General features: G+C 56.0%; 48 protein-coding genes, 1 pseudogene and 1 other annotated feature. Of the genes and pseudogenes, 31 read left to right on the top strand and 18 right to left on the bottom strand.

Annotation, left to right across the window (positions count from 1 at the left end):
• The 4 genes and pseudogenes from DOU50_RS12945 to xthA form a co-directional block, all read right to left on the bottom strand.
• Positions 1 to 640, bottom strand: a pseudogene (locus DOU50_RS12945) (thiamine ABC transporter permease); the annotation flags it as partial.
• Positions 613 to 1773, bottom strand: a complete 1161-nt coding sequence (locus DOU50_RS12940) for an ABC transporter substrate-binding protein (protein WP_228117532.1) — start codon at positions 1771 to 1773, stop codon at positions 613 to 615. The pseudogene DOU50_RS12945 and the gene DOU50_RS12940, both read right to left, overlap by 28 nt.
• 15 nt (positions 1774 to 1788) lie before the next feature.
• Entirely contained in the window at positions 1789 to 2472 is a 684-nt protein-coding gene (locus tag DOU50_RS12935) for a TVP38/TMEM64 family protein (RefSeq protein WP_090417315.1), read from the bottom strand.
• 6 nt (positions 2473 to 2478) lie between these two features.
• Complete coding sequence (gene xthA / locus DOU50_RS12930) at positions 2479 to 3285, bottom strand: exodeoxyribonuclease III (protein ID WP_032645347.1); 807 nt, start codon at positions 3283 to 3285, stop codon at positions 2479 to 2481.
• A 433-nt stretch (positions 3286 to 3718) separates the two neighbouring features.
• On the opposite strand from xthA, the gene DOU50_RS12925 reads away from it, so the two are divergent.
• The 7 genes from DOU50_RS12925 (at position 3719) to ves (ending at position 11430) form a co-directional block, all read left to right on the top strand.
• Positions 3719 to 4939 (top strand): aspartate aminotransferase family protein, encoded by a 1221-nt coding sequence (locus DOU50_RS12925; protein WP_024908554.1) that lies wholly within the window; start codon positions 3719 to 3721, stop codon positions 4937 to 4939.
• The gene (gene astA, locus DOU50_RS12920) at positions 4936 to 5970 is read left to right on the top strand and encodes an arginine N-succinyltransferase (protein ID WP_061715461.1); all 1035 of its coding nucleotides are present in this window, start codon (positions 4936 to 4938) and stop codon (positions 5968 to 5970) included. Before DOU50_RS12925 ends, astA begins: the two co-directional genes overlap by 4 nt.
• Complete coding sequence (astD, locus tag DOU50_RS12915) at positions 5967 to 7454, top strand: succinylglutamate-semialdehyde dehydrogenase (RefSeq protein WP_148769519.1); 1488 nt, start codon at positions 5967 to 5969, stop codon at positions 7452 to 7454. The genes astA and astD overlap by 4 nt, the downstream gene beginning before the upstream one ends.
• Positions 7441 to 8766, top strand: a complete 1326-nt coding sequence (astB, locus tag DOU50_RS12910) for an N-succinylarginine dihydrolase (RefSeq protein ID WP_148769518.1) — start codon at positions 7441 to 7443, stop codon at positions 8764 to 8766. The genes astD and astB overlap by 14 nt, the downstream gene beginning before the upstream one ends.
• Positions 8767 to 8776: 10 nt before the next feature.
• Complete coding sequence (gene astE / locus DOU50_RS12905) at positions 8777 to 9742, top strand: succinylglutamate desuccinylase (protein ID WP_148769517.1); 966 nt, start codon at positions 8777 to 8779, stop codon at positions 9740 to 9742.
• 338 nt (positions 9743 to 10080) lie between these two features.
• A complete protein-coding gene (spy, locus tag DOU50_RS12900; RefSeq protein ID WP_024908549.1) occupies positions 10081 to 10575 on the top strand; it encodes an ATP-independent periplasmic protein-refolding chaperone Spy in 495 nt (164 codons plus the stop codon).
• 297 nt (positions 10576 to 10872) lie between these two features.
• Positions 10873 to 11430 carry an environmental stress-induced protein Ves gene (gene ves, locus DOU50_RS12895; RefSeq protein WP_021241069.1) on the top strand — a complete coding sequence of 186 codons (558 nt, stop codon included), beginning with the start codon at positions 10873 to 10875 and terminating at the stop codon, positions 11428 to 11430.
• Here the strand turns inward: ves and cho are convergent.
• The gene (cho, locus tag DOU50_RS12890; protein ID WP_061715491.1) at positions 11408 to 12286 is read right to left on the bottom strand and encodes an excinuclease Cho; all 879 of its coding nucleotides are present in this window, start codon (positions 12284 to 12286) and stop codon (positions 11408 to 11410) included. The two genes, ves and cho, sit on opposite strands and share 23 nt — an antisense overlap.
• A 180-nt stretch (positions 12287 to 12466) precedes the next feature.
• Positions 12467 to 13294 (bottom strand): ammonia-dependent NAD(+) synthetase, encoded by an 828-nt coding sequence (nadE, locus tag DOU50_RS12885; protein ID WP_023335358.1) that lies wholly within the window; start codon positions 13292 to 13294, stop codon positions 12467 to 12469.
• A gap of 232 nt (positions 13295 to 13526) precedes the next feature.
• On the opposite strand from nadE, the gene osmE reads away from it, so the two are divergent.
• The 7 genes from osmE to chbG all read left to right on the top strand — a co-directional run bounded on the left by osmE (position 13527) and on the right by chbG (position 19377).
• Positions 13527 to 13871 (top strand): osmotically-inducible lipoprotein OsmE, encoded by a 345-nt coding sequence (gene osmE / locus DOU50_RS12880; protein ID WP_010430142.1) that lies wholly within the window; start codon positions 13527 to 13529, stop codon positions 13869 to 13871.
• Positions 13872 to 14152: 281 nt separating this feature from the next.
• A complete protein-coding gene (gene chbB / locus DOU50_RS12875) occupies positions 14153 to 14470 on the top strand; it encodes a PTS N,N'-diacetylchitobiose transporter subunit IIB (protein WP_008500676.1) in 318 nt (105 codons plus the stop codon).
• 79 nt (positions 14471 to 14549) lie between these two features.
• Positions 14550 to 15908 (top strand): PTS N,N'-diacetylchitobiose transporter subunit IIC, encoded by a 1359-nt coding sequence (gene chbC, locus DOU50_RS12870; protein WP_148769516.1) that lies wholly within the window; start codon positions 14550 to 14552, stop codon positions 15906 to 15908.
• A 47-nt stretch (positions 15909 to 15955) separates the two neighbouring features.
• Positions 15956 to 16303 (top strand): PTS N,N'-diacetylchitobiose transporter subunit IIA, encoded by a 348-nt coding sequence (gene chbA / locus DOU50_RS12865; protein ID WP_024909443.1) that lies wholly within the window; start codon positions 15956 to 15958, stop codon positions 16301 to 16303.
• Between the two features lie 29 nt (positions 16304 to 16332).
• Positions 16333 to 17151 carry a transcriptional regulator ChbR gene (gene chbR, locus DOU50_RS12860; protein WP_024909442.1) on the top strand — a complete coding sequence of 273 codons (819 nt, stop codon included), beginning with the start codon at positions 16333 to 16335 and terminating at the stop codon, positions 17149 to 17151.
• 109 nt (positions 17152 to 17260) lie between these two features.
• Positions 17261 to 18616 (top strand): 6-phospho-beta-glucosidase, encoded by a 1356-nt coding sequence (locus DOU50_RS12855; protein WP_024909441.1) that lies wholly within the window; start codon positions 17261 to 17263, stop codon positions 18614 to 18616.
• Between the two features lie 11 nt (positions 18617 to 18627).
• Positions 18628 to 19377 (top strand): chitin disaccharide deacetylase, encoded by a 750-nt coding sequence (gene chbG, locus DOU50_RS12850; RefSeq protein WP_032650937.1) that lies wholly within the window; start codon positions 18628 to 18630, stop codon positions 19375 to 19377.
• 129 nt (positions 19378 to 19506) lie between these two features.
• Here chbG and katE read toward each other — a convergent pair whose 3' ends face one another.
• Positions 19507 to 21756: a catalase HPII gene (gene katE, locus DOU50_RS12845; protein ID WP_048991585.1), complete on the bottom strand. Its 2250-nt coding sequence runs from the start codon at positions 21754 to 21756 to the stop codon at positions 19507 to 19509.
• 156 nt (positions 21757 to 21912) lie between these two features.
• Between katE and cedA the strand changes: the two genes are divergently transcribed.
• Complete coding sequence (cedA, locus tag DOU50_RS12840) at positions 21913 to 22200, top strand: cell division activator CedA (RefSeq protein ID WP_370884122.1); 288 nt, start codon at positions 21913 to 21915, stop codon at positions 22198 to 22200.
• 48 nt (positions 22201 to 22248) lie between these two features.
• On the opposite strand, the gene DOU50_RS12835 is transcribed toward cedA, so the two are convergent.
• The 3 genes from DOU50_RS12835 to hxpB form a co-directional block, all read right to left on the bottom strand.
• The gene (locus tag DOU50_RS12835) at positions 22249 to 23640 is read right to left on the bottom strand and encodes an L-cystine transporter (RefSeq protein WP_024909437.1); all 1392 of its coding nucleotides are present in this window, start codon (positions 23638 to 23640) and stop codon (positions 22249 to 22251) included.
• 127 nt (positions 23641 to 23767) lie between these two features.
• Entirely contained in the window at positions 23768 to 24358 is a 591-nt protein-coding gene (locus DOU50_RS12830) for a metal-dependent hydrolase (RefSeq protein ID WP_014883483.1), read from the bottom strand.
• Positions 24359 to 24459: 101 nt separating this feature from the next.
• On the bottom strand, positions 24460 to 25131 hold the full coding sequence (gene hxpB, locus DOU50_RS12825) for a hexitol phosphatase HxpB (protein ID WP_148769515.1): 672 nt from the start codon (positions 25129 to 25131) through the stop codon (positions 24460 to 24462).
• A 148-nt stretch (positions 25132 to 25279) separates the two neighbouring features.
• Between hxpB and DOU50_RS12820 the strand changes: the two genes are divergently transcribed.
• A complete protein-coding gene (locus DOU50_RS12820) occupies positions 25280 to 25816 on the top strand; it encodes a YniB family protein (protein WP_023311291.1) in 537 nt (178 codons plus the stop codon).
• Positions 25817 to 25852: 36 nt separating this feature from the next.
• Here DOU50_RS12820 and DOU50_RS12815 read toward each other — a convergent pair whose 3' ends face one another.
• From DOU50_RS12815 to pfkB, 3 genes are all read right to left on the bottom strand, one after another.
• Positions 25853 to 26713, bottom strand: coding sequence for a fructosamine kinase family protein (locus DOU50_RS12815; RefSeq protein ID WP_024909435.1), 861 nt, complete (start codon positions 26711 to 26713; stop codon positions 25853 to 25855).
• A 105-nt stretch (positions 26714 to 26818) separates the two neighbouring features.
• A complete protein-coding gene (ghoS, locus tag DOU50_RS12810) occupies positions 26819 to 27109 on the bottom strand; it encodes a type V toxin-antitoxin system endoribonuclease antitoxin GhoS (protein ID WP_047648044.1) in 291 nt (96 codons plus the stop codon).
• A gap of 105 nt (positions 27110 to 27214) precedes the next feature.
• On the bottom strand, positions 27215 to 28147 hold the full coding sequence (pfkB, locus tag DOU50_RS12805) for a 6-phosphofructokinase II (protein WP_048991582.1): 933 nt from the start codon (positions 28145 to 28147) through the stop codon (positions 27215 to 27217).
• Positions 28148 to 28442: 295 nt separating this feature from the next.
• On the opposite strand from pfkB, the gene DOU50_RS12800 reads away from it, so the two are divergent.
• Positions 28443 to 29201: a DUF481 domain-containing protein gene (locus tag DOU50_RS12800; RefSeq protein WP_024909432.1), complete on the top strand. Its 759-nt coding sequence runs from the start codon at positions 28443 to 28445 to the stop codon at positions 29199 to 29201.
• Between the two features lie 80 nt (positions 29202 to 29281).
• Here the strand turns inward: DOU50_RS12800 and yniD are convergent, their stop codons facing one another.
• Positions 29282 to 29389, bottom strand: coding sequence for a small membrane protein YniD (yniD, locus tag DOU50_RS12795; RefSeq protein ID WP_008500658.1), 108 nt, complete (start codon positions 29387 to 29389; stop codon positions 29282 to 29284).
• Positions 29390 to 29487: 98 nt separating this feature from the next.
• Positions 29488 to 29580 carry a stress response membrane protein YncL gene (gene yncL, locus DOU50_RS12790; RefSeq protein WP_071886547.1) on the bottom strand — a complete coding sequence of 31 codons (93 nt, stop codon included), beginning with the start codon at positions 29578 to 29580 and terminating at the stop codon, positions 29488 to 29490.
• Between the two features lie 322 nt (positions 29581 to 29902).
• On the opposite strand from yncL, the gene thrS reads away from it, so the two are divergent.
• The 14 genes from thrS (at position 29903) to selO (ending at position 42553) form a co-directional block, all read left to right on the top strand.
• A complete protein-coding gene (thrS, locus tag DOU50_RS12785; protein ID WP_008500657.1) occupies positions 29903 to 31831 on the top strand; it encodes a threonine--tRNA ligase in 1929 nt (642 codons plus the stop codon).
• Positions 31832 to 31834: 3 nt separating this feature from the next.
• The gene (infC, locus tag DOU50_RS12780) at positions 31835 to 32377 is read left to right on the top strand and encodes a translation initiation factor IF-3 (RefSeq protein ID WP_023616141.1); all 543 of its coding nucleotides are present in this window, start codon (positions 31835 to 31837) and stop codon (positions 32375 to 32377) included.
• A 97-nt stretch (positions 32378 to 32474) separates the two neighbouring features.
• Entirely contained in the window at positions 32475 to 32672 is a 198-nt protein-coding gene (gene rpmI / locus DOU50_RS12775; protein ID WP_003030583.1) for a 50S ribosomal protein L35, read from the top strand.
• A 51-nt stretch (positions 32673 to 32723) separates the two neighbouring features.
• Positions 32724 to 33080, top strand: a complete 357-nt coding sequence (gene rplT, locus DOU50_RS12770; protein ID WP_000124850.1) for a 50S ribosomal protein L20 — start codon at positions 32724 to 32726, stop codon at positions 33078 to 33080.
• 117 nt (positions 33081 to 33197) lie between these two features.
• Positions 33198 to 33322 (top strand) — a sequence feature (Phe leader region).
• Complete coding sequence (pheM, locus tag DOU50_RS23615) at positions 33203 to 33247, top strand: pheST operon leader peptide PheM (RefSeq protein WP_001386830.1); 45 nt, start codon at positions 33203 to 33205, stop codon at positions 33245 to 33247. It overlaps the preceding feature by 45 nt.
• Before the next feature lie 62 nt (positions 33323 to 33384).
• On the top strand, positions 33385 to 34368 hold the full coding sequence (gene pheS / locus DOU50_RS12760) for a phenylalanine--tRNA ligase subunit alpha (protein ID WP_010426091.1): 984 nt from the start codon (positions 33385 to 33387) through the stop codon (positions 34366 to 34368).
• A 15-nt stretch (positions 34369 to 34383) separates the two neighbouring features.
• On the top strand, positions 34384 to 36771 hold the full coding sequence (gene pheT / locus DOU50_RS12755; RefSeq protein ID WP_148769514.1) for a phenylalanine--tRNA ligase subunit beta: 2388 nt from the start codon (positions 34384 to 34386) through the stop codon (positions 36769 to 36771).
• A 4-nt stretch (positions 36772 to 36775) separates the two neighbouring features.
• A complete protein-coding gene (ihfA, locus tag DOU50_RS12750) occupies positions 36776 to 37075 on the top strand; it encodes an integration host factor subunit alpha (RefSeq protein ID WP_003857805.1) in 300 nt (99 codons plus the stop codon).
• Between the two features lie 103 nt (positions 37076 to 37178).
• Complete coding sequence (gene btuC, locus DOU50_RS12745) at positions 37179 to 38159, top strand: vitamin B12 ABC transporter permease BtuC (RefSeq protein ID WP_032650944.1); 981 nt, start codon at positions 37179 to 37181, stop codon at positions 38157 to 38159.
• Positions 38160 to 38193: 34 nt separating this feature from the next.
• Entirely contained in the window at positions 38194 to 38745 is a 552-nt protein-coding gene (locus tag DOU50_RS12740; protein WP_024909429.1) for a glutathione peroxidase, read from the top strand.
• Positions 38745 to 39500, top strand: a complete 756-nt coding sequence (gene btuD, locus DOU50_RS12735; RefSeq protein ID WP_024909428.1) for a vitamin B12 ABC transporter ATP-binding protein BtuD — start codon at positions 38745 to 38747, stop codon at positions 39498 to 39500. Before DOU50_RS12740 ends, btuD begins: the two co-directional genes overlap by 1 nt.
• A 74-nt stretch (positions 39501 to 39574) precedes the next feature.
• Positions 39575 to 40039: a C40 family peptidase gene (locus tag DOU50_RS12730; protein WP_023335377.1), complete on the top strand. Its 465-nt coding sequence runs from the start codon at positions 39575 to 39577 to the stop codon at positions 40037 to 40039.
• 293 nt (positions 40040 to 40332) lie between these two features.
• Complete coding sequence (locus DOU50_RS12725) at positions 40333 to 41049, top strand: EAL domain-containing protein (RefSeq protein WP_024909427.1); 717 nt, start codon at positions 40333 to 40335, stop codon at positions 41047 to 41049.
• A 61-nt stretch (positions 41050 to 41110) separates the two neighbouring features.
• Positions 41111 to 42553: a protein adenylyltransferase SelO gene (gene selO / locus DOU50_RS12720; RefSeq protein ID WP_148769513.1), complete on the top strand. Its 1443-nt coding sequence runs from the start codon at positions 41111 to 41113 to the stop codon at positions 42551 to 42553.
• Positions 42554 to 42596: 43 nt separating this feature from the next.
• On the opposite strand, the gene DOU50_RS12715 is transcribed toward selO, so the two are convergent.
• From DOU50_RS12715 to DOU50_RS12705, 3 genes are all read right to left on the bottom strand, one after another.
• Positions 42597 to 43367 carry a 3-hydroxybutyrate dehydrogenase gene (locus DOU50_RS12715; RefSeq protein WP_148769512.1) on the bottom strand — a complete coding sequence of 257 codons (771 nt, stop codon included), beginning with the start codon at positions 43365 to 43367 and terminating at the stop codon, positions 42597 to 42599.
• A 10-nt stretch (positions 43368 to 43377) separates the two neighbouring features.
• Entirely contained in the window at positions 43378 to 44772 is a 1395-nt protein-coding gene (locus tag DOU50_RS12710) for a GntP family permease (protein WP_208763791.1), read from the bottom strand.
• 41 nt (positions 44773 to 44813) lie between these two features.
• Positions 44814 to 45465: acetyl-CoA C-acyltransferase (locus DOU50_RS12705; RefSeq protein WP_148769511.1), on the bottom strand; the 652-nt coding region annotated here is incomplete at its 5' end.

The following is a 45465-nucleotide window of genomic DNA, read 5'->3' as shown; positions in this document are numbered from 1 at the left end:
CGGGCCCGAGCACGATCGCCACGTCCACGACCGACAGCGACCACGCCAGCACCGCCAGCATCACCGCGCCGAGAACGGGCGCAATCGCCGGAAGGATCAGCCAGCTGAGCGTCTGAAAACGCCCATAGCCAAAGGTTTGCAGGACGATCTTCTGCAGTGCGAGCCGTTTTTCCGGCAGGACGGCGTAAATGGCCCACAGGACAAACGCGCTCTCTTTGACCGCGAGCGTCAGGCCCAGACCGACGCCGTAGCGGTCAAACGGCGGAGAACAGACGGTGCAGATCTGATAATACAGACCGCCCTCGGCAAACAGCAGTAACGCGCCGGTGGTGAACGCCACATGGGGGATCGCGAGTAGCCACGGCAGGCGGGTCGTGAGACGTCGCCAGCGCTTACCAGGCCACAGAAGGCTGACGAGGAAAAGGGCAATCAGCAACGCCCCCAGCGTGGCGATGAGCGTTGAGACCAGCGTGGCGACGGTCGCCTGAGGTAGCTGCGGATCGCTCAGCAGCCGCTGCCAGTTTGTCACCGAAAACGCCGGGGCAAGCAGCATGGCGCCGGCGGGCAGGACCGGCAGATAAATCACCGCCATCGCCAGCCAGACAAGCCCGCTCAGCGGGTGCCGTAACGACGCAGCCATTCCTGCTCCAGCGCGTTCACCCAGGCGGACTGCGGCTCTGCAAGCACCTTCGGCAGCCCCTGCGGCGTGTGGGCGAGCAGCTGTTTGGCTTCGCCTTCGGGCAGCGTTTTCACATCCAGTACGCTTGGGTCTCCCCATATGGCCGGGTCGGCCTTGCGGATTTGCGCCCGCGGTGACAGCAGGAAATTAGCGACCACTTTCGCTCCCGCGCTCGCGCTGGCATTGACCGGAATCGCCACAAAATGGACGTTGCCGAGCATCCCGCTCTGGAAACCAAAGCTGTAGCTGTCGGCGGGCAGTTCGCTGCTCGCCACTTTCTGCTGCACATGGGCCGGGTTAAAGGTCAGCGACAGGTTCAGACTGCCGCGGGCAAGCAGGGTGTCCATACGCGCGGGTGAAGGGGGGAAGTCTTTGCCTTCGCGCCACATCAGCGGGTGCAGCTTATCGAGGTAGGCCCAGAGCGGCGCGGTAACGTGGTCAAACGTTTCATCGGGTGCTTTTTGTAAAGCCTCAGGGCGATCGGTGAGCGTCAGAAGCAGCTGCTCAAGAAATGCCGTGCCGGTAAAATCGGGCGGGCGAGGATAGCTGACCTTGCCCGGGTGCTGCTGCGCATAAGCCAGCAGCGCCTGAGGATCCTCCGGCGGCGTCGGCATGCTGGCTTTGCGGGCGATAAAGGTCAGCTGCGCACCGCCCCACGGGGATTCCGCTCCGTCTGTGGGAATTGCAAAATCCTCCATAACGGGCTTGCGGGTATCGACATAGCGCCAGTTTGGCAGCGTCTGCGCCCATCCGGTTTGCAGCAGGTTCGCTTCTTTTAACGTGCGGAAGTTTTCGCCGTTAACCCACAGCAGGTCAACCGAGCCGTTGGCCTTACGCCCCGCGGCGGCTTCGGTCTGAATACGTTTTACCGCGTCGGCGGCATCCGCCAGCGGGACGATTTTGAGGGTAATGGCATAGTGCGTTTGCATCTCACCGCTGACCCACTCAAGGTAGCGGTTGACCGCCGGATCGCCGCCCCAGGCGTTAAACCAGACGGTCTGGCCTTTGGCCTGTTGTTGGATAGCGTGCCAGCTTTCGGCGGCAGAGAGGGGGGCTGCCAGCAGCAGACCGATCAGGAACGCGCAAAAACGCACACGGCGCATAATGCCTCACTTTTTAGCAGACGGGAGATAACGGGAAAACAGCCGGCGGGTGACCAGCGGTAATAACCCCAGTAGTGTAAAGGCGAATATCATGCCCGGCGACAAAATATCGCGCAGCGAGGTCACTTTTCCCAGCTCGCGCCCGGCGTTCAGAAAGACAACCGTCGCGGGCAGCATGGCGACCTGGCTGACCCACCAGTAGCGAAATACGCCAATCCGGGTCAGCCCCATCAGCAAATTCACCAGAAAAAACGGGAACAGCGGCATCAGGCGCAGGGCAAAAAGATAGCCCGCGCCGTCATGCGACATACCGGCGTTCACCGTTTTCATCTGCTGAGCAAACCGCCGCTGGACCCCGTCGCGCAGCAGATAACGACTGGCGAGCATGGCCAGCGTGGCCCCGAGCGTGGAGGCGAACGAGACCAGCGCGGTGCCTTCCCACAGGGGAAATAACGCCCCGCCCAGCAGGGTGAGGATCGCCGCGCCGGGTATCGACAGGGCGGAGACCGCGACATAGAGCGCAAAAAAGATCAGCGCGCTGCGCAGCGGCGCGTGGTCGACATGGGAAAGTAACGCCTGCTGGTGAGTTTTAATCCCTTCCAGGGAGAGGGTTCCCGGGGGAAGCATGACAAACGTCAGAATAAATGCGCCCAGAAGGGCGCACAGGAAAGCGATTTTTCGAATGTTCACGCGTAATTACAGCTTGAATTTAGCCCACACCGGCGCGTGGTCGGACGGTTTTTCCATGCTGCGGATATCGTAGTCGATCCCGGTTTCGATGCAGCGCTCGGCCAGCGGCGAACTGGCCAGCAGCAGGTCTATACGCAGGCCACGGTTGTCGTCAAAGCCTTTTGAGCGGTAGTCAAACCAGGAGAAGCGATCCTGCGTTTCCGGGTTGGCATTGCGGAAGGTATCCACCAGGCCCCAGCCCAGCAGGCGCTCCATCCACTCACGCTCTTCCGGCAGGAAGGAGCATTTGCCGGTACGCAGCCAGCGTTTGCGGTTCTCTTCGCCAATACCGATATCGAGATCCGTCGGGCTAATGTTCATGTCGCCCATGATCAGCACCGGATTCTCTTTTTTGAGTTCAGTTGTCAGGAAGTCCTGCAGATCCTGATAAAACTTCGCTTTGGCCGGGAATTTGGTTTCATGGTCACGGCTTTCACCCTGCGGGAAATACCCGTTAATGACCGTGATATTCCCGAGCGCAGAAGGCACTTCCGCCATGATGATGCGGCGCTGCGCTTCTTCACCGTCGCCAGGGAAGCCGCGACGCACGGAAACCGGCGGTGCTTTGGTGAGCAGCGCGACCCCATAGTGTCCTTTCTGACCGTGATAGAAGACGTTGTAGCCGAGTTTCGCCACCTCTTCGAGGGGGAACATGTCGTCGTGAACCTTTGTCTCCTGCAGGCCGATCACATCTGGCTGATGTTGCTCAACGATAGCTTCAAGCTGATGAGGGCGGGCACGCAGGCCGTTGATATTAAAAGAGACAAATTTCATAGTCGCTGCCAGTGCAAGGTGAATAGTGCATGGATGGTAGCAGAATTTGCGTCAACTGTTACCGGGTTCGACCAATAACTGCGACAGATAATGCCGGTGGTGCAATATTTGCACCATTCTGACGCGCTTCGCCCCCAAACAGGGCGTAAATGACCGATAAATTTCGTGAGCGATCACAATTCCAGAATTATATTTGGCCTGTGCATACTCTTTCTGATTTTCATGCGGCAAAGCGCCGCTTGTCGTAAAAATATTCACTTTTTATGCACTAACAGTGAATAACTCCATGTCGTAACTTGTTGATATTCTGTTACCTCAACCCGTTTATGCATTTTTATCGCTGGCTGGCACGAAGGCTGCAATCTACATTCACAGTGCAAACACTCAATTATTTAACATTCAAATAACCTTTTATTTACCGGATGAGGTCGCTATGTCTCTGTCAATTACGCGTGAAAATTTCGATGAATGGATGATGCCGGTTTACGCTCCGGCGGCTTTTATTCCGGTTCGTGGGGAAGGCTCGCGCCTGTGGGATCAGCAGGGTAAAGAGTATATCGACTTTGCAGGTGGGATTGCGGTCAACGCGCTGGGTCATGCGCACCCGGCGCTGCGTCAGGCGCTGAACGACCAGGCGGCGAAGTTCTGGCATACCGGCAACGGCTTTACCAACGAGCCTGCGCTGCGCCTGGCCAAAAAACTGATCGACGCGACGTTCGCCGAAAAAGTCTTTTTCTGTAACTCGGGGGCGGAAGCCAACGAGGCGGCGCTGAAGCTGGCGCGCAAATATGCGCACGATAAATTTGGTACCCACAAGAGCGGCATCGTGGCGTTTAAAAATGCCTTCCACGGGCGCACGCTCTTTACCGTCAGCGCGGGCGGTCAGCCTTCCTACTCGCAGGATTTCGCACCGCTGCCGCCGGATATTCGTCACGGCATCTATAACGATCTGCAGTCCGCCAGCGAGCTGATTAACGACACCACCTGCGCGGTGATCGTCGAGCCGATGCAGGGCGAAGGCGGCGTGCTTCCGGCGCAAAAAGCCTTCCTGCAGGGGCTGCGCGAGCTGTGCGATCGTCACGATGCGGTCCTGATTTTCGACGAAGTGCAGACCGGCGTGGGCCGCACCGGCGAGCTGTATGCCTATATGCACTACGGCGTGACGCCGGACGTGCTTTCGACCGCCAAAGCGCTGGGTGGCGGCTTCCCGATTGGGGCGATGCTGACCACCGATAAATTCGCCAGCGTAATGACCGTGGGCACCCACGGCACCACCTACGGCGGCAACCCGCTGGCTACCGCCGTTGCCGGACAGGTTCTCGATATCATTAACACCCCTGAGGTGCTGAAAGGCGTTAAGCAACGTCACGACTGGTTTGTCGAGCGTCTGAATGCCATCAACAGCAAAACGGGGCTGTTTAAAGAAATTCGCGGTCTGGGGCTGTTAATCGGCTGCGAACTCACCGCTGAGTTTGCCGGGAAAGCTAAACTTATTTCACAGGAAGCGGCAAAAGTGGGCGTGATGGTGCTGATTGCCGGTGCCAACGTGGTGCGTTTTGCGCCTGCGCTGATCGTCAGCGAGGAAGAGGTGCAAACCGGTCTGGACCGTTTTGCGCAGGCGTGTGAAAAAGTGAAATCCGGGGTGTCATCATGATGGTCATCCGTCCCGTTGAGCGCGGCGATCTCGCCGGGCTCATGCAGCTTGCCGGTAAGACGGGAGGCGGGCTGACCTCGCTTCCTGCCGATGAAAAAACGCTGTCGGCGCGCATCGAGCGCGCCCTGCATACCTGGCAGGGGACGTTGCCAAAAAGCGAGCAGGGGTATGTGTTCGTGCTGGAAGACACCGACACGGGAACCGTGGCCGGGATCTGCGCCATTGAAGTGGCCGTCGGGCTTAACGACCCGTGGTACAACTACCGCGTCGGCACCATGGTTCACGCCTCGAAAGAGCTGAACGTCTATAACGCGCTGCCCACGCTGTTTCTCTGTAATGACCACACGGGGGCCAGCGAGCTGTGCACGCTGTTCCTCGATCCGGCGTGGCGCAAAGAGGGCAACGGCTATCTGCTCTCCAAATCGCGCTTTATGTTTATGGCCGCCTTCCGCGATCGCTTTAACGAAAAAGTGGTCGCAGAGATGCGCGGCGTGATCGACGACACCGGCTACTCGCCGTTCTGGGAGAGCCTGGGCGAGCGCTTCTTCTCGATGGAGTTCAGCCGGGCGGACTACCTGTGCGGTACCGGCCAGAAAGCTTTTATTGCCGAACTGATGCCGAAGCATCCTATCTATACCCATTTCCTCAGCCCGGAAGCGCAGGCGGTGATCGGCGAAGTGCATCCGCAAACCGCCCCCGCCCGCGCGGTGCTGGAGAAAGAGGGCTTCCGTTACCGGAACTATGTCGACATCTTTGACGGCGGGCCTACGCTTGAGTGCGATATCGACCGCGTGCGCGCAATCCGTAAAAGCCGGCTGGTTGAGGTCTCTGAAGGCCAGCCCGCGCCGGGCGACTGGCCCGCATGCCTGGTGGCGAACGAAAATTACGCCAACTTCCGCGCCATGCTGGTGCGAACCAACCCGAAATGTGAACGTCTGGTGCTGACGGCTGCTGAGCTCGATGCCCTGAAATGTAACGCCGGCGATACGGTTCGCCTGGTGCGTCTCTGCCCTGAGGAGAAAACAGCATGACATTATGGATTAACGGTGACTGGGTCACGGGTGAAGGCGAACAGCGCGTAAAGACCAATCCGGTTGGAAAAGAGGTGCTCTGGAAGGGGCATGACGCCAGCGCCGCGCAGGTAGATCAGGCCTGCCATGCCGCTCGCCGTGCGTTTCCGGCGTGGGCAAAACAGCCTTTCGCCGTGCGCCAGGCAGTTGTTGAAAAGTTTGCCGGGCTGCTGGAGGCAAACAAGGCCGAGCTGACGCGCATCATCGCGTCTGAAACCAGTAAACCGCGCTGGGAAGCGACAACCGAAGTGACGGCGATGATCAATAAAATCGCCATTTCGGTCAAGGCGTACCATACCCGTACCGGCGAACAGCGCACCGACATGCCGGACGGCGCGGCCACGCTGCGCCACCGTCCGCACGGCGTGCTGGCGGTGTTTGGTCCGTACAACTTCCCGGGGCATCTGCCGAATGGCCACATTGTGCCCGCGCTGCTGGCGGGCAATACCGTTATTTTCAAACCGAGCGAGCTCACGCCATTAACCGGCGAGGCGGTGGTTAAGCTGTGGGAACAGGCCGGTCTGCCGCCGGGCGTGCTGAACCTGGTGCAGGGCGGACGTGAAACCGGCCAGGCGCTGAGCGCGCTGAGCGATATCGACGGCCTGCTGTTTACCGGCAGCGCCGGGACGGGCTATCAGCTGCACCGCCAGCTGGCAGGGCAGCCGGAGAAAATTCTGGCGCTGGAGATGGGCGGCAACAACCCGCTGATTGTGGAAGATCCTGATGATATCGACGCCGCGGTGCACCTGACGATTCAGTCCGCCTTTATTACCGCCGGACAGCGCTGCACCTGTGCCCGCCGCCTGCTGGTCAAGCGCGGCGCGCAGGGCGATGCCTTCCTGAAGCGTCTGGTAGAGGTGAGCGCGCGCCTGGTACCTGCCGCGTGGGATGCCGACCCGCAGCCGTTTATCGGCGGGCTGATTTCTGAACAGGCCGCGCTGAACGTACTGAAGGCCTGGCAGGACCACGTCGCGCGCGGCGCGAAAACCCTGCTCGAGCCAAAGCAGGTTCAGCCGGGCACCTCGCTGCTGACGCCGGGCATCGTTGAGATGAGCGGCGCGAGCAACGTGCCGGATGAAGAGGTCTTTGGCCCGCTGCTGTGCGTCTGGCGCTACGACGATTTTGATGCGGCCATTGCGATGGCCAATAACACCCGCTACGGCCTGTCGAGCGGGCTGATTTCGCCGCATCGCGAGAAGTTTGAACAACTGCTGCTGGAAGCACGCGCCGGTATTGTGAACTGGAATAAACCGCTGACCGGGGCCGCGAGCACCGCGCCGTTCGGCGGCGTGGGCGCGTCGGGCAACCATCGCGCCAGCGCGTGGTATGCCGCTGATTACTGTGCGTGGCCGATGGCGAGCCTGGAAACCCCGGCGCTGACGCTGCCGGACACGCTGAATCCGGGGCTGGACTTTACCGGAGGGGATCGTCATGAAAGCGCGTGAAGTTAACTTTGACGGGCTGGTGGGGCTGACGCACCACTATGCCGGTCTCTCTTTTGGTAATGAAGCCTCGACGAAGCATCGCTTTCAGGTCTCGAACCCGAAGCTGGCGGCGAAGCAGGGGCTGCTAAAAATGAAGGCGCTGGCGGATACCGGTTTCCCGCAGGCGGTGATCCCGCCGCAGGAGCGTCCGAACGTGGCGGTGCTGCGTCAGCTCGGCTTTAGCGGCACCGATGAGCAGGTGGTTGAAAAAGCGGGTACGCAGACGCCGCACCTGCTCTCGGCGGCAAGTTCGGCCTCCTCGATGTGGGTGGCCAACGCCGCGACCGTCGCGCCGTCAGCCGATACGCTGGATGGCAAAGTTCATCTGACGGTGGCGAACCTGAACAATAAATTCCACCGCGCCACCGAAGCGGAAACCACCGAGCGCGTGCTGCGCGCCATTTTCAGCCAGGACGCCCATTTTGAGGTGCATCAGGCCCTGCCGCAGGTGGCGATGTTTGGCGACGAAGGCGCGGCCAACCATAACCGCCTGGGGGGCGATTATGGCGACCCGGGCCTGCAGCTGTTTATCTACGGGCGAGAAGAGGGGGGCCACGCTGCGCCAACCCGCTATCCTGCGCGTCAGACGCTGGCGGCCAGCCAGGCCGTTGCCCGCCTGAACCAGGTCAATCCTTCCCAGGTGATTTTTGCCCAGCAAAACCCGCATGTGATCGATCAGGGCGTGTTCCACAACGACGTGATTGCCGTTTCCAACCGCCAGGTGCTGTTCTGTCACGAGCAGGCGTTTGCCCATCAGGAGAAGCTGCTCGCCACGCTGCATGAGCGCGTGCGCGGCTTCACGCCAATTCAGGTGCCAACGGAGGCGGTGAGCGTGCAGGACGCGGTCGAAACGTATCTGTTCAATAGCCAGCTGCTGAGCCGCGATGACGGCAGCATGATGCTGGTCCTGCCGCAGGAGTCCCGGGATCATCAGGGCGTGTGGCGCTACCTGACCGAGCTGGTGAAGGCCGATAACCCGATTGACGAACTGCGCGTGTTTGATCTGCGCGAAAGCATGGCTAACGGCGGTGGCCCAGCCTGTTTACGTCTGCGCGTGGTCTTGACCCAGGACGAAATGCAGGCGGTTAACCCGGCGGTCATGATGAACGATACGCTCTTTACGCGGCTGAATGACTGGGTCGATCGCTACTATCGCGATCGGCTAACGCAGGCGGATCTGGTTGACCCGCAGCTTCTGCGTGAAGGACGCGAGGCGCTGGACGCATTATCGACAATCCTGCAGCTGGGATCGGTTTACCCGTTCCAGCGCTAAAGGAGTGGATATGGAAAATTTACTGGCGCTGACCCTGGCCGATGAGACGCCGGAACAGAAAGAGGGGGACGGCCCCTCATTTCGCTGGCGGTGGCTGGGGCGCGGGGTGCTTGAGCTGACGCCGACCGCAAAAAGCGATCTCTCGCTGCTGCTTTCAACGGGCATTCACGGGAATGAAACGGCACCCGTTGAGATTGTCGATCTGCTGCTGCGCGCGCTGTATCGCAATGAGATCGCCCTGACGTGCCGCGTGCTGGTGGTGCTGGGCAATCCGCCTGCGCTGGCGCAAAACAAACGGTACCTGGTGAGCGACATTAACCGTATGTTTGGCGGGCGCTGGGCGCAGTTTCCGCAGAGCGACGAAACGGCGCGGGCAGCGTGGCTGGAGAGCGTCGTGACCACGTTTTTTGCCGCTGCGGGACCGGCGCGCTGGCATCTGGATCTGCATACGGCCATCCGCGCGTCCTACCATGTTCGCTTCGGCGTGCTGCCGCAGCGCAATCAGCCGTGGGAGGAAGATTTCCTGAGCTGGCTGGGAGACGCCGGGCTGGAGGCGCTGGTCTTTCACCAGTCGCCGGGCGGAACCTTTACGCACTTCACCTGTGAGAACTTTGGCGCGTTGTCCTGTACGCTGGAGCTGGGGAAAGCGCTGCCGTTTGGCCAGAACGATCTCACCCGATTTGCGCCTACGCATCTCGCCCTTCGGGCGCTGCTGGGAGGAAAGGCTCCCGAGCACGCGCATCAGCCCGTTGAGCGGTACCGGGTCGTACAGCAGATCACGCGCCGCAGCGATGCCTTCCTGCTGCATATGGCCGCGCATACTCTGAACTTCACCCCGTTTCGCAAAGGGGCGCTGCTGGCCGAGGATGGCGAGGAGCGTTACGAGGTGCAGAAAACCACCGAGTATGTTTTATTCCCTAACCCTACCGTCGCGTTTGGCCTGCGGGCCGGGCTGATGCTGGAAAAAATATCCTGAACCTTTCCCCTCTCATCATTCGGGAGGGGGAAGTAAAAAACTTTTCTTCACGATTAAAGCGCTTACGCTTGTTTTGCAGAATATTCCTGGTGAATTGCTTTATTATTCACCTTCACTCCGTTATAATTCTGCTAAATCGCTTTAAAATCATCGCATTGAATATTTTTTGTTGCAACTCTCCACGCTTTATCCTTATTTCCTCCACATTTGGCGAAAATTTGTTTTTTACACTTTCATTGTTTTACCGTTGCTCTGACTAATTGACGATAAACCCCGTAAAGTTAATCTCGTCAACACGGCATAGCGCCGAAGAATAACTGAAAGAAAGGAAATAAATTATGCGTAAGTTTACTGCACTGTTTGTTGCTTCTACCCTGGCTCTGGGCGCTACCAGCATGGCGTTCGCCGCAGATACTGCGACCACCACCACTGCCGCGCCTGCTGAAGGCAAAATGATGATGCATCATAAAGGTCCGGGTATGCACAACGAGATGATGATGTTTAAGGATCTCAACCTGACGGATGCGCAGAAGCAGCAGATCCGCGACATCAGAAAAGGTGAACGCGACCAGATGAAACGTCCTCCGCTTGAAGAGCGTCGTGCGATGCATGACATCATCGCCAGCGACAGCTTCGACAAGGCGAAAGCCGAAGCGCAGATCGACAAAATGGCCGCGCAGCACAAAGCCCGCATGCTGGCTCACATGGAAACTCAGAACAAGATCTACAACATTCTGACCCCGGAACAGAAAAAACAATTTAATGCGAATTTTGAGAAGCGTCTGACAGAACGTCCGGCGATGGAAGGTAAAATGCCAGCACCAACCGAATAATCGGTTCACACTCTTAAGACCGCCGGGATCCTGTCCACAAAAGCGCAATCGCTGTGGACAGGACCGGCGGTTTTTCTTTCCTGCCCTCTTGCCTGCCGCCGCCAGCGCGGTATCCTCCTGTAGTCGCTTCAGAGAATGTTCGTAGAGTCATGGCGTTAGCATTTTTATTAACGTTGCGCTAAGGCCTGCCCGCTCTGCTGCCGATACTGTTTCTGTGAATACCCAACGATAACAATCAAGACAGCAACGATAGCGATATCCTTGCCCTGGCACGGGTTGTGCCATTCAGGAGTGGTGATGGAGTTCTTTGATATCCGTAAGATGCCGGTCAGCCTCTGGCGCAATGGTGCTGGCGAAACGCGTGAGATTTGCTGCTTCCCTCCCGCGACGAGGGATTTTCACTGGCGTGCCAGTATCGCGACTATCGCCAGCAACGGCGAATTCTCCTCGTTTCCCGGCGTCGATCGGGTGATTACCTTGCTGGAAGGCGGGGAGGTGACCCTGGATGCCGGTCAGGCGTTCTTCCATACCCTGAAGCACCATCAGCCCTATAGCTTTGCCGGCGACCTGCCGGTGAAAGCGCTGCTGTCCGATGGGCGGATGGCGATGGACTTCAACATCATGACCCGTCGCGACTGCTGCCGGGCGAAGGTGCGCGTGGCTGACCGTACCTTTACCACCTTTGGCACACGCGGGGGCGTGGTGTTTGTGTTAAGCGGGGCGTGGCAACTGGGTGATAAATTGCTGACGGCCGATCAGGGCGCCAGCTGGGAGGAGGGTACCCATACGCTGCGTCTGCTGGAGGCTCAGGGTACCTTATTGTTCAGCGAAATCACATGGCTGCCAGGCCATTGAGTTCAATGATCTCAAACTTACCGGCCAGGACCGGTTTACAGAGAATTTTGTAGCCATCGTGGTCAAATCCGGCGGGCGTGCGCAGCAGGGTTGCCGCGTCGTTGATGTTGTCGACAGCGCCCAGCCAGAGCCAGTTGTTGACGATGTGATACTGGGTCATTGCCTCGCCCACCTCTTTGAGCGCAACGGCGCTTTCCCAGGGCCAGCACTTCACGCTGATGGCCCCCAGACCGGAGAGGAGCCGTGCGTGGTGCGCCTCAACGCTCTCTTTCCCACAGCAGGCACCGGCGCAGCGCTTCAGCGCGGATCGAAAACAGGCGCGTCCGCGGGTGGTTGCCTCCAGACCTAAAAGGCTGTAGCAAAGCTGGAGCTCGTCCGCGAGCGTCTGCAGCGCCTGAAGTGCGGCTCGTTTATTGGCGAACAGCCCGTAGAGATTCGGGGCATGAGAAAAATCGACGTCGCGCGCGTAGACGACCTGCGGCTTGCCCTCGTTGATCTGCAGGGAGCAGAGCTGACGGTTGCGGCGCAGGCGCTTGTTGAACAGCGGCTGTTGTTCTTTTATCAACCGCGCCTCCAGCAACAGCGCGCCCATTTCTCCTGCCGTCTGGAACCAGGTAATGCGTCGCGACTGGCGCAGCATGGCGGCCTCGTCCGGGGTGCGAAGATGGGATAACACCCGACTGCGAATGTTAACGCTCTTGCCGATGTAGAGCGGCAGGGTGTCGCTTTCGCCGTGAAAGATGTACACGCCCGGCTGTTTAGGCATTGCTTCAAGCCAGGGGCGAAGGTGCTCGGGATATTCGTAGATAGCCGCCGCTTCAAACTCAAGACGCGGGGCGGATTGACGCCTGCTCACATACTGCTCCATATACTGTTCAGGTATACAGTGTAGCAGGAGTGTGGTGGTTAAAAAAGAGCCGGGTGGCGGCGACGCCTTACCCGGCCAGGATGTGCGGCCTGATGCCCTCACCCCAACCCTCTCCCACGGGAGAGGGCGCAAACACTAAAACGGTAACCTGGGGTTACTGTTTTGCTTTTATTTCTTCCAGAAATCGTCAAACACCGTAATTGGCGTGTGGCGCTTGTGCTCGGTTTTCAGATACCAGCCTTCGATGATTTTCGCGGTACCTTCATCCAGCTTTTTGCCTTCCAGATAATCATCGATGTTGTCATAGGTGACGCCAAGGGCCGCTTCATCCGGCAGGGAAGGGCGATCGTCTTCAAGGTCCGCTGTCGGCGCTTTCTTATACAGATGCTCAGGACAGCCCAGCGCGGCCAGCAACTGCTTACCCTGACGCTTGTTCAGACGGAAGATAGGGTTAATGTCGGTGCCGCCGTCGCCGTATTTGGTAAAGAAGCCGGTGATCGCTTCTGCCGCATGGTCGGTGCCGACGACGACGCCTTTGGTCATCCCGGCGATGCTGTACTGCGCTTTCATGCGCTCGCGGGCTTTTTCGTTGCCGCGAACAAAATCGCTCAGCTCAATGCCCGCTTCGCGTAACGCCTGCTCGCTTGCCAGCACCGAGCCCTTAATATTCACGGTCAGCACGCGGTCAGGCTGAATGAAGGTAATGGCATCCTGGCAATCCTGCTCGTCCGCCTGCACGCCATAAGGAAGACGCACCGCGATAAACTGCAGCGTCTCATCGCCCGTCTCTTCGCGAAGCTCTGAAATCGCCATCTGGCAGAGTTTACCGGTCAGGGTAGAGTCCTGGCCGCCACTGATGCCCAGCACCAGGGATTTCAGGAAAGCGTTCTTTTTTAAGTACGATTTTAAAAAATCCACGCTGCGGCGGATCTCTTCATGTGCATCTACCGTGGGCTTCGCGCCCAGTGCCTGAATAATCTCTTGTTGCAGAGCCATCACGCCCTCCATATGCAGTACATAAACAGAATGTGTTAGCTGTTAAAACTAACCCTTTGGGCGAGAAACGACAAGGATCACAGTTTCGAGTGCGCTAATTTGCGCCGATTTAGCAGGTTATCGTTGTTTTATTAGAATTTTCCGAAATTCGTCTGGCGTAACTCACAAAGTTGAACAATAGTACTTTTTATCCCATGCTTAGATAACACGCTGATAAACAAGAGGACGGAATATGAACAAGAACGTAGCAGGAATTCTTAGCGCAGCGGCGGTACTGACTATGCTGGCAGGGTGTACGGCTTACGATCGCACCAAGGATCAGTTTACGCAGCCCGTAGTAAAAGACGTTAAAAAAGGGATGACCCGTTCGCAGGTGGCCGCGATTGCCGGTAAACCTTCTTCTGAAGTGACCATGATTCATGCGAAAGGGACCTGCCAGACCTATATCCTGGGTCAACGTGATGGTAAGGCAGAAACCTACTTTGTCGCGCTGGATGATACCGGTCATGTGATCAACTCCGGCTATCAGACCTGTGCTGAATACGACACCGATCCGCAGGCACCTAAGGCGCAGTAATCCTCCTTGCCTGAGGATGTTAACAAACCGGCCCAGGGGCCGGTTTTTTTATGCATACGTAAATCTTATTTCTTTGCGCGAATTATTTGCCCGAAATGTGAAGGGAGTCAACAAGCCAGGTCAATGAGAGACAATTTGAGTCTATCCAGAATTATCCCCTGTCTGTACCATTGCGTATACTCACTCCAACGATAAACAACAGTACGCAAGCTACCTGTCTGCCGGGACAGCGAGTCGAGTGATAGCGCGATGGCAGGTAGTCATACAAGAGGGAAAACACGATGGAAAAGAAACATATCTACCTGTTCTGCTCAGCGGGCATGTCAACCTCGCTTCTGGTGTCAAAGATGCGTGCGCAGGCTGAAAAGTATGAAGTCCCTGTGGTGATTGAAGCGTTTCCAGAGACGCTGGCGGGCGAAAAAGGCCAGACAGCCGATGTCGTTTTACTGGGGCCGCAAATTGCCTATATGTTGCCCGAAATTCAACGACTGTTACCGAATAAACCGGTCGAAGTGATCGACTCGGGGCTGTACGGCAAGATTGATGGTTTAGGTGTTCTTAAAGCTGCTGTGGCAGCCATTAAAAAAGCTGCTAATTAATTTTTATTTTTCCCGTCAAAGAGTTATTTCACACACAATACGCCGTAACATGCGTTACGGCATTTAAGGGTATTTTCCTATGAGTAAAGTCATCGCTTCACTTGAAAAGGTACTCCTTCCTTTTGCTGTTAAAATAGGAAAGCAGCCTCACGTTAATGCCATCAAAAACGGCTTTATTAAATTAATGCCGCTGACGCTGGCCGGGGCCATGTTCGTTTTAATTAACAACGTTTTTCTGAGCTTTGGTGAAGGTTCCTTCTTTTATTCATTAGGAATTCGGTTAGACGCTTCCACTATTGAAACCCTTAATGGTTTTAAAGCCATCGGCGGCAACGTCTATAACGGTACGTTGGGGATTATGTCGCTGATGGCGCCTTTCTTTATTGGGATGGCACTGGCAGAAGAGCGTAAAGTCGATCCGCTGGCCGCCGGGTTATTATCCGTCGCCGCTTTCATGACCGTGACGCCATACAGCGTGGGTGAAGCCTATGCCGTCGGCGCCAACTGGCTGGGTGGGGCCAACATTATCTCCGGTATTGTTATCGGCCTGGTGGTGGCAGAAATGTTCACCTTTATTATCCGTCGCAACTGGGTTATCCGCCTGCCGGATAGCGTACCGGCTTCCGTTTCCCGTTCATTTTCCGCGTTGATTCCGGGCTTCATTATTCTCTCTATCATGGGGATTATCGCCTGGGCGCTCTCCCACTGGGGCACAAACTTCCACCAGATCATCATGGACTCTATCTCTACGCCGCTGGCGTCGATGGGTGGCGTGGTCGGTTGGGCGTATGTGATTTTCACCTCTCTGCTGTGGTTCTTTGGCGTGCATGGTTCACTGGCACTGGCCGCGCTGGACAGCGGGATTATGACCCCCTGGGCACTGGAAAACGTTGCGCTTTACCAGCAGTACGGCTCCGTTGACGCGGCGCTGGCAGCCGGTAAAACCTTCCATGTGTGGGCGAAGCCGATGCTTGACTCCTATATCTTCCTGGGCGGTACCGGGGCGACCTTGGGTCTGATCATCGCGGTCTTTATTGTCTCTCGTCGTGCTGATTACCGTCAGGTCGCGAAGCTGGCGCTGCCATCAGGCATCTTCCAGATTAACGAACCGATTCTGTTCGGTCTGCCAATCATCATGAACCCGGTAATGTTCATTCCGTTCATCCTGATTCAGCCGCTGCTGGCCGCTATCACTCTGACGGCGTATTACATGGGCATCATTCCACCGATTACCAACATTGCACCGTGGACCATGCCAGCAGGTCTGGGCGCCTTCTTCAACACCAACGGCAGCGTCGCAGCCTTCCTGCTGGCGATATTCAACCTCGGGATTGCCACCCTGCTGTACATGCCGTTCGTGGCGATTGCCAACAAAGCCGCCACCATCATTGATGAAGAAGAGAACGAAGAGGATATTGCCCTCTCACTGAAATTCTAAGATTGACCGGCGCGGGGAAGCCCGCGCCAGCCACAAGGAGCTTAAACATGTTAGATTTGGATAGTATTGTCGCAGACGAAGCCGCCGAGAACGATCTTGAAGAAGTGGTGATGGGGCTTATCATCAACTCCGGACAGGCCCGCAGCCTGGCCTATGCCGCACTGAAGCAGGCCAAGCAGGGGGATTTCGCCGCCGCGAAAACCATGATGGAGCAGTCCCGCACGGCGCTGAATGAAGCGCACCTGGTGCAGACAAAGCTGATTGAAAGCGATCAGGGCGAAGGGAAGATGAAGGTCAGCCTGGTGCTGGTCCACGCGCAGGATCACCTGATGACCTCGATGCTGGCGCGTGAGCTGGTGGCGGAGCTCATTGAGCTTCACGAGAAGATGCAGTAAGTCAGACTGAGTAGCAGGAGGTCAGCACGATGGAAATTAAAACCGCACTTGAACAGCAATTGTTTAATGGCAAAAATTTTCATGTGGTTATCTACAACAAAACGGAGAGCGCCAGTGGTCTGCACCAGCATGACTACTACGAGTTCACGATTGTTCTGACCGGTCGCTACTACCAGGAGATCAACGGTAAGCGCGTCCTGCTTGAGCGAGGGGATTTTGTCTTCCTGCCGATGGGGTCTTATCACCAGAGCTTTTACGAATTTGGTGCCACCCGCATTCTGAACGTGGGCGTCAGCAGACGTTTCTTCGAGAAGCACTATCTGCCGCTGGTGCCGTTCTGCTTCGTTGCCTCCCAGGTCTATCGGGTCAAAAACGAGTTCATGACCTGGATTGAGACGGTTATCGCTTCGCTTAACTTCCGCGACAATGAATTTGATGAGTTTATTGAAACGGTGACCTTCTACGTGATGAACCGGCTGCGCCATCATCGTGAAGAGCAGCAGGTGACGGATGATATTCCGCAATGGCTGCGTGGCACCGTTGAGCTGATGCACGATAAAGGCCAGTTCAGCGAAAATGCGCTGGAAAATATGGTGTCGCTGTCGGGCAAATCCCAGGAATATCTGACCCGTGCAACGCAGCGCTATTATCGTAAAACGCCCGTGCAAATTATTAATGAAATCCGCATTAACTTTGCCAAAAAACAGCTGGAAATTACCAACTATTCTGTCACCGATATTGCGTACGAGTCAGGATACAGCAGTCCCAGTCTGTTTATTAAGACCTTTAAAAAATTGACGTCATTCACACCGAACAGTTACCGGAAGAATTTAACGGTAATGAATTAACTTTCGGCGGATTATCCGCCACAAATATTGCTTTAATGGCTTGCCCAAATAGCGGGAAGAGTACGCTATACCTTGCAGGCGATTAACCTGATACGCTAAGGGAGATATTATGCAGAAGAAATTAAAAGTCGTAACCATTGGTGGCGGCAGCAGCTATACCCCGGAATTACTTGAAGGTTTCCTGAAACGTTATCATGAATTACCGGTCAGCGAATTATGGCTGGTGGACGTTGAGGAAGGTCAGGAGAAGCTGAATATTATTTTCGACCTGTGCAAGCGCATGGTGGAAAAAGCGGGCGTGCCTTTGACCGTGCATAAAACCCTGGACCGTCGTCTGGCGCTGAAAGATGCGGATTTCGTCACCACCCAGCTGCGCGTTGGCCAGCTGAAGGCGCGCGAGCTGGACGAGCGTATTCCGCTGAGCCACGGCTATCTGGGGCAGGAGACCAACGGCGCAGGTGGCCTGTTTAAAGGTCTTCGTACCATCCCGGTCATTTTCGACATCGTCAAAGACGTGCAGGAGATCTGCCCGAACGCGTGGGTGATTAACTTCACCAACCCGGCCGGGATGGTCACTGAAGCGGTCTATCGTCATACCGGCTTCAAACGTTTTATCGGCGTCTGCAACATTCCGATCGGCATGAAGATGTTTATCCGCGACGTGCTGGCGCTGACCGACAGCGACGATCTCTCCATCGATCTGTTCGGCCTGAATCACATGGTGTTTATTAAAGATGTCATCGTGAACGGAAAATCGCGCTTTGCCGAGCTCCTCGACGGCGTGGCTTCCGGTCGCCTGACGGCGGCATCCGTGAAAAACATCTTTGACCTGCCGTTCAGCGAAGGGCTGATCCGCTCGCTGAACCTGCTGCCGTGCTCGTACCTGCTTTACTACTTCAAGCAGAAAGAGATGCTGGCCATCGAAATGGGCGAGTACTATAAGGGCGGCGCGCGCGCGCAGATCGTTCAGAAGGTCGAGAAGCAGCTGTTCGATTTGTATAAAGACCCGAACCTGAACGTCAAACCGAAAGAACTGGAGCAGCGCGGCGGGGCCTACTACTCCGATGCGGCGTGTGAAGTGATCAACGCCATCTACAACGACAAGCAGGCGGAACACTATGTCAACGTGCCGCACCACGGCCATATCGACAATATCCCGGCGGACTGGGCCGTCGAGATGACCTGCATCCTGGGGCGCGAGGGCGCTAAACCGCATCCTCGCATCACCCACTTCGATGACAAGGTCATGGGCCTGATCCACACCATTAAGGGCTTTGAAGTGGCGGCAAGCAACGCGGCGCTGAGCGGCGAGCTCAATGACGTGCTGCTGGCGCTGAACCTCAGCCCGCTGGTGCATTCAGACCGCGATGCGGAACAGCTGGCCAGCGAGATGATCCTGGCGCATGAAAAATGGTTGCCGAATTTTGCCGCCACGATCGAGAAGCTGAAGTTCAAACACCACTAAGAGGACGCACAATGGAAAACCTGCTGATCGTTAATGCTGATGATTTTGGTCTCTCGAAAGGCCAGAACTACGGCATTATTGAAGCCTGTCGCCGGGGGGTTGTGACCTCTACCACGGCACTGGTGAATGGTGAGGCGGTTGAACACGCGGCGCAGCTGAGCCGCGAGGTGCCGGCGCTGGGCGTCGGCATGCATTTTGTGCTGACGCTCGGGATGCCGCTTTCGCCAATGCCGGGCCTGACGCGCGACGGCCAGCTTGGAAAGTGGATTTGGGAACTGGCGGAGCAGGATGCTCTGCCGCTCGAAGAGATTGCCCGCGAGCTGGACTGTCAGTTCAACCGCTTCGTTGATGTGTTTGGTCAGGCGCCGACGCATATCGACAGCCATCACCACGTGCATATGATCCCGGCGATTTTCCCGATTGTTGCCGGGTTTGCCCAGCGCAAAGGCGTGGCGATGCGCGTGGATAGGGAGGCGCGCGGCGTGCCCGACTGCGACGTGACAACCACTGAGGGGTTCAGCAGCGCATTTTACGGCGACGAGATCGACGAAGCACTGTTCCTGAAGGTGCTGGACGATTCCGCCGCGCGGGGGGAAAAGTCGGTAGAAGTGATGGCGCATCCGGCTTTTGTCGATAACACCGTGCGGAAAAGCGCCTACTGCTGGCCGCGCCTGGCGGAGCTGGACGTGCTGACGTCGGCGTCGCTGAAGTATGCGATTGCCGAGCGCGGGTATCGGTTGGGGACGTTTGGGGATCTTTGAGAAATTCCCCCTCACCCTAACCCTCTCCCCAAAGGGGCGAGGGGACTGTGCGGTGCGATCTGTAATGCCAGCACAGGTCTGCATTTCTCCCTCTCCCTTTCAGGGAGAGGGCCGGGGTGAGGGTATTTTTTACGCCGGGATCTGATCAATCTTGCTGCTGCGCGACCAGACGCGGTGCGCGGCGAGCAAATCAAACAGCTTCGTCATGAACGCATCGTCAACGTTATCTCCCTCGACAATCCCGTCCTCACCCTGATCGGCCACCTTCAGCTGCGCTTTGAACTGTCGCGCGTCGCCGGACAGCGCGATCGGTTTCAGGTGCTTATAGGCTTCCAGCAGATAATAGACGGCGTCCCCGTTGGTCAGCAGGCTGGCAATATCCCCGCACGGCACGATCACCGCATCGACGGTCAGCGATGGCGCACCGGCAAAGGTTGCGGCCACCGGCAGCACAGAGCCATCGTCAGCCGTCACTTCACCCATGCGGGAATAGAGCAGTTTGGCATGCACGCCCTGAGTCTTCAGCGCCTGCATAATCCCCAGCACGTCGCTGGCGCGGGTTTTGTCGTTCAGTAGAATGGCGACCACGCGGCCTTTAATCGAGCCGCCCGGCACGGCATACAGGCTCAGCGACGGATCTTTCTTCACGCCGTTAACCTCTTTCGGCGGAGCAAGGTTACGCTGCTCGTCGGTCAGTGTAATGCCCAGGTTATCCGCGACGCTCTGGGCAAGCTGAATATCAATATGTGCCAGTTGATCGACCACCCGCTCGCGGATGTAGGTACGCACCACTTTACTCAGCTCAAAGCTGAAGCCACCGATGATGTGCTGTTGCTCAATCGGCGTCTGGCTGTTCCAGAACAGGCGAGGGTGGGCGTAATACTCACCGAACGAGGGGCTGCGCTCGCGAATTTTATTGCCATCGATACGCTCCTGATACGATTCGAATCCACCGCGTTTCGGTCCGGGAGGCGTTTCACGCGGCCAGTTATCGTTAATCGAGTTCGGCTCATAGTTCGCCGGGTTGGTATCAATATCCTGACGGTGCATCCCGTCGCGCTGGAAGTTGTGATACGGGCAGGTTGGGCGGTTAATCGGGATTTCGTGGAAGTTCGGCCCGCCCAGACGGCTGATCTGCGTATCGGTATAGGAGAACAGACGTCCCTGCAGGAGCGGATCGTTGGTGAAGTCCAGCCCCGGCACGATATGCCCCGGGTGGAACGCGGCCTGCTCGTTTTCGGCAAAGAAATTATCCGGGTTGCGGTTGAGCACCATTTTACCCACCAGCTGCACCGGCACCAGCTCTTCCGGGATCAGCTTCGTCGGGTCCAGAAGGTCGAAATCGAACTTAAATTCGTCCTCTTCCGGTATGAGCTGCAGGCCAAGTTCGTATTCCGGGAAGTCGCCCGCTTCAATGGATTCCCACAGCTCGCGGCGATGGAAGTCCGGATCGCGCCCGGTCAGCTTCTGCGCCTCGTCCCACACCAGCGAGGCTTTACCCGCGACAGGCTTCCAGTGGAAGCGGACAAACGTGGCTTTCCCCTCGGCATTGATCAGACGGAAGGTATGGATACCAAACCCTTCCATGGTACGGTAGCTGCGCGGAATGCCGCGGTCTGACATCGCCCACATCACGTTGTGTAAGGTTTCAGGCTGCAGGGAAACATAGTCCCAGAAGGTGTCGTGCGCACTTTGTCCCTGCGGTATGGCCCAGTGGGGCTCCGGTTTTACCGCATGGACAAAGTCAGGAAATTTATGCGCGTCCTGAATGAAAAACACCGGCGTGTTATTGCCGACCAGATCGAAAATACCCTCTTCGGTATAAAACTTGGTGGCAAAGCCGCGGATATCCCGGACGGTATCTGCCGACCCCGCGCCGCCCTGCACGGTGGAGAAACGCACAAACACCGGGGTAATTTTATCCGGGTCGGAGAGGAAATCCGCTTTGGTGATCGCTTTCAGGCTCTTGTAGGGCTGGAAGTAGCCGTGCGCAGCGGAACCGCGTGCGTGGACGATGCGTTCCGGTATCCGCTCGTGGTCAAAATGGGTGATTTTTTCCCGCAGGATAAAGTCTTCCAGCAGGGTTGGCCCGCGCGCGCCTGCGCGAAGGGAGTTCTGATCGTCAGCAATACGCACGCCCTGATTGGTGGTGAGCGCAAAACCCTCGCCGCCTTTACGGTGTGGCTCAAGAGATTTCAGCTTCTCGTTTCCCGTGTCCGGCGATTTCATGCTTCCCGGTGCGGTAGGCTGTTCGCCCGGTGCGGAGGGGCCAGGGGAGGGGCGGTGAGAGCCGTCTGCAGGGGCGAGAGAGTCCATACCCGGTTGAGATTCTTCAGTGCCATGAATCGGTGATTGATGTGTTTTATCTTTGTTCGACATTGCACGCTTCTCCTTTATCCATTGCTAAAAACCCTATTAAGGATAGAACAATGTCGCGACATGGTTCGCGAACTAAGAGTTTTCACATGCCATGATTAGCGAAAGGAGCCATCTCACCCACTCGGAGCGCGACGGAAGGCAGCAGGATCGGCTATCATAGAATTTTCCTGCTTCAAGAATTTTGCTTTAGTGAATCCGTCGCTTATGAAACCTCTTCGTCAACAAAACCGCCAGGTTATTAGCTATGTGCCCCGCGTTGAGCCCGCGCCGCCTGACCATGCCCTGAAAGTGGAGGGCTTTCGTGATGTCTGGCTGCTGCGGGGGAAATACGTGGCCTTTGTGCTGATCGGCGAACATTTCCGTCGCTCTCCCACGTTTACGGTGCCGGAGTCCGCACAGCGGTGGGCGATGCAGATCCGCCAGGATGAAGAGGTTGAAGAATAACAGCCATAAAAAAACCGCCTGATGGCGGTTTTTTTATTTCTACCGTGATTAACGGTGCGCCAGCTCGGCGTCGTCTTCACTTTCCAGAATCGCTTTGTCGGTCTGCTTCAGCCACTGGCTGGTGAGCGTACCGGCGGTCATGGAGCCGCTCACGTTCAGCGCGGTACGACCCATGTCGATCAGCGGCTCAACGGAGATCAGCAGGGCGACCAGCGTTACGGGCAGACCCAGCGCAGGCAGCACAATCAGCGCGGCGAAGGTTGCGCCACCGCCAACACCCGCAACGCCTGCGGAGCTTACGGTAACAATCCCGACCAGCGTGGCGATCCATACCGGATCCAGCGGGTTGATACCCACCGTCGGCGCGACCATCACGGCCAGCATCGCCGGGTACAGACCCGCACAGCCGTTCTGACCAATGGTGGCACCAAAGGAGGCAGAGAAGCTGGCGATGGATTCAGGCACGCCCAGACGACGGGTTTGCGCTTCAACGTTCAGCGGAATAGACGCGGCGCTGGAACGGCTGGTGAAGGCAAAGGTCAGCACCGGCCAGACCTTACGGAAGTATTTCAGCGGGCTGACGCCGTTCACGCCCAGCAGGATGCCGTGCACCACGAACATAATGCCCAGGCCCAGATAAGAGGCGACAACGAAGCTGCCCAGCTTAATGATGTCCTGCAGGTTAGAGCCGGCAACCACTTTGGTCATCAGCGCCAGCACGCCGTAAGGGGTGAGCTGCATAACCAGACGAACCAGCTTCATCACCCAGCTTTGCAGGGTGTCAATCGCGGTCAGCACACGTTCGCCTTTTGGCGCGTCGTCTTTCAGCAGCTTCAGCGCCGCGACGCCCAGGAACGCGGCGAAAATAACCACGCTGATGATCGAGGTTGGGCTCGCACCGGTCAGGTCAGCAAACGGGTTCTTCGGAATGAAGGAGAGCACCATCTGCGGCACGGTCAGGTCAGCTACTTTACCCACATAGTTGGTCTGAATTGCGGTAAGACGTGCCGTTTCAGCGGTACCCTGAACCAGACCTTCTGCGGTCAGGCCAAACAGGTTGGTGACCAGCACACCCACCAGCGCGGCAATCAGCGTGGTGAACAGCAGCGTACCAATGGTCAGGAAACTGATTTTTCCTAGCTGAGTGGCGTTATGCAGGCGGGCCACGGCGCTCAGAATAGAGGCGAACACCAGCGGCATAACGATCATCTGCAGCAACTGGACATAGCCGTTACCGACAATATTGAACCACTGAATGGAATCTTTCAGAACTGGATTATCGGAGCCATAAATTGCCTGTAATGCCAGACCAAATACGACACCCATGGCCAGACCAACCAGCACCTTTTTCGCCAGGCTCCACTGTTTGTGGCGCGCCTGCGCGAGAAGCAATAGCAATATAACGAACACAACGACGTTCGCGATGAGTGGAAAATTCATCCCCGTTCTCCTGATTTATTATTGGGTCGGTTTTTACCGATCCTGTTGGCGGAAGGTTAGCAGAAGTGTGATGTAGCGCTTATATCCAAATGGAATGGGTTATGACAAATGGGATAATTTTGTCGGTTTACTGTTCAATCTGGTGATGAATAAAGCGATTAAACTGAAATTGCAGCGAATTAATCATCTGGGATGACCAGCGAACTGCACTGTTTTCGGGCAAGGTTTGCGGCATCCAGACGGCGTAAGCAAACAGCGCCATGCACAATACCCGCTCAAGCTGGTTACCTTTCTGCGGTGCGAGGATGGGAAAACGGAAACGCCAGCGGCAGGGCCATAGCAGCGGCACGCCCGCAGGCGTCAGCATATCGGCCAGAATATGGCTTAAATAGCCCAGCACCATCCCCTGGATGGCATCGGCGGGGACTATCCAGCTTTCAGGCACTTTTAAATAGAACAGCGTCAGCAGGCCAAACACGGCCAGCAGGCTGTGCGTAAACCCCCGGTGGCCGAACGCGCGGGCGATGGGTTTCGACACCCATTTCAGACGCTGTCCGAGGAAGGATTTAGGGTGGTCGATGTCGGGCAGCAGACAGGTCAATACGGCGGAAGGGACAATATGCCACCAGTCCCCCTGTGCCAGCACGGGGGTAAGTTCAGCGTTTTTGGCAAATACTGCGCACGCAATAGAAAAAAGCAGGTGGCCTTCCGCCGTCATGATAAAACCCACGAAACTGTCAATTCATACAGTATAGGGTTTTTATACAGTAGGCGGAAGAGGTGACGGTGTAACTGTTTGTCACAAACCGAAGGAGGGCGTTAACCGCCCTGCAGATGATGCGCCGTCAGTTCTGCCAGTGAATTAAGCTTCACGTCGGCAAGCGCAAACCGGGGATCGTGGCGGCCTTCTTCCGCAGGCACCACAATGGAGCGCATCCGCGCGGCTTTAGAGGCCACCATACCGTTAACGGAATCTTCCAGCGCAACGCAGTTGAGGGGATCCAGGCCGAGCTTAGCGGCACAGTCCAGATAGACCTGCGGGTGCGGCTTGCTGTAAGGCAATTTTTCAGCGGACGCCAGCGCGTCAAAACTGTCGCGCAGTTCAAACATCGTGAGCACTTTTTCCAGCATATGCAGCGGTGAAGCGGAAGCCAGGCCAACCTTCAGCCCCTGGGCTTTACACAGCGCGACAGCCTCACGTACGCCGGGCAGCAGCGGCCGGCTCTCTTCCACCAGAGAAATGGCGCGGCTGATAATGCGTGCGGTCACCTCATTGCGATCGGGACCCACCCACGGCTGTTGGGCAAACCACAGGTCAACCACCATATCGATGCGCAGGCCCAGCGTATCGGGTAGTTCATTACGGCGGCTGATATCGACGCCCAGACTGGCCATCACATCCAGTTCGGCGCGATCCCACAGCGGTTCGGAATCGATCAGTAATCCATCCATGTCAAAAATTGCGGCAAGAATTTGGCGCGGTGTCGACATCACAACGTCTCCTTATCCAGGGTGTTCGACAGACGATACGTGCTAAGCACAATCTGCAATTTAGCATATTGCTTTTAAAGAGCGGGCGAAATTGATGACCAGCAGGTAGACTTAGGCACAAATAACGCGTCTTTATGAAGAGGAACTGATGACGTATCAACAAGCTGGACGCATTGCGGTCTTAAAACGTATTGCTGGCTGGGTGATTTTTATTCCTGCCGTCATTTCTACGCTGATTTCTGTACTCAAATTTATGTACGATCACAGCGAAAAACAGCCGGGTATCAATGCGGTAATGCTTGATTTCGCTCATGTCATGATTGAGATGATGCGTTTTAATACGCCATTTTTGAATGTCTTCTGGTTTAACTCACCCACCCCGGATTTTCATCAACAGCTGAATATCGGCTTCTGGGTGATATACGCCCTGATCTTTGTTGCGCTGGCACTGCAGGCCTCTGGCGCGAGAATGAGCCGCCAGACGCGCTTTTTACGCGAAGGCGTTGAGGATCAGTTGATTCTGGAGCAGGCCAAAGGCCCGGAAGGCATGAGTCGGGAGCAGATCGAATCCCGTATTGTTGTGCCGCGTCACACCATTTTCCTGCAAATTTTCCCGCTCTATATCCTTCCCGTGATTATCATTGTGGCAGGATACTTCTTCTTCTCACTGCTCGGTTTTCTGTAAGCGATAAGGGTGGCGGCAAGGCCACCCGTTCGCGTCTCAGGCGGCAAGCATGCGCTCAAGCGCCCGCTGGGCGTTAACCAGGTGTTCTCCGCCAAAAAGAATGGCGCGGTTCATCAGCGTATAAAGCTGATACACCGGCTGGCGGTCGAGGAAGCCGGGCGGCAGGGGAGAAACAGACTGGTATCCGTCGTATATTTGCGGCGGCTGCTCCGGATGAAGCGGCAGCATGGCAAGATCGCACTCTCTGTCACCCCAGTAGCAGGCCGGGTCGAAGATGTAGGGGCCGTTGGGACCCAGCGCGCAGTTATCGGACCACAAATCGCCGTGAAGCAGAGACGCCTGGGGTTGGTGGGAGGCCAGACGCTGTTGAACGTGCTCGACGATGGCATCAATATTGCCAAATTCCAGCCCTTTCTCGGCGGCCAGCTCAAGCTGCCAGCCAATGCGCTGCTCGGCAAAAAATGTCGACCAGCGACGCTGCCAGGCGTTGGGCTGTGGCGTGGTAGAGAGATCGTTGTCAAAATCGAGACCAAACTGCGGCTGGTCGCTCCATTGATGGAGGCGCGCTAACTGTTGGCCGAGGATAAACGCATTATGGGCATCCAGCGGTCGGGCGGGGAGATATTCCATGACCAGAAAACTGTAATCGCGGTCGCTACCGACGGCCAGCACCTGCGGGACCGTCACCGTTTTACTGCGCGACAACAGCTCCAGTTGGTCGGCTTCGGCGGTAAAGATCGGAAGCAGTTCTCGCTCATCGCACTTAACGAAAAGATCGCGTCCTGCGTAGCGTAAATGCCACGCGGCGTGGATCTCACCGCCTGGCAGTTCGTTACGCAGTTCAATTTCACCTTCACCCAGCTGCTCACGTAAAAGATGACTGATAGCCTGCCACATGTTGTCTCTCCCATGTTGTCTGCCAGATCATAAAGTTAGCGCATAATGGCGGTAAAAAAATACGAACTAACGCACACCTGAGCGGTTTAAATTAATGCAGCGCACTTATTGTTCTTTTTTCCGCCAGCTTTCCCAGGTATCCACGTCAATTTCGGCAGGCTTGTCGGTCACGCTCTCTACCAGACTGGCGGCCAGCGCATGAACCTCTTCCTGGCTCAGGGCGCCGATGAGACCAAATGCCAGGGTGCCTAAATCATGAATATTGCCCTCGTCATCCGTGAGCGTGAGGAGAAAATTAGCCCGGGTGAAGGCGTTGTTGAGCTCATTCAGCTCGGTCAGCGATGCTTCATGAAGGTTGATGGTCACGACGTAACGTGTGATGTCACCACTGCTCATAATTCACCTCATTGTTATCATGGAAGTTTTCTTAGCATAGTCGATAGTTTGCGTTTGGCGACTCAGAGCGGACATTCCCCTCCGTAAAGACGAAGGGGAAAGGCGTTAATTTCGGGACAGGTAATCGACGATTTTTTGCGTATCGGCAAGTGAGCAGAGACGCGTGCCCTGATTGATAGTTGCGGCGCTACCCGCCGCCACGCCGTAGCGCGTCATTTCCAGCAGAGACGCGCCCTGCGCCAGTTTTAGCGTCATCGCGCCCACCATGCTATCGCCCGCACCAACCGTGCTCTGGCTCTTCATCGGCGGTGGGACAACCTGAAAGGACGACGTTTCATCGACGGCCAGCGCCCCCTGAGGACCAAGGGAAACGACTACGCGTCGCGCTTTGCCGCTGCGTACCAGCTCCTGCGCGGCGGTGCGAACATCATCAGGCTGCGTCAGTTCGCGGTTGACCAGCGCGCTTAACTCTTTCTGGTTGGGTTTGACCAGCTCAAGATTGCCCGGCACCAGGGCCGCCTGCAGGGCCTCGCCGCTGCTGTCGACAATGCAGCGGATGCCGCGTTTCTGTACCGCCTGAATCAGCGCCGTTAATTTTTCCGTGCTGACGCCGGGCGGCAGGCTGCCGCTTACCACCAGCAGCGCGCCGCTCTCTATCGTCAGCACTTTCTCTTCAAGCTGACGAAACTCGTCATCGCTAAGTTTCGCACCCGGCATGACAAAACGGTACTGCTCGCCGCTGGACTCCACGTGGACATGCAGGTTTTGCCGCGTCCAGTCTTTGGCCTCGACGGTCTCTACGGCTACCTGTTCATCTGCCAGCAGAGAGACCAGGTGTTCACCGGTGGCACCGCCTGCGGGGAAAATTGCCGTGGCTTTGCCGCCGAGGTGGGTAATAGCGCGCGCCACGTTGATCCCGCCGCCGCCGGGCTCAAATACCGGGGCGCTACAGCGCAATTTACCTTCCGGGTAAATCTGCGGCGTCAGGGTGGCGGAATCCAGGGAAGGGGAGAGCGTCAGGGTATAGATAGAAACCATCATTACCTCCTTTTAGTATGGGTTCTTATTAGCCTGGCACCATTTGACAGGAAGGCAATGTAAATAACAGTATGATTTTAAATATGAATACTGACAAAAAGTGAGACGGGGGATATATAAAATAAAACGCTTTTTGAGATCGTTCTTATTCAAAAAATGAAATAAGAAAACATTGCTATGTTATTTGCGGCTTTTTATAATTTGTTACCTTTCTCTGGACGCCTTGTCATTGATCCTCAAGAAAGATTCCGGGACCGTGTGGTCTCTTTTTTTGTTGTACGGACTCCTTAATAAAATGAAGCTTTTAAAGACAGTGCCCGCTGCACTGATGCTGGCGGGTGGCGTGTTTGCGGCTATGAACGCGACCGCTGATGATACCGTTTTTACTGTCATGGACGATCCTTCCACCGCGAAAAAACCGTTTGAAGGTAACCTGAACGCCGGGTACCTGGCACAATCCGGTAACACGAAAAGCTCTTCTCTGACGGCGGACAGTACGCTTACCTGGTACGGCAACACCACCGCCTGGTCCCTGTGGGGTAATGCCAGCAACACTTCCGCTAATGACGAACGTTCTTCCGAGAAATATGCGGTAGGCGGACGTAGCCGTTACAACATGACCGACTATGACTACCTGTTTGGACAGGCAAGCTGGTTGACCGACCGTTACAACGGTTATCGCCAGCGCGATGTGTTCACCGCCGGTTATGGTCGCCAGTTCCTGAACGGTCCGGTACACAGCCTCCGTTTTGAATTCGGTCCGGGTGTGCGTTATGACGAGTACACCAATGGCGATACCAAAACCCAACCGCTCGGTTACGCTTCCGGTACCTATGCCTGGCAGATGACTGACAACACCAAATTTACCCAGGGTGTTTCCGTATTTGGTGCCGACGATACGACGCTGAACTCTGAGACGGCGCTGAACGTGGCTATCAACGAACACTTTGGTCTGAAAGTGGCCTACAACGTGACCTGGAACTCTTCACCACCAGAAACTGCGCCGGATCATACCGACCGCAGAACCACGGTTTCACTGGGTTACAGAATGTAATAAAAGCGGGCCGATGTTGCTGTCGGCCCGTTTATTGTCAGTGGCTATTTGACGTCCCTTCTGATGACCTGTCTTCGCACCTAGCCCCAAATCATTGCCGCCCAACGGAGTAGCAGCATTGCGCCGCAGATGGCAATCAGCACCAGCACCATTTTCCAGTGTTTTACGGCAAATCGTTTTGTTGGCATAACCTAATCCTTGTTCGTTGATACCCACAGTCTACCAAACAGGGCCGAAATATGCCCCTTCTCGGGATCGATTGGGTTATGCCAGCATAGGGTTCGGCTCAGAACCAGTGGAATCGTTCGGCGAGAATCAACAATAAACCTGTGGCGGAAAGGACATTCAATATCACAACCGTTCTGCTGGATACGTTCATGGTATGCACCTTTGGGTTTAAGGACCTGTTCAAGAGTAGCTCAGCATCTTCGAAATGCGAGCGCAGGGGAGAAGCAACCCGCAAATTCGTACGAAAGTGCCAGCCCATCAATCTGGCCGCAGAGGGTGCAATCTCCTTTGCGTTAGTGTTAACATTACGTCGCTTGCCGTAAATCCACATTAATCTGAATTCGGCAGGTGAATGATGACGAACCAATTTGACGATTGTTGGTCAGATGGTGTCGTAATCTATTGTCAAATCACGATTATTTTCTTTGTATATGCTCTTATGTGTGGGGCATCACTGCAAATAAGGATATAAAATGCCTGTAATTACTCTTCCTGATGGCAGTCAACGCCATTTCGACCGTGCTGTTAGCCCAATGGATGTTGCCCTGGACATTGGTCCTGGTCTCGCGAAAGCGACTATCGCTGGCCGTGTGAACGGTGAGCTGGTGGATGCCTCCGATCTGATCGAAAACGATGCGACGCTTGCCATCATCACCGCGAAAGACGAAGAAGGTCTGGAGATCATTCGTCACTCCTGCGCGCACCTGTTAGGCCATGCCATCAAACAGCTGTGGCCAAACACCAAAATGGCGATCGGTCCGGTTATCGACAACGGTTTTTACTACGACGTTGACCTCGACCACACCCTGACTCAGGAAGATATCGACGCGCTCGAAAAACGCATGCACGAGCTCGCCGAAACCAACTATGACGTCATCAAGAAGAAAGTCAGCTGGCACGAAGCGCGTGAAACCTTCGTGAAGCGCGGCGAGAGCTACAAGGTCTCTATTCTTGACGAAAACATTTCGCATGATGACAAGCCTGGCTTGTACCATCACGAAGAATATGTCGACATGTGCCGTGGACCGCACGTGCCGAACATGCGCTTCTGTCATCACTTTAAGCTGATGAAGATCGCAGGCGCCTACTGGCGTGGCGACAGCAACAACAAGATGTTGCAGCGTATTTATGGTACCGCGTGGGCCGATAAAAAAGCCCTGAACGCTTACCTGCTTCGTCTGGAAGAGGCGGCGAAGCGTGACCACCGTAAAATCGGCAAGCAGCTTGACCTGTACCACATGCAGGAAGAAGCGCCGGGTATGGTGTTCTGGCATAACGACGGGTGGACTATCTTCCGTGAACTGGAAACTTTTGTACGCTCCAAGCTGAAAGAGTACCAGTATCAGGAAGTGAAAGGCCCGTTCATGATGGACCGTGTGCTGTGGGAAAAAACCGGCCACTGGGACAACTACAAAGATGCGATGTTCACCACCTCGTCTGAGAACCGTGAATACTGCATCAAGCCAATGAACTGCCCGGGCCACGTTCAGATCTTCAACCAGGGTCTGAAATCCTACCGCGACCTGCCGCTGCGAATGGCGGAGTTCGGTAGCTGCCACCGTAACGAGCCATCAGGTGCGCTGCACGGTCTGATGCGTGTTCGTGGCTTTACGCAGGATGATGCGCATATCTTCTGTACTGAAGATCAGGTCCGTGACGAAGTTAACGCCTGTATTCGTATGGTCTACGATATGTACAGCACCTTTGGCTTCGAGAAGATCGTGGTCAAACTCTCAACGCGTCCGGAAAAACGTATCGGTAGCGATGAGACCTGGGATCGCGCAGAAGCGGATCTCGCCGTGGCGCTGGAAGAGAACGGCATTCCGTTCGAATACCAGCTGGGCGAGGGCGCATTCTACGGTCCGAAAATTGAATTTACCCTGTATGACTGCCTCGATCGCGCATGGCAGTGCGGTACTGTACAGCTGGACTTCTCCCTGCCGCAGCGTTTAAGCGCCTCTTATGTTGGCGAAGACAACGAACGTCAGGTACCGGTAATGATTCACCGTGCCATTCTCGGTTCTCTGGAGCGCTTCATCGGCATCCTGACCGAAGAGTTCGCTGGCTTCTTCCCAACCTGGCTTGCGCCAGTGCAGGTCGTGGTGATGAACATTACCGATTCTCAGGCGGATTACGTTAAAGAATTGACGCAGAAACTACAAAATGCGGGCATTCGCGTAAAAGCAGACTTGAGAAATGAGAAGATTGGCTTTAAAATCCGCGAGCACACTTTACGTCGTGTCCCGTATATGTTGGTCTGTGGTGATAAAGAGGTGGAAGCAGGCAAAGTTGCCGTTCGCACCCGCCGTGGTAAAGACCTGGGCAGCCTGGACGTAAGTGAAGTGATTGAGAAGCTGCAACAAGAGATTCGCAGCCGCAGTCTTCAACAACTGGAGGAATAAGGTATTAAAGGCGGAAAACGAGTTCAAACGGCACGTCCGAATCGTATCAATGGCGAGATTCGCGCCCAGGAAGTTCGCTTAACAGGTCTGGAAGGCGAGCAGCTGGGGATTGTGAGTCTGAGAGAAGCAATCGAAAAGGCTGAAGAAGCTGGAGTAGATTTAGTTGAAATCAGCCCTAACGCCGAACCGCCAGTTTGTCGTATCATGGACTACGGCAAGTTCCTTTATGAAAAGAGTAAGTCTTCTAAGGAACAGAAGAAGAAGCAAAAAGTTATCCAGGTTAAGGAAATCAAATTCCGTCCTGGTACCGACGATGGCGATTATCAGGTAAAACTCCGCAGCCTGATTCGCTTTCTGGAAGATGGCGATAAGGCCAAGATCACACTGCGTTTCCGCGGTCGTGAGATGGCCCACCAACAGATTGGTATGGAAGTGCTTAACCGCGTCCGTGACGATCTGAGTGAACTGGCAGTAGTCGAATCCTTCCCTACGAAGATCGAAGGCCGCCAGATGATCATGGTGCTCGCTCCTAAGAAGAAACAGTAAGGCCTTCAAGCAGCAAAATCTGTGGAGCCTTCGGGTTTCATAGGTTTTGTTCGCCTATGTTTCGTTTATTTAACAATGCGAAGTGGAAGTTATTAAGATGCCAAAAATTAAGACCGTACGCGGTGCTGCTAAGCGCTTCAAAAAAACCGGTGGTGGTGGATTTAAGCGTAAGCACGCAAACCTGCGTCATATTCTGACCAAAAAATCTACTAAGCGTAAACGTCACCTGCGTCCAAAAGGCCTCGTTTCTAAAGGCGATCTGGGTCTGGTTATCGCGTGCCTGCCGTACGCATAAGCCGTTAACGTTTAATTTTTTTACTAAGAATATAGATACAGGAGAGCACATATGGCTCGCGTAAAACGTGGTGTAATTGCACGTGCACGTCACAAGAAAATTTTGAAACAAGCTAAAGGCTACTACGGTGCGCGTTCACGCGTTTACCGCGTTGCCTTCCAGGCTGTTATCAAAGCAGGTCAGTACGCTTACCGTGACCGTCGTCAGCGTAAGCGTCAGTTCCGTCAACTGTGGATTGCGCGTATCAACGCAGCAGCACGTCAGAACGGTATTTCTTACAGCAAATTCATCAACGGCCTGAAAAAAGCCTCTGTTGAAATCGACCGTAAGATCCTGGCTGACATCGCAGTATTCGACAAAGTAGCGTTCACCGCTCTGGTCGAAAAAGCGAAAGCAGCACTGGCATAAGCCAGTTGAAAGAGGGGGCTTTGCTCCCTCTTTTCATTTAACACCATCAGAAGATTGACATTTATCCGTCCAGGCTTTTCAATAAGGTCTTAACGGTTTTTACCCAACAAGGTAACGCAAGCATGAATGCTGCTATTTTCCGCTTCTTCTTTTACTTTAGCACCTGACTTCAGGAGGCTAGCGCGTGAAAGATGAAACGAAAAACAGCGCCAGATAAGCCTCCCGATGGAGGCTTTTTTTGTGCCTGAATTTGAGAGAATAACTCCACCAAATCGGTGTCTGCACCGACATAATGAGGAAAATCATGTCACATCTCGCAGAGCTGGTTGCCAGTGCAACAGCCGCCATTAATCAGGCCTCAGATGTTGCCGCGTTAGACAATGTCCGCGTCGAATATCTTGGGAAGAAAGGGCATCTGACCCTTCAAATGACAACCCTGCGTGAGCTGCCGCCAGAAGAACGCCCGGCTGCGGGTGCGGTAATTAACGAAGCCAAAGAGCAGGTACAGCAGGCGCTGAACGCGCGCAAAGCCGAGCTGGAAAGCGCGGTGCTGAATGCGCGTCTGGCCGCAGAGACGATTGACGTTTCTTTGCCGGGTCGCCGTATTGAAAACGGCGGTCTGCACCCGGTTACCCGCACCATCGATCGCATTGAAAGTTTCTTCGGTGAGCTCGGCTTTACCGTGGCGACTGGCCCGGAAATCGAAGATGATTACCATAACTTCGACGCCCTGAACATTCCAGGCCATCATCCGGCACGCGCTGACCACGACACTTTCTGGTTCGACGCTACGCGTCTGCTGCGTACCCAGACCTCCGGCGTTCAGATCCGTACCATGAAGGATCAGGAGCCGCCAATCCGCATTATCGCGCCGGGCCGCGTCTATCGTAACGACTACGATCAGACTCACACCCCAATGTTCCACCAGATGGAAGGTCTGATCGTTGATAAAAACATCAGCTTTACCAACCTGAAGGGCACGCTGCACGATTTCCTGAACAACTTCTTTGAGGAAGATCTGCAGGTTCGTTTCCGTCCGTCCTACTTCCCGTTCACCGAACCGTCTGCAGAAGTTGACGTGATGGGTAAAAACGGCAAATGGCTGGAAGTGCTGGGCTGCGGCATGGTGCATCCAAACGTGCTGCGCAACGTGGGTATCGATCCGGAAGTTTACTCCGGCTTTGCCTTCGGCATGGGCATGGAGCGTCTGACTATGCTGCGTTACGGCGTGACCGACTTACGTGCATTCTTCGAAAACGATCTGCGTTTCCTCAAACAGTTTAAATAAGGGCAGGACAGAACAATGAAATTCAGTGAACTGTGGTTACGCGAGTGGGTGAACACCACGCTGGACAGCGACGCGCTTTCTAACCAGATCACCATGGCGGGTCTGGAAGTGGACGGCGTTGAGCCGGTTTCCGGTGCATTCAACGGCGTGGTCGTCGGCGAAGTGGTAGAGTGCGGTCAGCACCCTAACGCTGACAAACTGCGTGTAACAAAAGTGAACGTGGGCGGTGACCGTCTGCTGGATATCGTCTGCGGTGCGCCAAACTGCCGTCAGGGCCTGAAGGTGGCGGTGGCGACCGTCGGTGCGGTGCTGCCGGGCGATTTCAAAATTAAAGCGGCTAAGCTGCGCGGCGAGCCGTCTGAAGGCATGCTGTGCTCCTTCTCCGAGCTGGGTATTTCCGACGACCACAACGGCATCATTGAGCTGCCGCTGGATGCGCCAATTGGCACCGATATCCGTGAGTACCTGAAGCTTGATGACAACACCATCGAAATCAGCGTCACGCCAAACCGTGCCGACTGCTTAGGGATCATCGGCGTGGCGCGCGATGTTGCCGTGCTGAACCAGACCGAACTGAACGCGCCGGACATTGTGCCGGTTGAAGCGACCATCAGTGACGTGCTGCCTATTCAGGTTGACGCTGCGGATGCCTGCCCGCGCTACCTCGGTCGCGTGGTGAAAGGCATTAACGTAAAAGCGCCAACCCCGCTGTGGATGAAAGAGAAGCTGCGCCGCTGCGGTATCCGCTCTATCGACGCCGTGGTTGACGTGACTAACTACGTTCTGCTGGAGCTGGGCCAGCCAATGCACGCGTTCGATAAAGATCGTATCGACGGCGGCATCGTTGTGCGCATGGCGAAAGAGGGTGAAACCCTGGTTCTGCTGGACGGCAGCGAAGCGAAACTGAACGCCGACACCCTGGTGATTGCTGACCACAGCAAAGCGCTGGCAATGGGCGGTATCTTCGGGGGCGAGCATTCAGGCGTGAACGACGAGACGCAAAACGTCCTGCTGGAATGCGCGTTCTTCAGCCCGCTCTCTATCACCGGTCGCGCACGCCGTCACGGCCTGCATACCGATGCCTCTCACCGCTACGAGCGTGGCGTTGACCCGGCGCTGCAGTATAAAGCGATGGAACGTGCGACTCGCCTGCTGATCGATATCTGCGGCGGTGAAGCGGGCCCGGTTATCGACGTCACCCACGAAGCGACCCTGCCGAAGCGTGCCACCATTACCCTGCGCCGCAGCAAGCTGGATCGCCTGATTGGCCACCACGTTGCCGATGCGCAGGTGACCGACATCCTGACGCGTCTGGGCTGCGAAGTGACCGAAGGCCAGGACGAGTGGAAAGCCGTTGCGCCATCATGGCGTTTCGACATGGAAATTGAAGAAGATCTGGTGGAAGAAGTGGCCCGCGTTTACGGCTATAACAACATCCCTGACGAGCCTGTCCAGGCAGGTCTGGTGATGGGCACCCACCGTGAAGCCGACCTGTCCCTGAAGCGTGTGAAAACCATGCTGAATGACAAAGGCTACCAGGAAGTGATCACCTACAGCTTTGTGGATCCAAAGCTGCAGCAGCTGATCCACCCGGGCCAGGAGGCGCTGATCCTGCCAAGCCCAATCTCCAGCGAAATGTCCGCGATGCGTTTGTCTCTGTGGACGGGCCTGCTGGGCACTGTCGTTTATAACCAGAATCGTCAGCAAAACCGCGTGCGAATTTTCGAAAGCGGTTTGCGCTTTGTACCGGATAATCAGGCAAATTTAGGCATCCGTCAGGATCTCATGCTGGCTGGCGCCATCAGCGGCAACCGCTATGAAGAGCACTGGGACCTGGCAAAAGGCACGGTTGATTTCTACGATATGAAGGGCGATCTGGAGGCAATTCTGGATCTGACCGGTAAATTATCTGAAATTGAATTCCGCGCAGAAGCCATCCCGGCACTGCATCCGGGCCAGAGCGCAGCTATCTATTTAGACGGCAAACGCGTTGGTTTTATTGGAGTTGTTCACCCTGAGCTGGAGCGCAAGCTGGACCTGAACGGCCGTACCATCGTGTTCGAGCTGGAATGGAACCCGGTGGCTGACCGCATTATTCCTCAGGCTCAGGACGTCTCCCGCTTCCCGGCAAACCGCCGTGATATCGCGGTTGTGGTCGCGGAAAATGTGCCCGCAGCAGATATTTTGGCCGAATGTAAGAAAGTTGGCGTAAATCAGGTAGTTGGCGTAAACTTATTTGACGTGTACCGCGGCAAGGGCGTAGCAGAAGGTTTCAAGAGCCTCGCTATTAGCCTTATCCTTCAGGATACCAGCCGTACACTCGAAGAAGAGGAGATTGCCGCTACCGTCGCCAAATGTGTAGAGGCATTAAAAGAGCGATTCCAGGCATCATTGAGGGATTGAACCTATGGCGCTTACAAAAGCTGAAATGTCAGAATATCTGTTTGATAAGCTTGGGCTTAGCAAACGGGATGCCAAAGAGCTGGTAGAGCTGTTTTTCGAAGAGATCCGTCGTGCTCTGGAAAATGGTGAGCAGGTAAAACTCTCCGGTTTTGGCAATTTTGATTTGCGAGACAAAAACCAACGTCCGGGCCGCAACCCGAAGACGGGGGAAGATATTCCCATTACAGCCCGCCGCGTGGTGACCTTCAGACCCGGCCAGAAGTTAAAAAGCCGTGTCGAAAACGCAACGCCCAAAGCAGAGTAATATGAACTAACTAAAAAGGCCGCCCACGCGGCCTTTTTTCTTTGCGCTCTCCGGCAAACCCGCCGTAAAATCAATTACATCTCACGCTACTAAAACCGTACACATGCTTGATTATGCCCATCGCCAGCACCGTTCCGATAAGCGTCGCCTGCTTTTGCTGGTGCTATTGCTCATTGTCGCCGCGGCCGTGAGCCTCTGCGCCGGAGACCGATGGATAGGGCCTGAAAGCTGGTGGGGGCCGGACGGGCAGCTCTTCGTCTGGCAAATTCGCCTGCCGCGCACCGTCGCGGTGGTTCTGGTGGGTGCCGCGCTGGCGCTGTGCGGCACCATTATGCAGGCGTTGTTTGATAACCCGCTGGCGGAGCCCGGGCTGCTTGGCGTGTCGAACGGGGCAGGCGTGGGGCTGATTGCAGCGGTAATGCTGGGCGGGGGAGAACTCTCCGGATGGAGTATTAGCCTGAGCGCTATTCTCGGCGCATTGCTGATCACAGCGATCCTTCTTCGCTTTGCCAGACGGCACTTATCGACCAGCCGTCTGCTGCTTGCCGGCGTGGCGCTGGGGATCATCTGTAGCGCGTTGATGACCTGGGCGGTCTACTTCTCAACATCCTTTGACTTGCGTCAGCTGATGTACTGGATGATGGGCGGCTTTGGGGGCGTTGACTGGCACCAGGGCTGGCTGATGGCGCTGCTGGTACCGGTCATCGTGTGGGCTGCCCTGCAGGCGCAGCCGCTGAATATGCTCGCGCTGGGTGAAACCTCTGCCCGCCAGCTCGGCATGCCGATTGGGTTCTGGCGTAATGTGCTGGTGATCGTCATTGGCTGGCTGGTTGGCGTCAGCGTGGCTCTGGCGGGCGCGATCGGTTTTATCGGGCTGGTTATTCCGCACATGCTGCGTCTGTGTGGCCTCACGGACCATCGGACTCTGCTTCCTGCCTCGGCGGTCGCCGGGGCCGTCACGCTGCTGGTGGCCGATATCATCGCCCGGCTAGCCCTGACGGCCGCAGAGCTGCCGATTGGCGTGGTGACCGCCACGCTGGGCGCGCCGGTCTTTATCTGGCTACTATTAAAAGCTGGACGTTAAATCAACTAGCCGTAAGACAACCTGAGGGAATGCTATGCAGTCAACTATCCTGAATACTGAAGTGACCACCATTGACGGCGAGAAAACCACGCTGGAAGGCTACAAAGGCAACGTGTTGCTTGTCGTCAACGTGGCATCCAAATGTGGCCTGACGCCGCAGTACGAGCAGCTGGAAAACATTCAGAAGGCCTGGGAGAAAGACGGTTTCACCGTTCTGGGCTTCCCGTGCAACCAGTTCCTCGGCCAGGAGCCGGGCAGCGAAGAGGAGATCAAAACCTTCTGCAGCACCACCTATGGCGTGACGTTCCCGATGTTCAGCAAAATCGATGTCAACGGTGAAGACCGCCATCCGCTGTATGCGAAGCTTATTGCTGCCGCGCCGAAGGCCGTTGCGCCGGAAGGAAGCGGTTTTTATGAACGCATGGCCAGCAAAGGCCGCGCGCCGCTTTACCCGGACGATATCCTGTGGAATTTTGAAAAATTCCTGATTGGTCGCGACGGCCAGGTGGTTCAGCGCTTTTCGCCGGATATGACCCCTGAGGATCCGATCGTCATGGAATCTATCAAGCTGGCGCTGGCGAAATAATGTCATTGCTGATGCAGCTCACGGACGTTGCCGAGAAGGGGCGTCTGGAGGCGATATCCGGTGCCGTCAATGCGGGAGAAATTCTGCATCTCGTCGGGCCAAACGGTGCGGGGAAGAGTACGCTGCTGGCACGGATGGCAGGCATGACCGACGGAGAAGGGCAGATAACGCTGCTGGAGCATACGCTCGCCGACTGGTCGCCGGTCTCGCTGGCGCATCGGCGCAGTTACCTCGTGCAGCAGCAGATGCCGCCCTTTGCGATGCCGGTCTGGCACTATCTGATGCTGCATTTGCACGACAAACAACAAACGTCACTGCTGACGGACGTGGCCGCGGCTCTGGGGCTGGAAGATAAACTGTCCCGGCACGCCAGCCAGCTTTCCGGCGGAGAGTGGCAGCGGGTTCGCCTGGCCGCTGTCATCCTTCAGATCCACCCGGCCGGCAATCCTCACGGGCGGATGCTGCTTCTCGATGAGCCCATGAGCGGTCTGGACGTGGCGCAGCAGGCGGCACTGGATACGCTGTTAAGCACCCTGAGCCGAAAAGGCATTGCCGTGGTGATGAGCAGCCATGACCTCAACCACACCCTGCGTCATGCCCACCGGGTATGGCTGCTCTCGAAGGGAAAGATGATCGCCAGCGGTGCACGGGATCAGGTTCTTACGCCACCCCATCTTGCCCGCGCATACAACATGTCGTTCCGCAGGCTGGATATAGAAGGACATAAGATGCTGATTTCTACCGGGCAGGCGTAACCGTTTCTTGCCTGTGAGCACAATTGCACGCTAAATTACGAAAAGAACAATAAAAGCAGAGGATTCGTCTGAAAATGCGATTCTGGTTTCTCCTGATGGCCACACTCTTTCTTGCGGGATGCAGTAGCCATCGTGCGCCGCCGCCTAACCCACGGCTTTCAGATTCGATCACCGTTATTGCCAGCCTTAACGATCAGCTGAGCAACTGGCGCGGCACGCCTTATCGCTACGGCGGCATGAGCCGCGGCGGTGTGGATTGCTCCGGCTTCGTTCTGATGACGTTTCGCGATAAGTTTGATTTACAGCTTCCGCGCGAAACGCGCAAGCAGGCAGAAATCGGCACTGAAATTGATAAAGACGATCTTCTGCCCGGAGACCTGGTTTTCTTCAAAACTGGTTCGGGTGAAAGCGGTCTTCACGTGGGCATATATGATACAGACAATCAGTTCATTCACGCCTCGACCAGTCGCGGGGTGATGCGTTCCTCTCTTGATAATGTTTACTGGCGTAAAAATTTCTGGCAGGCACGACGTATATAGTCTTTGTCGGATACTTCTCTTATGACGGCATGATAAGAATAAATCATGCCGTTTTTTCTCAAATAAGATGCTTAAAGTTAAATTTACCTAAAATTAGCGAATCCTGCATGTGTCTGTTTTATCTAAAACTGGCTATTATTCTGCAACCAGGATAAAATTATTTTAGATTCAGGGATAAATCTGAAAATTAATACGGAACTAATGAAATTAATCTTATTAAAATCAAGACAGTGGAATTGTGTCGGCAATTGCTCCAGGATGTCCTCTCTCATCTTTAATGCGGGGCGAGTGCAATGATTATTACGCTAGATAATGCTTACCAGTCTGAACTGCTGCTTCTGCCTGCCCGTAATAGCGCAGGTGAGCTGAAAGGTTTAGAAATTCTGGTTAACTTTACTGGCGTCGGCAGCAATGTGCGGATCCCCACTGAGCTTGTTATCCCTCGGCTTTCAGCGGCTGAAGAGTTAGCGCTGTTTGACGAAAAACTGCAATTGCTTGATACCTGTAAACTGTTTTTTATTCAGCATCAGTTAATTGCATGGATCAATATTACACCTGCAATAGTTGAATTTTTATTAAGTAATGGAAACGCTGTTTCAATCCTTGAGCGTTATCCGTTTCTTGAGTTTACTGTTAATGAGAATTATCCAGGTTTAAATAACGGAAAGGACGACCTGCAGCTGGCGAGAATGGCAATCCATTTCCCGTTGGTCCTGGCAAACTTTGGTGCAGGCGCCGCCTCGCTCAAAGCGGTCTATGATGGATTATTTAAACGGGTCATCCTTGATAAAGGATTCATTCAGCAGCGTGCCCCGGAGCTCTCTTTTGAGCCTTTTATGCGCGCCATCCTCTGGCAAATCACGCCGCACTGCCAGTCAGTGATTGTCTCGGGCATTGACGACCATGGCCTGTTGCAACGCGTTTTGTCCTTCAATTTTGGTGCAATGCAGGGGGCTCTCTGGCCAGCCGTCTCTGCAGAACACGTCACTACGCTGGTTCAGCAGCGATAACCCTTGCTTTCGCCCGTGTTTAAGTCCGGGTAAACCCTCTACACTAAAAGCAGGAGGACTTATGACCCTGTCTTTTACTGCTCACTGGCATGACGAGTTGCCTGGCTTTTATACCGCACTCAAACCTACACCGTTACACAATTCACGCCTTATCTGGCATAACGATTTGCTGGCTGAAGAACTGGCTATTCCGCCTGACCTGTTTCAGCGTTCAGAGGGCGCTGGCGTCTGGGGCGGTGAAACGCTTCTTGCCGGTATGCAGCCTCTGGCTCAGGTCTATAGCGGACATCAGTTTGGCGTCTGGGCGGGACAGCTGGGCGACGGCAGGGGGATCCTGCTCGGCGAACAACAGCTTCCCAACGGGGAGACGGTTGACTGGCACCTGAAAGGCGCGGGCCTGACTCCCTATTCGCGGATGGGCGACGGGCGCGCGGTACTGCGTTCAACGATTCGCGAGTGCCTGGGCTCCGAGGCGATGCATGCCCTGGGTATCCCCACCACCCGCGCGCTGTCGATCGTTACTAGCGATACCCCAGTTGTGCGTGAAACCGTGGAAAAGGGCGCAATGCTGATGCGTATCGCGCAAAGCCATTTGCGCTTCGGTCATTTTGAGCATTTTTACTATCGTCGCGAGCCGGAAAAGGTGCGCCAGCTGGCTGACTTTGCCATTCGTCACCACTGGGCACATTTGCAGGACGAGGCGGATAAATACGTTCTCTGGTTCAGGGACGTGGTGGCTCGAACCGCAGCCCTGATTGCCCGCTGGCAAACGGTAGGCTTTGCCCATGGTGTGATGAATACGGACAACATGTCGCTTCTCGGGTTGACCTTTGACTACGGTCCTTTTGGCTTCCTGGATGATTATCAGCCTGGGTACATCTGCAACCACTCCGACTATCAGGGGCGCTACAGTTTTGACAATCAGCCCGCGGTGGGCCTGTGGAACCTGCAGCGGCTTGCACAAACCCTGTCGCCGTTTATCGACGTTGATGCCCTGAATGATGCCCTCGACAGCTATCAGGAGATCTTGCTGCGGGAATATGGCACGCTGATGCGCAACAAGCTGGGGCTGGTGACGCAGGAGAAGGGGGATAATGACATCCTCAATGGCCTGTTTGCCCTGATGGCGCGCGAGGGCAGCGATTACACGCGCACCTTCCGGATGCTGGGGCAGACGGAGCAGTACAGCGCCGCCTCGCCGCTGCGCGATGAGTTTATTGACAGACAGGCGTTTGACGACTGGTTTGCATCCTACCGCACGCGGCTGCAGCAGGAGCAGGTGGATGACGCCGCCCGCCAGACGCAGATGAACGCGACGAACCCCGCGATGGTGTTGCGCAACTGGCTGGCGCAGCGGGCGATTGAGCAGGCAGAGCAGGGCGAGTATGACGAGCTACACCGTTTGCACGTGGCGTTGCGCACGCCGTTTGCCGATCGGGACGACGACTACGTCAGCCGCCCGCCCGACTGGGGCAAGCGGCTGGAGGTCAGCTGCTCAAGCTAGCGATTTTTGCCGGGCGGCGGCGACGCCTAACCCGGCCTGAACATCACTGCGCGACCCAGCCGCCATCCATATTCCACGCGGCGCCGCGAACGTTCACGGCGACGTCGCTACACAAAAACAGCGCCAGTTCGCCCAGCTGCTCCGGGGTGACAAACTCGCCCGAAGGCTGTTTTTCTGCAAGGAGCAGATCGCGAGCCTGCTCCGGCGGTACGCCCTCAGCGATACGTTTGTCGATCTGCTGCTGCACCAGAGGCGTCAGCACCCAGCCGGGACAGATCGTATTGGCGGTAATGCCGGTGCGCGCGGTTTCCAGCGCCAGCGATTTTGTAAAGCCCACTACGCCATGCTTGGCGGCCACGTAGGCCGACTTCTCTTTTGACGCGACCAGCCCGTGAACGGAGGCGATATTAATGATGCGCCCCCAGTTTTTCTCGCGCATGGCGGGCAGCGCCAGCCGGCTGGTATGAAACACCGAGGAGAGATTAATAGCGATAATGTCGTTCCATTTCTCCACCGGAAACGCGTCAACCGGGGCGACATACTGTATCCCGGCATTGTTGACAAGAATGTCCACGCCGCCAAACTGCGATTCGGCGTAGCGCATCATGGCTTCAATTTGCAACACGTCACGCAGGTCTGCATCGTGATAGCCCGGCTTTTTGCCCAGTTGCGCAATCTCTTCTCGTGCTGATTCGCTGTCGCCGAAACCGTTGAGGATCAGCTGCGCCCCGGCCTTCGCCAGCACGCGGGCGATCCCCAGACCAATGCCGCTGGTCGAGCCGGTCACCAGTGCGGTCTTACCGTTCAGATTCATCTTTCTCTCCTTACACAATGCCGGTCAGATAGAACACGGCAATGACAAAAAGCACTGCCAGACTTTTAATGATGGTGATAGCGAAAATGCCGCCGTAGGCCTGGCGATGGCTCAGGCCGGTAATCGCCAGCAAAGTAATCACCGCGCCGTTATGGGGCAGCGTATCCATACCGCCGCTCGCCATTGAGGCCACGCGGTGCAGCACCTCAAGCGGGATATTGGCGGCGTGGGCGGCGGCGACAAACGAGTCGGCCATGGCGGCGAGGGCAATACTCATCCCGCCGGACGCCGAGCCGGTGATCCCCGCAAGCACCGTCACGCTGATGGCTTCATTCAGCAGCGGATTCGGAATGGCCGCCAGCGCGTGAGATAACACCAGAAAACCGGGCAGGGCGGCGATAACCGCGCCGAAACCGTATTCCGAGGCGGTATTCATCGCCGCCAGAATGGCACCGCTCACCGCGGTCCGGCTGCCTTCAGCCAGACGCCCCCGGATATTGCGAAAGCCAAAAATCAGCACCAGCACGATACCTGAGATCAGTGCCGCTTCCACGGCCCAGATGGCGGTGATCTTGCTCACCTCGGTCACAATCGGTTTCGCCAGACCTGGCAGCGTAAGCTCGTGGGTCGTGCCGTACCAGCCGGGGATCCAGCGGGTAAACAGCAGGTTCAGTATGCCCACTACCAGCAGCGGGGAGATAGCAATCAGCGGGTGAGGGAGATTAATGTTGTCCGGCGTCTCCGGTTCATTTTTCAGTTCCGTGCCGTAACCCTCGTTGTTGCTGAGCGCCTTACGACGCTGGCGCTCCAGCCAGAGCAGGCCAAAACAGATAATAAACAGCGAGCCAATCAGCCCCAGCCACGGCGCGGCCCAGGCGTTGGTACCAAAGAAGCTGGTGGGGATAATGTTCTGGATCTGCGGCGTGCCGGGCAGGGCATCCATGGTAAACGAAAATGCCCCCAGCGCCACGGTGGCCGGTATCAGCCGTTTAGGGATGCCGCTCTGGCGGAACAGTTCCGCGGCGAACGGATAAACCGCAAACGCCACCACGAACAGCGACACGCCGCCGTAGGTTAACAGCGCGCACACGAGAACAATTACCGGGATCGCGTGGCGACGGCCGAGGATCTGAATCGCCGCAGCGACGATGGACCGTGAGAAACCGGAAAGCTCAATCAGTTTGCCAAACACCGCTCCCAGCAGGAACACCGGGAAGTAGAGCTTGACGAAGCCGACCATTTTTTCCATAAACAGGCCGGTAAACGTCGGGCCGACGGCGCCCGGGTCGGTCAGCAGCACGGCGCCGAGCGCCGCAATCGGCGCAAACAAAATCACGCTGTATCCGCGATAGGCCGCCAGCATCAGCAGCGCCAGCGCCGCCAGGGCAATTAATACACTCATCACGACTCCTCACTGTCATTATTATTCGGGTACCAACGAGATGTTTAACGCTCAACGGTCAGGGCAATGCCTTGCCCGCCGCCTACGCACAGGGTGACGAGCCCTTTGTTAACGTCACGGCGCTGCATTTCGTGCAGCAGCGTCACGAGGATACGGCAGCCGGAGGCGCCAATCGGATGACCGAGGGCGATAGCGCCGCCGTTAACGTTCACCTTTTGCGCATCCCAGCCGAGCTGCTTGCCCACCGCCAGCGCCTGGGCGGCAAAGGCTTCATTGGCTTCAATGAGGTCCACGTCATCGAGCGTCCAGCCCGCCCGCGCCAGCGCGGTCTGACAGGCGCTGACCGGAGCGATGCCCATCACCGACGGGTCAACGCCCGTCACGGCATAGCTCACGATGCGACCGAGGATCGGCAACCCGCTCTCCCGCGCCTTTTCACCACTCATCAGCAGCACCGCAGCGGCGCCGTCGTTGAGCGTGGAGGCATTTCCCGCCGTGACCGTGCCTTCCTCCTGCAAAAAGGCGGGGCGCAGCTGCGCAAGCTGCTCAGCGCTGGTCCCTGGCCGGGGCTGTTCGTCACGGCTGACGATAAGCGGCGGTTTTTTACCCTGTTTCACCGTCACCGGCGCTATCTCGGTGTCAAAGCGACCCGCTTCGATGGCGGCGGCCGCTTTTTGCTGCGACCGGGCGGCAAAG

The organism is Enterobacter sp. C6 (assembly GCF_008122455.1).
GTDB classification, from domain to species: Bacteria; Pseudomonadota; Gammaproteobacteria; order Enterobacterales; family Enterobacteriaceae; genus Enterobacter; species Enterobacter pseudoroggenkampii.
Note: the sequence above shows the minus strand (reverse complement) of the source record. Positions and strands in the feature narration are given on the sequence as shown.

What these genes read in the sequence shown, in the direction of transcription:
- xthA (WP_032645347.1), bottom strand. Translation starts at nt 3,285, where the DNA reads ATGAAATTTGTCTCTTTTAATATCAACGGCCTGCGTGCCCGCCCTCAT.
- DOU50_RS12925 (WP_024908554.1), top strand. Translation starts at nt 3,719, where the DNA reads ATGTCTCTGTCAATTACGCGTGAAAATTTCGATGAATGGATGATGCCG.
- astA (WP_061715461.1), top strand. Translation starts at nt 4,936, where the DNA reads ATGATGGTCATCCGTCCCGTTGAGCGCGGCGATCTCGCCGGGCTCATG.
- astD (WP_148769519.1), top strand. Translation starts at nt 5,967, where the DNA reads ATGACATTATGGATTAACGGTGACTGGGTCACGGGTGAAGGCGAACAG.
- astB (WP_148769518.1), top strand. Translation starts at nt 7,441, where the DNA reads ATGAAAGCGCGTGAAGTTAACTTTGACGGGCTGGTGGGGCTGACGCAC.
- astE (WP_148769517.1), top strand. Translation starts at nt 8,777, where the DNA reads ATGGAAAATTTACTGGCGCTGACCCTGGCCGATGAGACGCCGGAACAG.
- spy (WP_024908549.1), top strand. Translation starts at nt 10,081, where the DNA reads ATGCGTAAGTTTACTGCACTGTTTGTTGCTTCTACCCTGGCTCTGGGC.
- ves (WP_021241069.1), top strand. Translation starts at nt 10,873, where the DNA reads ATGGAGTTCTTTGATATCCGTAAGATGCCGGTCAGCCTCTGGCGCAAT.
- nadE (WP_023335358.1), bottom strand. Translation starts at nt 13,294, where the DNA reads ATGGCTCTGCAACAAGAGATTATTCAGGCACTGGGCGCGAAGCCCACG.
- osmE (WP_010430142.1), top strand. Translation starts at nt 13,527, where the DNA reads ATGAACAAGAACGTAGCAGGAATTCTTAGCGCAGCGGCGGTACTGACT.
- chbB (WP_008500676.1), top strand. Translation starts at nt 14,153, where the DNA reads ATGGAAAAGAAACATATCTACCTGTTCTGCTCAGCGGGCATGTCAACC.
- chbC (WP_148769516.1), top strand. Translation starts at nt 14,550, where the DNA reads ATGAGTAAAGTCATCGCTTCACTTGAAAAGGTACTCCTTCCTTTTGCT.
- chbA (WP_024909443.1), top strand. Translation starts at nt 15,956, where the DNA reads ATGTTAGATTTGGATAGTATTGTCGCAGACGAAGCCGCCGAGAACGAT.
- chbR (WP_024909442.1), top strand. Translation starts at nt 16,333, where the DNA reads ATGGAAATTAAAACCGCACTTGAACAGCAATTGTTTAATGGCAAAAAT.
- DOU50_RS12855 (WP_024909441.1), top strand. Translation starts at nt 17,261, where the DNA reads ATGCAGAAGAAATTAAAAGTCGTAACCATTGGTGGCGGCAGCAGCTAT.
- chbG (WP_032650937.1), top strand. Translation starts at nt 18,628, where the DNA reads ATGGAAAACCTGCTGATCGTTAATGCTGATGATTTTGGTCTCTCGAAA.
- katE (WP_048991585.1), bottom strand. Translation starts at nt 21,756, where the DNA reads ATGTCGAACAAAGATAAAACACATCAATCACCGATTCATGGCACTGAA.
- DOU50_RS12835 (WP_024909437.1), bottom strand. Translation starts at nt 23,640, where the DNA reads ATGAATTTTCCACTCATCGCGAACGTCGTTGTGTTCGTTATATTGCTA.
- DOU50_RS12830 (WP_014883483.1), bottom strand. Translation starts at nt 24,358, where the DNA reads ATGACGGCGGAAGGCCACCTGCTTTTTTCTATTGCGTGCGCAGTATTT.
- hxpB (WP_148769515.1), bottom strand. Translation starts at nt 25,131, where the DNA reads ATGTCGACACCGCGCCAAATTCTTGCCGCAATTTTTGACATGGATGGA.
- DOU50_RS12820 (WP_023311291.1), top strand. Translation starts at nt 25,280, where the DNA reads ATGACGTATCAACAAGCTGGACGCATTGCGGTCTTAAAACGTATTGCT.
- DOU50_RS12815 (WP_024909435.1), bottom strand. Translation starts at nt 26,713, where the DNA reads ATGTGGCAGGCTATCAGTCATCTTTTACGTGAGCAGCTGGGTGAAGGT.
- ghoS (WP_047648044.1), bottom strand. Translation starts at nt 27,109, where the DNA reads ATGAGCAGTGGTGACATCACACGTTACGTCGTGACCATCAACCTTCAT.
- pfkB (WP_048991582.1), bottom strand. Translation starts at nt 28,147, where the DNA reads ATGGTTTCTATCTATACCCTGACGCTCTCCCCTTCCCTGGATTCCGCC.
- DOU50_RS12800 (WP_024909432.1), top strand. Translation starts at nt 28,443, where the DNA reads ATGAAGCTTTTAAAGACAGTGCCCGCTGCACTGATGCTGGCGGGTGGC.
- yniD (WP_008500658.1), bottom strand. Translation starts at nt 29,389, where the DNA reads ATGCCAACAAAACGATTTGCCGTAAAACACTGGAAAATGGTGCTGGTG.
- yncL (WP_071886547.1), bottom strand. Translation starts at nt 29,580, where the DNA reads ATGAACGTATCCAGCAGAACGGTTGTGATATTGAATGTCCTTTCCGCC.
- thrS (WP_008500657.1), top strand. Translation starts at nt 29,903, where the DNA reads ATGCCTGTAATTACTCTTCCTGATGGCAGTCAACGCCATTTCGACCGT.
- rpmI (WP_003030583.1), top strand. Translation starts at nt 32,475, where the DNA reads ATGCCAAAAATTAAGACCGTACGCGGTGCTGCTAAGCGCTTCAAAAAA.
- rplT (WP_000124850.1), top strand. Translation starts at nt 32,724, where the DNA reads ATGGCTCGCGTAAAACGTGGTGTAATTGCACGTGCACGTCACAAGAAA.
- pheS (WP_010426091.1), top strand. Translation starts at nt 33,385, where the DNA reads ATGTCACATCTCGCAGAGCTGGTTGCCAGTGCAACAGCCGCCATTAAT.
- pheT (WP_148769514.1), top strand. Translation starts at nt 34,384, where the DNA reads ATGAAATTCAGTGAACTGTGGTTACGCGAGTGGGTGAACACCACGCTG.
- ihfA (WP_003857805.1), top strand. Translation starts at nt 36,776, where the DNA reads ATGGCGCTTACAAAAGCTGAAATGTCAGAATATCTGTTTGATAAGCTT.
- btuC (WP_032650944.1), top strand. Translation starts at nt 37,179, where the DNA reads ATGCTTGATTATGCCCATCGCCAGCACCGTTCCGATAAGCGTCGCCTG.
- DOU50_RS12740 (WP_024909429.1), top strand. Translation starts at nt 38,194, where the DNA reads ATGCAGTCAACTATCCTGAATACTGAAGTGACCACCATTGACGGCGAG.
- btuD (WP_024909428.1), top strand. Translation starts at nt 38,745, where the DNA reads ATGTCATTGCTGATGCAGCTCACGGACGTTGCCGAGAAGGGGCGTCTG.
- DOU50_RS12730 (WP_023335377.1), top strand. Translation starts at nt 39,575, where the DNA reads ATGCGATTCTGGTTTCTCCTGATGGCCACACTCTTTCTTGCGGGATGC.
- DOU50_RS12725 (WP_024909427.1), top strand. Translation starts at nt 40,333, where the DNA reads ATGATTATTACGCTAGATAATGCTTACCAGTCTGAACTGCTGCTTCTG.
- selO (WP_148769513.1), top strand. Translation starts at nt 41,111, where the DNA reads ATGACCCTGTCTTTTACTGCTCACTGGCATGACGAGTTGCCTGGCTTT.
- DOU50_RS12715 (WP_148769512.1), bottom strand. Translation starts at nt 43,367, where the DNA reads ATGAATCTGAACGGTAAGACCGCACTGGTGACCGGCTCGACCAGCGGC.